The organism is Enterobacter sp. IF2SW-B1 (assembly GCF_001743375.1).
In the GTDB taxonomy this organism is placed as follows: Bacteria; Pseudomonadota; Gammaproteobacteria; order Enterobacterales; family Enterobacteriaceae; genus Enterobacter; species Enterobacter bugandensis.
Genome location: NZ_MJAA01000005.1, coordinates 112,623 through 169,118, shown reverse-complemented (window position 1 = coordinate 169,118; position 56,496 = coordinate 112,623). Strand labels below are relative to the sequence as shown.

55 protein-coding genes, 1 tRNA gene and 2 pseudogenes (2 of these 58 running past the window's edge) are annotated in these 56,496 nt (G+C 54.4%); 27 read left to right on the top strand and 31 right to left on the bottom strand.

Annotation, left to right across the window (positions count from 1 at the left end):
• The 5 genes from gbpA to A6013_RS25240 all read right to left on the bottom strand — a co-directional run.
• On the bottom strand, window positions 1–1,448 hold the 5' portion of the coding sequence (gbpA, locus tag A6013_RS12525; RefSeq protein WP_069733178.1) for an N-acetylglucosamine-binding protein GbpA. Its footprint begins 4 nt before the window's first position; only the first 1,448 of its 1,452 coding nucleotides appear in the window; its start codon is at window positions 1,446–1,448; its stop codon lies beyond the left edge, outside the window.
• 139 nt (window positions 1,449–1,587) lie between these two features.
• Window positions 1,588–1,974, bottom strand: a complete 387-nt coding sequence (gene ridA, locus A6013_RS12520; RefSeq protein ID WP_003863373.1) for a 2-iminobutanoate/2-iminopropanoate deaminase — start codon at window positions 1,972–1,974, stop codon at window positions 1,588–1,590.
• A gap of 73 nt (window positions 1,975–2,047) precedes the next feature.
• Window positions 2,048–2,509, bottom strand: coding sequence for an aspartate carbamoyltransferase regulatory subunit (gene pyrI / locus A6013_RS12515; RefSeq protein WP_069733177.1), 462 nt, complete (start codon window positions 2,507–2,509; stop codon window positions 2,048–2,050).
• Between the two features lie 12 nt (window positions 2,510–2,521).
• Window positions 2,522–3,454, bottom strand: coding sequence for an aspartate carbamoyltransferase (gene pyrB / locus A6013_RS12510; RefSeq protein WP_028015316.1), 933 nt, complete (start codon window positions 3,452–3,454; stop codon window positions 2,522–2,524).
• A gap of 34 nt (window positions 3,455–3,488) precedes the next feature.
• Entirely contained in the window at window positions 3,489–3,593 is a 105-nt protein-coding gene (locus A6013_RS25240) for a pyrBI operon leader peptide (protein ID WP_022646880.1), read from the bottom strand.
• Between A6013_RS25240 and A6013_RS26810 the strand changes: the two are divergent.
• A pseudogene (locus A6013_RS26810) lies at window positions 3,573–3,690 on the top strand (hypothetical protein). The gene A6013_RS25240 and the pseudogene A6013_RS26810 overlap by 21 nt on opposite strands.
• Window positions 3,691–3,693: 3 nt before the next feature.
• On the opposite strand, the gene A6013_RS12505 reads toward A6013_RS26810, so the two are convergent.
• The 5 genes from A6013_RS12505 to arcA all read right to left on the bottom strand — a co-directional run bounded on the left by A6013_RS12505 (window position 3,694) and on the right by arcA (window position 8,877).
• The gene (locus A6013_RS12505) at window positions 3,694–4,173 is read right to left on the bottom strand and encodes an arginine repressor (RefSeq protein ID WP_028015317.1); all 480 of its coding nucleotides are present in this window, start codon (window positions 4,171–4,173) and stop codon (window positions 3,694–3,696) included.
• Between the two features lie 80 nt (window positions 4,174–4,253).
• Window positions 4,254–5,657 carry a YfcC family protein gene (locus A6013_RS12500; RefSeq protein ID WP_045259604.1) on the bottom strand — a complete coding sequence of 468 codons (1,404 nt, stop codon included), beginning with the start codon at window positions 5,655–5,657 and terminating at the stop codon, window positions 4,254–4,256.
• A 47-nt stretch (window positions 5,658–5,704) separates the two neighbouring features.
• Entirely contained in the window at window positions 5,705–6,709 is a 1,005-nt protein-coding gene (gene argF, locus A6013_RS12495; protein ID WP_041911441.1) for an ornithine carbamoyltransferase, read from the bottom strand.
• A gap of 26 nt (window positions 6,710–6,735) precedes the next feature.
• Window positions 6,736–7,647 carry a carbamate kinase gene (gene arcC, locus A6013_RS12490; RefSeq protein WP_069733176.1) on the bottom strand — a complete coding sequence of 304 codons (912 nt, stop codon included), beginning with the start codon at window positions 7,645–7,647 and terminating at the stop codon, window positions 6,736–6,738.
• A 9-nt stretch (window positions 7,648–7,656) separates the two neighbouring features.
• Window positions 7,657–8,877 (bottom strand): arginine deiminase, encoded by a 1,221-nt coding sequence (gene arcA, locus A6013_RS12485; RefSeq protein WP_069733175.1) that lies wholly within the window; start codon window positions 8,875–8,877, stop codon window positions 7,657–7,659.
• 675 nt (window positions 8,878–9,552) lie between these two features.
• On the opposite strand from arcA, the gene A6013_RS12480 reads away from it, so the two are divergent.
• The 5 genes from A6013_RS12480 (at window position 9,553) to A6013_RS12460 (ending at window position 16,329) form a co-directional block, all read left to right on the top strand.
• Entirely contained in the window at window positions 9,553–10,005 is a 453-nt protein-coding gene (locus A6013_RS12480; RefSeq protein ID WP_045259600.1) for a YhcH/YjgK/YiaL family protein, read from the top strand.
• A gap of 202 nt (window positions 10,006–10,207) precedes the next feature.
• A complete protein-coding gene (yagE, locus tag A6013_RS12475; protein WP_069733174.1) occupies window positions 10,208–11,116 on the top strand; it encodes a 2-keto-3-deoxygluconate aldolase in 909 nt (302 codons plus the stop codon).
• A gap of 14 nt (window positions 11,117–11,130) precedes the next feature.
• Window positions 11,131–13,098, top strand: coding sequence for a xylonate dehydratase YagF (yagF, locus tag A6013_RS12470; protein ID WP_069733173.1), 1,968 nt, complete (start codon window positions 11,131–11,133; stop codon window positions 13,096–13,098).
• Between the two features lie 226 nt (window positions 13,099–13,324).
• Window positions 13,325–14,707, top strand: coding sequence for an MFS transporter (locus A6013_RS12465; RefSeq protein ID WP_069733172.1), 1,383 nt, complete (start codon window positions 13,325–13,327; stop codon window positions 14,705–14,707).
• 11 nt (window positions 14,708–14,718) lie between these two features.
• Entirely contained in the window at window positions 14,719–16,329 is a 1,611-nt protein-coding gene (locus tag A6013_RS12460; protein WP_069733171.1) for a glycoside hydrolase family 43 protein, read from the top strand.
• On the opposite strand, the gene xynR is transcribed toward A6013_RS12460, so the two are convergent.
• The 5 genes from xynR to A6013_RS27375 all read right to left on the bottom strand — a co-directional run bounded on the left by xynR (window position 16,314) and on the right by A6013_RS27375 (window position 19,431).
• Window positions 16,314–17,075 carry a DNA-binding transcriptional repressor XynR gene (gene xynR / locus A6013_RS12455; RefSeq protein ID WP_063154889.1) on the bottom strand — a complete coding sequence of 254 codons (762 nt, stop codon included), beginning with the start codon at window positions 17,073–17,075 and terminating at the stop codon, window positions 16,314–16,316. The two genes, A6013_RS12460 and xynR, sit on opposite strands and share 16 nt — an antisense overlap.
• Window positions 17,076–17,268: 193 nt before the next feature.
• A complete protein-coding gene (locus A6013_RS12450; protein WP_069733170.1) occupies window positions 17,269–17,721 on the bottom strand; it encodes a DUF3828 domain-containing protein in 453 nt (150 codons plus the stop codon).
• Window position 17,722: 1 nt separating this feature from the next.
• Window positions 17,723–18,085, bottom strand: a complete 363-nt coding sequence (locus A6013_RS12445) for a hypothetical protein (RefSeq protein WP_033144509.1) — start codon at window positions 18,083–18,085, stop codon at window positions 17,723–17,725.
• A gap of 276 nt (window positions 18,086–18,361) precedes the next feature.
• A complete protein-coding gene (argF, locus tag A6013_RS12440) occupies window positions 18,362–19,366 on the bottom strand; it encodes an ornithine carbamoyltransferase (RefSeq protein WP_069733169.1) in 1,005 nt (334 codons plus the stop codon).
• Complete coding sequence (locus A6013_RS27375; RefSeq protein ID WP_213014347.1) at window positions 19,336–19,431, bottom strand: hypothetical protein; 96 nt, start codon at window positions 19,429–19,431, stop codon at window positions 19,336–19,338. Before A6013_RS27375 ends, argF (A6013_RS12440) begins: the two co-directional genes overlap by 31 nt.
• Before the next feature lie 99 nt (window positions 19,432–19,530).
• Between A6013_RS27375 and rraB the strand changes: the two genes are divergently transcribed.
• From rraB to A6013_RS12375, 12 genes and pseudogenes are all read left to right on the top strand, one after another.
• Window positions 19,531–19,956, top strand: a complete 426-nt coding sequence (gene rraB / locus A6013_RS12435) for a ribonuclease E inhibitor RraB (protein ID WP_069733168.1) — start codon at window positions 19,531–19,533, stop codon at window positions 19,954–19,956.
• A 47-nt stretch (window positions 19,957–20,003) separates the two neighbouring features.
• Window positions 20,004–20,762, top strand: a complete 759-nt coding sequence (gene miaE, locus A6013_RS12430) for a tRNA isopentenyl-2-thiomethyl-A-37 hydroxylase MiaE (RefSeq protein WP_069733167.1) — start codon at window positions 20,004–20,006, stop codon at window positions 20,760–20,762.
• Between the two features lie 30 nt (window positions 20,763–20,792).
• Window positions 20,793–21,515: a topoisomerase II gene (locus A6013_RS12425; protein WP_069733166.1), complete on the top strand. Its 723-nt coding sequence runs from the start codon at window positions 20,793–20,795 to the stop codon at window positions 21,513–21,515.
• A gap of 105 nt (window positions 21,516–21,620) precedes the next feature.
• Window positions 21,621–21,705: transfer RNA gene (locus A6013_RS12420), tRNA-Leu, on the top strand.
• Between the two features lie 198 nt (window positions 21,706–21,903).
• Window positions 21,904–23,169: an integrase arm-type DNA-binding domain-containing protein gene (locus tag A6013_RS12415; RefSeq protein WP_069733165.1), complete on the top strand. Its 1,266-nt coding sequence runs from the start codon at window positions 21,904–21,906 to the stop codon at window positions 23,167–23,169.
• Between the two features lie 288 nt (window positions 23,170–23,457).
• A pseudogene (locus A6013_RS12410) lies at window positions 23,458–23,784 on the top strand (integrase core domain-containing protein); the annotation flags it as partial.
• Window positions 23,785–23,912: 128 nt separating this feature from the next.
• On the top strand, window positions 23,913–24,086 hold the full coding sequence (locus A6013_RS12405; protein ID WP_069733164.1) for a helix-turn-helix domain-containing protein: 174 nt from the start codon (window positions 23,913–23,915) through the stop codon (window positions 24,084–24,086).
• Window positions 24,079–26,979 carry an SNF2-related protein gene (locus A6013_RS12400; RefSeq protein ID WP_069733163.1) on the top strand — a complete coding sequence of 967 codons (2,901 nt, stop codon included), beginning with the start codon at window positions 24,079–24,081 and terminating at the stop codon, window positions 26,977–26,979. Before A6013_RS12405 ends, A6013_RS12400 begins: the two co-directional genes overlap by 8 nt.
• Window positions 26,980–26,991: 12 nt before the next feature.
• Entirely contained in the window at window positions 26,992–28,827 is a 1,836-nt protein-coding gene (locus A6013_RS12395) for an AIPR family protein (protein WP_069733162.1), read from the top strand.
• A 57-nt stretch (window positions 28,828–28,884) separates the two neighbouring features.
• Entirely contained in the window at window positions 28,885–30,495 is a 1,611-nt protein-coding gene (locus tag A6013_RS12390) for a site-specific DNA-methyltransferase (RefSeq protein ID WP_069733161.1), read from the top strand.
• Window positions 30,496–30,516: 21 nt separating this feature from the next.
• Window positions 30,517–33,252, top strand: a complete 2,736-nt coding sequence (locus A6013_RS12385) for a DEAD/DEAH box helicase (RefSeq protein WP_248035763.1) — start codon at window positions 30,517–30,519, stop codon at window positions 33,250–33,252.
• A 249-nt stretch (window positions 33,253–33,501) separates the two neighbouring features.
• A protein-coding gene (locus A6013_RS12375) for an IS3 family transposase (RefSeq protein WP_102863629.1) occupies window positions 33,502–34,670 on the top strand; the annotation gives its coding sequence in 2 pieces (ribosomal slippage) (window positions 33,502–33,751 and window positions 33,751–34,670; 1,170 coding nt in all).
• 123 nt (window positions 34,671–34,793) lie between these two features.
• Here A6013_RS12375 and A6013_RS12370 read toward each other — a convergent pair.
• Together A6013_RS12370 and A6013_RS12365 are read right to left on the bottom strand one after the other, a co-directional pair.
• Entirely contained in the window at window positions 34,794–35,378 is a 585-nt protein-coding gene (locus tag A6013_RS12370) for a bifunctional 2-polyprenyl-6-hydroxyphenol methylase/3-demethylubiquinol 3-O-methyltransferase UbiG (protein ID WP_069733158.1), read from the bottom strand.
• Window positions 35,378–36,391, bottom strand: a complete 1,014-nt coding sequence (locus A6013_RS12365) for an HNH endonuclease domain-containing protein (RefSeq protein ID WP_069733157.1) — start codon at window positions 36,389–36,391, stop codon at window positions 35,378–35,380. Before A6013_RS12365 ends, A6013_RS12370 begins: the two co-directional genes overlap by 1 nt.
• A 448-nt stretch (window positions 36,392–36,839) precedes the next feature.
• On the opposite strand from A6013_RS12365, the gene A6013_RS25230 reads away from it, so the two are divergent.
• Window positions 36,840–37,313 (top strand): SymE family type I addiction module toxin, encoded by a 474-nt coding sequence (locus tag A6013_RS25230; RefSeq protein WP_072204056.1) that lies wholly within the window; start codon window positions 36,840–36,842, stop codon window positions 37,311–37,313.
• A gap of 77 nt (window positions 37,314–37,390) precedes the next feature.
• Here the strand turns inward: A6013_RS25230 and A6013_RS12355 are convergent, their stop codons facing one another.
• The 7 genes from A6013_RS12355 to trpS all read right to left on the bottom strand — a co-directional run bounded on the left by A6013_RS12355 (window position 37,391) and on the right by trpS (window position 42,011).
• Entirely contained in the window at window positions 37,391–37,762 is a 372-nt protein-coding gene (locus tag A6013_RS12355) for a hypothetical protein (protein ID WP_069733156.1), read from the bottom strand.
• Between the two features lie 114 nt (window positions 37,763–37,876).
• Window positions 37,877–38,125 (bottom strand): bacteriocin immunity protein, encoded by a 249-nt coding sequence (locus A6013_RS25225; RefSeq protein WP_083264126.1) that lies wholly within the window; start codon window positions 38,123–38,125, stop codon window positions 37,877–37,879.
• Window positions 38,126–38,183: 58 nt separating this feature from the next.
• Window positions 38,184–38,441 (bottom strand): colicin E3-like toxin immunity protein, encoded by a 258-nt coding sequence (locus tag A6013_RS12345; RefSeq protein WP_069733154.1) that lies wholly within the window; start codon window positions 38,439–38,441, stop codon window positions 38,184–38,186.
• Window positions 38,442–38,480: 39 nt separating this feature from the next.
• Window positions 38,481–38,732 (bottom strand): hypothetical protein, encoded by a 252-nt coding sequence (locus A6013_RS12340; RefSeq protein WP_069733153.1) that lies wholly within the window; start codon window positions 38,730–38,732, stop codon window positions 38,481–38,483.
• Entirely contained in the window at window positions 38,732–40,273 is a 1,542-nt protein-coding gene (locus A6013_RS12335; RefSeq protein ID WP_069733152.1) for a colicin E3/pyocin S6 family cytotoxin, read from the bottom strand. Before A6013_RS12335 ends, A6013_RS12340 begins: the two co-directional genes overlap by 1 nt.
• Window positions 40,274–40,276: 3 nt before the next feature.
• Entirely contained in the window at window positions 40,277–40,759 is a 483-nt protein-coding gene (locus A6013_RS12330; protein ID WP_069733151.1) for a hypothetical protein, read from the bottom strand.
• Window positions 40,760–41,009: 250 nt separating this feature from the next.
• Entirely contained in the window at window positions 41,010–42,011 is a 1,002-nt protein-coding gene (trpS, locus tag A6013_RS12325; protein ID WP_069733150.1) for a tryptophan--tRNA ligase, read from the bottom strand.
• 199 nt (window positions 42,012–42,210) lie between these two features.
• Between trpS and fosA the strand changes: the two genes are divergently transcribed.
• On the top strand, window positions 42,211–42,636 hold the full coding sequence (gene fosA, locus A6013_RS12320) for a FosA/FosA2 family fosfomycin resistance glutathione transferase (protein WP_045330267.1): 426 nt from the start codon (window positions 42,211–42,213) through the stop codon (window positions 42,634–42,636).
• Here the strand turns inward: fosA and A6013_RS12315 are convergent.
• Window positions 42,622–43,629: a LacI family DNA-binding transcriptional regulator gene (locus A6013_RS12315; protein ID WP_069733149.1), complete on the bottom strand. Its 1,008-nt coding sequence runs from the start codon at window positions 43,627–43,629 to the stop codon at window positions 42,622–42,624. The genes fosA and A6013_RS12315 overlap by 15 nt on opposite strands.
• Before the next feature lie 185 nt (window positions 43,630–43,814).
• Here A6013_RS12315 and A6013_RS12310 point away from each other — a divergent pair, with 185 nt between their 5' ends.
• Both A6013_RS12310 and A6013_RS12305 read left to right on the top strand, forming a co-directional pair.
• A complete protein-coding gene (locus tag A6013_RS12310; protein WP_069733148.1) occupies window positions 43,815–44,903 on the top strand; it encodes a cellulase family glycosylhydrolase in 1,089 nt (362 codons plus the stop codon).
• Window positions 44,904–44,948: 45 nt separating this feature from the next.
• On the top strand, window positions 44,949–46,343 hold the full coding sequence (locus A6013_RS12305) for an MFS transporter (protein ID WP_069733147.1): 1,395 nt from the start codon (window positions 44,949–44,951) through the stop codon (window positions 46,341–46,343).
• A 40-nt stretch (window positions 46,344–46,383) separates the two neighbouring features.
• Here A6013_RS12305 and mcrC read toward each other — a convergent pair whose 3' ends face one another.
• From mcrC to A6013_RS12275, 6 genes are all read right to left on the bottom strand, one after another.
• A complete protein-coding gene (mcrC, locus tag A6013_RS12300; protein ID WP_069733146.1) occupies window positions 46,384–47,517 on the bottom strand; it encodes a 5-methylcytosine-specific restriction endonuclease system specificity protein McrC in 1,134 nt (377 codons plus the stop codon).
• Entirely contained in the window at window positions 47,514–49,466 is a 1,953-nt protein-coding gene (locus tag A6013_RS12295; RefSeq protein ID WP_069733145.1) for an AAA family ATPase, read from the bottom strand. Before A6013_RS12295 ends, mcrC begins: the two co-directional genes overlap by 4 nt.
• A 131-nt stretch (window positions 49,467–49,597) precedes the next feature.
• The gene (locus A6013_RS12290; RefSeq protein WP_044597222.1) at window positions 49,598–50,419 is read right to left on the bottom strand and encodes an alpha/beta fold hydrolase; all 822 of its coding nucleotides are present in this window, start codon (window positions 50,417–50,419) and stop codon (window positions 49,598–49,600) included.
• Window positions 50,420–50,449: 30 nt separating this feature from the next.
• Window positions 50,450–52,069, bottom strand: coding sequence for an MFS transporter (locus tag A6013_RS12285; protein ID WP_069733144.1), 1,620 nt, complete (start codon window positions 52,067–52,069; stop codon window positions 50,450–50,452).
• Window positions 52,066–52,473, bottom strand: coding sequence for a DoxX family protein (locus A6013_RS12280; protein WP_028015359.1), 408 nt, complete (start codon window positions 52,471–52,473; stop codon window positions 52,066–52,068). Before A6013_RS12280 ends, A6013_RS12285 begins: the two co-directional genes overlap by 4 nt.
• Window positions 52,473–54,344 (bottom strand): amidohydrolase, encoded by a 1,872-nt coding sequence (locus tag A6013_RS12275; RefSeq protein ID WP_069733143.1) that lies wholly within the window; start codon window positions 54,342–54,344, stop codon window positions 52,473–52,475. The genes A6013_RS12280 and A6013_RS12275 overlap by 1 nt, the downstream gene beginning before the upstream one ends.
• Before the next feature lie 219 nt (window positions 54,345–54,563).
• Between A6013_RS12275 and A6013_RS12270 the strand changes: the two genes are divergently transcribed.
• From A6013_RS12270 to A6013_RS12250, 5 genes are all read left to right on the top strand, one after another.
• Complete coding sequence (locus A6013_RS12270) at window positions 54,564–55,250, top strand: hydrolase (protein WP_023331928.1); 687 nt, start codon at window positions 54,564–54,566, stop codon at window positions 55,248–55,250.
• Window positions 55,251–55,311: 61 nt separating this feature from the next.
• Window positions 55,312–55,533: a DUF1427 family protein gene (locus tag A6013_RS12265; protein WP_069733142.1), complete on the top strand. Its 222-nt coding sequence runs from the start codon at window positions 55,312–55,314 to the stop codon at window positions 55,531–55,533.
• Window positions 55,530–55,790 (top strand): XapX domain-containing protein, encoded by a 261-nt coding sequence (locus A6013_RS12260; RefSeq protein ID WP_028015363.1) that lies wholly within the window; start codon window positions 55,530–55,532, stop codon window positions 55,788–55,790. Before A6013_RS12265 ends, A6013_RS12260 begins: the two co-directional genes overlap by 4 nt.
• Window positions 55,791–55,813: 23 nt before the next feature.
• Window positions 55,814–56,194 carry a response regulator transcription factor gene (locus A6013_RS12255; protein WP_048960182.1) on the top strand — a complete coding sequence of 127 codons (381 nt, stop codon included), beginning with the start codon at window positions 55,814–55,816 and terminating at the stop codon, window positions 56,192–56,194.
• A 9-nt stretch (window positions 56,195–56,203) separates the two neighbouring features.
• A protein-coding gene (locus A6013_RS12250) for an ATP-binding sensor histidine kinase (RefSeq protein ID WP_069733141.1) crosses the window boundary here: on the top strand, window positions 56,204–56,496 show its start. The gene runs 5,290 nt beyond the window's last position; only the first 293 of its 5,583 coding nucleotides appear in the window; the start codon lies at window positions 56,204–56,206; the stop codon falls past the right edge of the window.

The following is a 56,496-nucleotide window of genomic DNA, read 5'->3' as shown; positions in this document are numbered from 1 at the left end:
TTCTTCAGAACCCACGCCTCTTTCCAGTGTGCGCCAACGCCTGGCTCATACTGGTTTGCGGTTGGGCTGTACTGCACGCAGAAGCCGCTGTACGGGAATGGCTTACATTCGTAGGTCTTACCGTCTTTAGGCTGAAGCACCACGGTACCTGCCTTGTACGACGCGATATTGTCCGGGAAGGTAAAGTCGTGGTGGCCGGTGCTATCCGCAGCGGCATCGCCTTCCAGCATCAGGTTCAGGACGTCCTGCGCGAACAGGGTGCCGTCTTTATTGGTCGCGTAGTATTTCAGCATGTGGTGACCGGCGGTCACGTCGGTCAGGGTCATGGTGACGTCCTGATTGCTGTTGTTCATGTCCTGCTTCAGGTAGCCTTTTTCCGCACCGTGGTGGTTCATCACGTGTGCTTCAAAATTCACGTCACCCTGCGTATTCACGTGGAAGGTCACGGTCGCGTTGCCATGTTCGATTTTGCTGTATTGCAGATCGGTAACGGCGATGGTTTCGCTCACCTGCGCTTTCTGCTCTTCATAAGAGATAGCAACGGACTGTAAGGTGCTGCCGTCTTTCACGAAGACGCTGTTGGCGCCGTGAACCGGGCTGACGTCACCGGCTTCATCCTTCACGCCGACGCGCACGTCGTGCTGCGCGGTGTTGATCTTCTGCGCCAGATCGTAGGACCACTGGTTAGCGTCGCCTTGTTCAGCAGAGCCGATGGTCATCTCGGTGCGCATGGCGGTCACTTCGCCGTGGGCGTCGAAGAAGCGTGCGATAACTTTATCGCCCACGTTCAGGTTATTACCGGCAATCTGGCCGCTCAGGGTTTTGCTCCACTCGGACACAACCGCAGGTGTTTCGTCCGGGGTAACGTTGCCGCCATTCCCGAAATCAACGTCGATAGCCTGATAGAAGCTGTTTGTGGTATCTGCAATTTCCCATACGCCGTAAATTACCTGATAACCTGTGCGTTCAGGAACATTACAGGTCATGGATTTAGTTACGGCTGGCGCCTGGCTATTTCCGTTAATTGTACAGAACGGGGTTAATTCAAACTGATCGCGAGTTAGCGGTTTATTTGGATCCCAGTTTTGTTTGGTAATGTAATAACGCCAGTTGGTAGTTTTGTGCGGCGCAGTATGGTGCCAGACAAATTCATGCGGGCCCGCGGTCATCGGGTTTTTAGTCCACGCATTCAGGCTCTGCTTATCCAGCTGAGAATATTGAGAGATACCCGCGCTGGCGAGGTGTCCGTCTGCTGGCTCTGCCCCGGTCGGGAAGCCGGAGGTTTTCTCTACGCTCTGCGGTTCATACTGTACGGAGCCGCAATCAATATTTTGACCCAGCTTACACATATAGGCGCGGCTGGCAGGAGATTCAATATATCCGTGAGCAAATGCCGAAGATGCAACGGTCACTGTTGCGAGGGCAAGTGCAATTTTTGAAAGTTTCATTACTCATCCATTATTAGAGAATATTACTAGGCGAGGGAGAGTCTAATAATGGATCTGGCTCTGTGTCATTTTACCCGGAGAGTAAAAATAACCGAAATAAAAAAGGCAGCCCGAGCTGCCTTCTGTTTATTGAAATGTATTAACGACGTACGGCGATCGCTTCAATTTCAATTTTCACGTCTTTTGGCAGACGCGCCACTTCCACGCAGGAGCGCGCCGGGAAGGTGGCGTTGTGCTCGGTGAAGAACGCTTCGTAAGTGGCGTTAACGGTGGCGAAGTCGTTCAGATCTTTCACGAACACCGTCGTTTTGACGATATCACCCACTTTCAGGCCCGCAGATTCAACGATCGCCTGCACGTTTTCCAGCGACTGACGCGCCTGCGCCGCCACGTCGGCCGGTACTTCACCGGTTTTCGGGTTTACCGGGATCTGGCCAGAGGTGATGATCATGCTGCCCAGATCAACGCCCTGAACGTATGGGCCGATAGCCGCTGGTGCATTTTCCGTCGCGAGTACTTTGCTCATTTTTTCTCCAGAATTACAGCGTTAAGAATGTTCCCGGCCATTATAACAGCCGGGATTTCATTACCAACCTCAATTAGTTGGCCAGCACCACATAATGGGAAAACTCTTTTTCGCAGTATTTGCATTTGAGTGCGATGTCATTGGCGCGCTTTTTCACTGCAAAGCTGGAGGAAACCGGCTCGGCATGGCTGATGCAGTTGCTGTTCGGGCAGACCAGCACGCTTTCGATACGCTCCGGCAGGCTCGGGCGGGATTTGCCCACCACGTCGTAATCGTCGATGCGGTTAATCGTGGCGTCCGGCGCGTACAGCGACAGCTGGTTGACCTGCTCGTCGGTCAGGAAGGTGTTCTCGATCTTGATCAGATCTTTACGGCCCATTTCGCCGGACGGCAGGTTCAGGCCGATGGTGATGCGCTGGTCGGTTTCGGTCAGTTTGAACAGCGTCAGCAGCTTAAAGCCCACCTGCGCAGGGATGTGGTCAATCACGGTGCCACGCTTGATGGCTTCAACCTGGAGTTTGTTATCGTGTGTCATGGTCGTCTCCCCTTACAGAGCTAATTCGCGATTCAGTACCAGTGCCAGTAACGCCTGGCGAGCGAAGATGCCGTTTCCGGCCTGCTGGAAGTACCAGGCGTGCGGCGTTTTATCCACGTCGGTGGCAATCTCATCGATGCGCGGCAGCGGGTGCAGCACCTTCATGTTGTCGCGTGCGCCGTCGAGATCGCTGGCGCGCAGCACGAACTGCGCCTTCACGTTGGCGTATTCGGACGGATCCAGACGCTCTTTCTGCACGCGGGTCATATAGAGAATATCCACGTTGCCCACCACCTCTTCGATGCTGGCGTGCAGGCTCCACGTAATGCCTTTCTCGTCCAGCATGTCGAGGATGTACTGCGGCATCGCCAGCGCGTCCGGGGCGATGAAGAAGAAGCGGTTGCCGCTAAATTTCGCCAGCGCCTGGGTCAGGGAGTGGACGGTGCGGCCGTACTTCAGGTCGCCGACCATGGCGATGTTCAGGTTTTCAAGCGTGCCCTGCGTCTCCTGAATGGTGAACAGGTCCAGCAGGGTCTGCGTCGGATGCTGGTTGGCACCGTCACCGGCGTTCAACACCGGAATGCCGCCGGAAAACTCGGTGGCCAGACGCGCCGCGCCCTCCTGCGGGTGGCGCATCACAATCGCGTCCACGTAGGTGCTGATCACTGAAATGGTATCCGCCAGGGTTTCGCCTTTTTTGCCCAGCGACGTGTTGCTGCTGTCCGAGAAGCCCACCACGCTCGCGCCCAGGCGGTGCATGGAGGTTTCAAAGGAGAGGCGGGTGCGCGTCGAGGCTTCAAAGAAACAGCTCGCGATCACCTTGTGCTTCAGCAGCTCTGGCTGCGGATTGGCCTTCAGTTTTGCCGCGGTTTCCAGAACCAGTTCCAGCTCTTCGCGGCTGAGGTCGTTTATGGAAATGATGTGTTTTTGATAAAGCGGATTCATGTTTATCTCCTGACGCCGGGCAAAAAAAAGCCCCTCAAATGAGGGGCTCTGGGAATAGGTTTAGCAACGGGAAGAAAAACGGCAGGCCAGCGTCTGATTTCAGACGCGGTAAGACGTTATGTCGTACACGCTTGACCATGCTTCCTCCCGGCAAATTGTCGGGCATTATACGCAGCTCGTTTTTGGGATCAAGCGATTTAATGCACGCTTTACTCAATGCAAACGGTTCTTTATGAATATTAATGCATTCTGAGTAAATAATTAATTTGCTTGTGCACCAGCGCGGTACGCTTCACCACCCGGGGCGCGACCCAGACGATACTGCTTCCCGCCACCACGCCTAAAATTTCCGGTAACTGGTGATAATCCAGAATACGCGCCACCGCGCGGCCATATCCGGCAACGGTATGAATAAGGATAAATTCGCTATTGTGCTCCACGCTTACCACCATTTCGGAGACGGTACGCGCGGCGTCGGGGGCAGGGCGCAGCTGGGGATTCAGCGAATAAATCTTTAGCCCTTTGGCATTGCGAATTTTTATGACGCCAAGCAGCTTGAGCAGACGTGAAACGGTGGACTGGCTGATGGTCTCAAAACCCCGCTCCTGCAAGTCGCGGCGGATCTCTTCCTGAGAGAGATAGCTCTTTTCCGCGATCAGACGCTGGCAGACCGTTAGCTGTAGTTGCTCTTTGGGAGAGTACTCTTCGTAATCCATCATAGTTCCCATATCAGTTCCCGAAATAACCGGTGGCACCGCACCGATCCGTAGGCCGGATAAGCGCAGCGCCATCCGGCAAATCACAACAACGCGCCCAGGCTTAACGCCACCATAATCACCACCGTCAAAATCCCCAGCAGCGGCGCGACCCATTTCAGATAACGCACGTAGGGCACGCGGGCGATAGCCAGCCCGCCCATCACGACGGCAGAGGTGGGGGTGATAAGGTTAACGATGCCGGACGCCGACTGGTAAGCCGTAACCACCAGGTCGCGGTTGACGTTAGCGAAATCGGCAAGGGGCGCCATGATCGGCATCGTCAGAACGGCCAGGCCGGACGAAGAAGGCACAAGAAACGACAGCACCACCTCCAGCCAGTACATCACGTTAATGAACGCCACCGTCGACAATCCGGTGACCATCCCCTCGGCGCTGTGCAAAATGGTGTGGGTAATCATGCCCTTATCCATAATCACTACGATACCGCGCGCGATGCCGATAATCAGCGCGACGCCCAGCAAATCTCGCGCGCCGTTGATAAACGTCGACGTCAGCTCCTCTTCGCTCATGCGGGCGATAAGCCCAACGATAATGGCGCTGGCGAGGAACACCGCCGAGATCTCCGCCATCCACCAACCCAGCACCGCCACGCCGTAGATCATCACCGCGAAGGCGAGGGCGAAAATCACCAGGATGAGTTTGCGCACCGGGGTAAATTCCAGCGACTGCTCGCCCTTGTTGCCGAGGAAGTGGGCGAGGTTCTCTTCCTGTTTATCCGCCACGATCGACAGCGACGGATCTTTGCGCACCTTACGGGCATAGCGCATCACCCACGCCACGCAGATGATCCAGCCGATGACCAGCAGCGCGATGCGCAGCATGATCCCATTGGTGAAGGGGATCCCGGCGGCGTTGGCGGCGATCACCGTCGCGAACGGGTTAATGGTGGATCCGAGCGTGCCGATCCCCGCCCCGAGCAGTACGGTGGACGCGGCAACCACCGGATCGAACCGCGCCGCCAGCATCACCGGCACCAGTAAGGTATAGAAGGGCAGCGACTCTTCGGCCATGCCGTAAATCGTGCCGCCTGCGGCAAACAGCGCCATCAGGATCGGGATCATCCACTCTTCGCGCCCGCGCAGCTTAGTGGTGACGCGCTCGATCCCGGCGTCAATTGCCCCGGTTTTGGTGACGATCCCGAGAAATCCCCCGATGATCAGGATAAACAGCGCGACGTCGATCGCCCCGGCCTGGCCGGACTCCGGATCGTACAGTCCGGCAATCGGGGCCATCAGCACCGACACCAGCCCCTGCGGGTGCGATGCCACGTGCGCATAGGTGCCGGCAACCGGCACCTCTTTGCCGAGCGCCTCGTTCATCGCCATATGGTACTGCCCGGCCGGAACAATCCACGTCAGCACGGCAACCACGGCAATCAGAAAAAAGAGAATGGTGTAAGCGGAGGGAAACTTGAACTTGCCCATGATGTTCTCCTGAAACCCGGCGCACCCCGCGGCGCGCCGGGCGGTGATTAGTCGCCGAGTGTCGCCACCATGACCGCCTTAATGGTGTGCATGCGGTTTTCTGCTTCGTCAAAGACGATGGAGTTCGGTGATTCAAAGACCTCTTCCGTCACCTCCAGCCCCTTCAGGCCGTACGCCATCTCGATCTCGCGGCCCACTTTAGTGTGCTCGTTGTGGAACGCGGGCAGGCAGTGCATGAACTTGACGTTCGGGTTGCCGGTGGCCTTCATGACGTCCGCGTTGATTTGATATGGCTTCATCAGGCTGACGCGCTCGGCCCAGGCCTCCTTCGGCTCGCCCATGGAGACCCACACGTCGGTGTAGAGGAAATCGGTGCCGTGCACGCCTTCTTCCACGTCGTCGGTTAGGGTGATGCGTGCGCCCGTTTCTTTGGCGATGGCGCGGCACTGCTCAACCAGCCCGGCTTCCGGCCAGAAGGATTTCGGTGCCACGAGGCGGATATCCATCCCCATCTTGGCCGCGCCGACCATCAGGGAGTTGCCCATGTTATTCCGCGCGTCGCCGAGATAGGCAAAGCTCAGCTCCGGCAGGGTTTTGCCCGGGGAGTGCTCCAGCATGGTCATCAGGTCGGCGAGGATTTGGGTTGGGTGGAACTCGTCGGTCAGGCCGTTCCACACCGGCACACCCGCGTACTCGCCCAGCTCCTCGACGATGGCCTGGCCGTAGCCACGGTACTCGATGCCGTCATACATGCGGCCCAGCACGCGGGCGGTGTCTTTCATCGACTCTTTATGGCCGATCTGCGACCCGCTTGGGCCGAGGTAGGTGACCTGCGCGCCCTGGTCAAACGCGCCCACTTCGAAGGCGCAGCGGGTGCGGGTGGAGGTTTTTTCAAAGATCAGGGCGATGTTTTTCCCGACCAGCGTCTGCTTTTCGCGCCCGGCTTTTTTGGCCGCCTTCAGCTCGATGGCGAGGTCGATCAGGTACTGAATTTCCGCCGGGGTGTAGTCCAGCAGTTTGAGGAAGTTGCGGTTTTTCAGGTTGATGGTCATGGCTAAATCCTTTTTAAAATGAGTGATCAGTTACGAATCAGCGTGCCTTTCTCGCCCGCCAGGATCTCCGCGCCGTCGGCCAGCGCGCCGATCCCGGCAATGCCGTTGCAGGCCTCAACAAACTCGCGGCAGGCGGCGACCTTCGGCCCCATCGATCCGGCGTCGAACGGCATGTCTTTAAGCAGTTCCGGCGTCACCTGCGCCAGCGGGCGCTGGGTCGGCTTGCCCCAGTCGAGGTACACTGCGTCGGCATCGGTGAGGATCAGCAGGGCGTCGGCCTCGATCTGGCGCGCCAGCAGGGCGGCGGAGAGGTCTTTGTCGATCACCGCCTCAACGCCGCGATAGCCGTTGGCGTTCTCCACTACCGGCACGCCGCCGCCGCCGTTGCAGATGACCAGGTGGTCGCGCTGGATCAGCGCCGTGATGGCGTCGCTCTCCACGATGCGCTTCGGCTGCGGAGAGGGCACCACGCGGCGGAAATAGGTGCCGTCGGCCCTGAACGTCCAGCCTTTTTCTGCGGCCAGCGCTTTCGCCTGGGCCTCGCTGTACACCGGGCCGATGTACTTGGTCGGGTTGCTAAAGGCCGGATCGGCGGCGTCCACTTCCACCTGGGTGAGCAGGACGCTCACCTCACGCTGGGGCAGATTGTTTTTCAGCGCCTGCTGGAGCATGTAGCCGATCATCCCCTGGCTTTCCGCGCCGAGAACGTCCAGCGGGTAGGGCGTCACTTTGTCGTAGGCGCTGTTCTGCAATGCCAACAGCCCGACCTGCGGCCCGTTGCCGTGCACCAGCACCACGCGCCACTGTTCTGTTAATCCGGCGATGGTGCGGGCGGCCTGCTCAATGTTCTGACGCTGGATATCCGCTTCCAGCGGCTCGCCGCGCTTGAGCAGCGCGTTGCCGCCCAGGGCCACAACCAGAGTGGGTTTTCGTTCCATGATGGCTCCTTAAATTCCGTCGCGTTCCAGTGGGCAGCTCATGCAGCGCGCGCCGCCGCGACCGCGTCCCAGCTCGTCGCCGGGGATCGGCAGCACGGTAATGCCCGCTTTGTCGTACTTCTCGTTGGTCCAGACGTTACGCTCGTAGCCGATCACCACGCCCGGGCGGATGGTCAGAACGTTGTTGGCGTCGTTCCACTGCTCGCGTTCGGCTTCAAAGGCGTCGCCACCGGTGGTGATGAGGCGGATCTGGTTAATGCCGAGGGCTTTCTCGATGGCGTGCAGCAGGTCGGTTTCCTGGGTGCGCAGCAGGCCGCCGCGTCCGTCCGGGGTGAGCGTCCAGCACTGGGCGTCTTTGCGCACCACTTCCGGATAGACGGAGAAGGTGTCCACATCGATGTGGGTCATCACCGTGTCGAGGTGCATGCAGGAGCGGTGTTTTGGCAGCTCAACGGCAATCACGCGTTCGGCCTGACGGTGTTTAAACAGGCTGTTGGCGAGGAACTCCACGCCCTGCGGCGTCGTGCGCTCGGACATGCCGATCAATACCGCCCCGCGGCCAATCACCAGTACGTCGCCGCCTTCTAAGGTGGCGTGGTCATAATTAATATTCTCGTCGCCGAAATACTTAATAAAATCGCCGTCGGCAAATGCCGGGTGCCAGCGATATATCGCGCGCAGATTGTTGGTTTCACGCTGGCGGGCGGGTTTCGCCATCGGGTTAATGGACACGCCGTTATAAATCCAGCAGGAGGTATCGCGGGTAAATAAGTGGTTCGGCAGCGGCTTCATAATAAAATCATTCGCCGTGTGGGTATCCACTACCATATTTTTAATGGCTGCCGGAATTTCGCCGTAAGTTAATCCCCCGCTTAATCGCCGCGCCAGTTCACGGTGCGGCATATCCGCCAGCCAGCCGCGCACGTCGCCGGCAAAGGTTGGCCCGAGGCGATAATCGGAGATTTGCGTTTCAAGAAGCCAGGCTTTCGCTTCTGCAATATCAAGCGTTTGCGTGAGAAGGTCGGTCAACAGCAGGACTTCCACACCCTGCTCGCGCAGCGTGTTGGCGAAGATGTCATGCTCTTCACCCGCCCGTTCAACCGACAGTACATCATCAAATAACAGTTCCTGACAGTTTGAGGGGGTTAACCGCTTCAGGCTTAAATTAGGGCGGTGCAGCATAACGCTACGCAATTGACCAATTTCAGAACCGACGTAATGCTTTTCCATAATTATTCCTTTAACTGTTTTTCAGAATAAAAAGGGCATGCGCCATGTGATGTGTTTAATTACATGGCGGCTAAGCTCAATTGATTTCGTGATTTATAGTAGGCAGTTAAATAATCCGTAATGTGATATTGCTCACGCGAAAATGGATATTAACGAGTTTGTTTTCATTTGCATGATTCGCATCAGATAATGATTAATTTCATATTATTGGGAGTTGAATAGCTAAGCAGGATCCGGTGGCATTATTTGAGGTTGTTATTATTTTGTAGAATTATACATTTTGTAATTATTGGTTATCCATTTGATTTTTAACGATTAAATGAAATGGAAAGAATGTCTATGCAATAATGATAATTAACTATTTTTGACTTAAGGAAAATCCATAAATAATTATGGGCTTATAACGGAAATTATCAAAGTCGTAAAATGTGATACGGCAGCGGGTTTTGTTATTAAGCTCTTTATTTCAGTGGGTTATGTGAGAACTTTAGCGCGCTCGAAATGAGGTTATGCATAACCGCTGCATAATTGCCTGGGCAGGATTAACAGCGGGTTAACACCTTTCCCAATAAACATGCGCTCGCGCAAACCTCGTCCAAAAAGGGCTGGTATGGCAGCCTAGATTCTCGTATAAAAGGTAAAAATGAAACATTGTTTTATATTGAGGGTTGAAACATGATTATTGGAAACATTCACCATCTGCAGTCCTGGCTGCCTGACGCGCTGCGCCAGGCCATTGAGCACGTTAAAGCCCACGTCACCGACGCCACACCGCTCGGCAAGCACGACATCAACGGTAACAGCCTGTTTTATCTGGTGTCAGAAGACATGGCCCAGCCGTTCGCCGAGCGCCGCGCCGAGTACCACGCGCGTTATCTGGATATCCAGATTGTGCTGAAGGGGCAGGAAGGGATGACGTTCAGCACCCTGCCGCACGGCACGCCGGACACCGACTGGCTGGCGGATAAAGACATCGCGTTCCTGCCGGAAGGCGAGCAGGAGAAAACCGTGGTGCTGAGCGAAGGGGATTTTGTGGTGTTCTGGCCGGGTGAAGTGCATAAGCCGCTGTGCGCGGTGGGGGAGCCTGCTAAGGTCAGAAAAGTGGTTGTTAAAATGCTGGTGGAGTAATTTCCCCTCACCCTAACCCTCTCCCTGTGGGAGATGGTTAGGGCACCAGACCGCACCCACGCATAATGTGATCCAGCTTAAACTTCCCGCACTCCCTCCTCATCTCCCATTTACCTCCCCTTTTTCTGCGTCATAGTATGATCGTTAAATTAATGAACGCTGTTCTATAATGTAGAACAAAATGATTCAACAAGGAGATCTTATGCCGCAGTCCGCGTTGTTCACGGGAATCATTCCCCCTGTCTCCACCATTTTTACCGCCGACGGCCAGCTTGATGAGCAGGGCACCGCCGCGCTGATCGACGATCTCATCAAAGCAGGCGTTGACGGCCTGTTCTTCCTGGGCAGCGGCGGCGAGTTCTCCCAGCTCAGCGCCGAAGAGCGTAAAACCATTGCCCGCTTTGCTATCGATCATGTCGATGGTCGTGTGCCGGTGCTGATCGGCACCGGCGGCACCAACGCCCGGGAAACCATTGAACTCAGCCAGCACGCGCAGCAGGCGGGCGCGGACGGCATCGTGGTGATCAACCCCTACTACTGGAAGGTGTCGGAAGCGAACCTGATCCGCTATTTCGAGCAGGTGGCCGACAGCGTCACGCTGCCGGTGATGCTCTATAACTTCCCGGCGCTGACCGGGCAGGATCTGACTCCGGCGCTGGTGAAAACCCTGGCCGATTCGCGCAGCAATATTATCGGCATCAAAGACACCATCGACTCCGTCGCCCACCTGCGCAGCATGATCCTCACCGTTAAAGCCGCTCATCCGCACTTCACCGTGCTGTGCGGCTACGACGATCATCTGTTTAATACCCTGCTGCTCGGCGGCGACGGGGCGATTTCGGCCAGCGGCAACTTTGCCCCGCAGGTGTCGGTGAATCTTCTGAAAGCCTGGCGGGATAAAGACGTGGCGAAAGCGGCTGAGTATCATCAGACCCTGCTGCAAATCCCGCTGATGTATCAGCTGGATACGCCGTTTGTGAACGTCATTAAAGAGGCGATCGTGCTTTGTGGTCGTCCTGTCTCCACGCACGTGCTGCCGCCCGCCACGCCGCTGGACGAGCCGCGTAAGGCGCAGCTGAAAACCCTGCTGCAACAGCTCAAGCTCTGCTGAGCCGGACGATAACGATGACCATTGAGAAAATTTTCACCCCACAGGACGATGCGTTTTATGCGGTGATCACCCACGCGGCGGGGCCGCAGGGCGCGCTGCCGCTGACCCCGCAGATGCTGATGGAATCCCCCAGCGGCAACCTGTTCGGCATGACGCAGAACGCCGGGATGGGCTGGGACGCCAACAAGCTGACCGGCAAAGAGGTGCTGATTATCGGTACCCAGGGCGGTATTCGCGCCGGAGATGGACGCCCGGTTGCGCTGGGCTACCACACCGGACACTGGGAAATCGGCATGCAGATGCAGGCGGCGGCGAAGGAGATCACCCGCAACGGCGGGATCCCGTTTGCGGCCTTCGTCAGCGATCCGTGCGACGGGCGCTCGCAGGGCACGCACGGCATGTTCGACTCCCTGCCGTATCGTAACGACGCGGCGATCGTGTTTCGCCGTCTGATCCGCTCCCTGCCCACGCGCCGGGCGGTGATCGGCGTGGCCACCTGCGATAAAGGGCTACCCGCCACCATGATCGCGCTGGCCTCCATGCACGACCTGCCGACCATTCTGGTGCCGGGCGGGGCGACGCTGCCGCCGACCGTGGGGGAAGATGCGGGCAAGGTGCAGACCATCGGCGCGCGCTTTGCCAACCACGAGCTCTCATTACAGGAGGCTGCCGAGCTCGGCTGTCGCGCCTGCGCGTCGCCGGGCGGCGGGTGTCAGTTCCTCGGCACGGCGGGCACCTCGCAGGTGGTGGCGGAAGCGCTGGGGCTGGCGTTGCCGCACTCCGCGCTGGCGCCGTCCGGGCAGGCGGTGTGGCTGGAGATCGCCCGCCAGTCGGCGCGGGCGGTGAGCGAGCTGGATAACCGCGGCATCACCACGCGCGATATCCTCACCGATAAAGCCATCGAAAACGCCATGGTGATCCACGCGGCGTTCGGCGGTTCCACGAACTTACTGCTGCACATTCCGGCCATCGCCCACGCGGCGGGCTGCACTATTCCGGACGTAGAGCACTGGACGCGCATCAACCGTAAGGTGCCGCGCCTGGTGAGCGTGCTGCCCAACGGCCCGGACTACCACCCGACCGTGCGGGCGTTTCTCGCAGGCGGCGTGCCGGAAGTGATGCTCCACCTGCGCGATCTCGGCCTGCTGCATCTGGACGCCATCACCGTCACCGGCCAGACGGTGGGCGAGAACCTCGACTGGTGGCAGACGTCCGAGCGCCGTAAGCGCTTCCGCCAGTGCCTGCGCGAGCAGGACGGCGTGGAGCCGGATGACGTGATCCTGCCGCCGGAGAAAGCCAAAGCGAAAGGGCTGACCTCGACGGTCTGCTTCCCGACGGGCAACATCGCGCCGGAAGGTTCGGTGATCAAGGCCACGGCGATCGACCCGTCGGTGGTGGATGACGATGGCGTTTACCGCCACACCGGCCGGGTGCGGGTGTTTGTCTCGGAAGCGCAGGCGATCAAGGCCATCAAGCGGGAAGAGATTGCGCAGGGGGATATCATGGTGGTGATCGGCGGCGGCCCGTCCGGCACCGGTATGGAAGAGACCTACCAGCTTACCTCCGCGCTGAAGCATATCTCGTGGGGCAAAACGGTGTCGTTAATCACCGATGCGCGCTTCTCGGGCGTGTCGACGGGCGCCTGCTTCGGGCACGTGTCGCCGGAGGCGCTGGCGGGCGGACCGATTGGCAAGCTGCGCGACAACGACATCATCGAGATTGCCGTGGACCGACTGACCCTTACGGGCAGCGTGAACTTTATCGGCACCGCGGATAACCCGCTGACGCCGGAGGAGGGTGCGCGCGAGCTGGCGCTGCGGCAGACGCACCCGGACCTGCACGCCCACGACTTTTTGCCGGACGATACCCGGCTGTGGGCGGCATTGCAGTCGGTGAGCGGCGGCACCTGGAAAGGCTGTATTTATGACACCGATAAAATTATCGAGGTAATTAACGCCGGTAAAAAATCGCTCGGCATTTAATTATTTTTCACGCGATTGTCGTCTATGGAATATATTCCGTGGGCGGCTTTTTCGTATCTGTAATTTGTTAATTTAAACAATATGTTGCGATATATCGTTGGCGTCACAAAAGCAAAATAACGTAATTCAGAAATAAGATATGACCATTGCTGGTTAATTGAACAGCTCATTACACTCCATTAACACGATGTTGTAATTCAGCACACTAAATAAGGGTGTAATTCTGATGACGCAATTAACCATGAAAGACAAAATTGGCTACGGGCTGGGTGACACCGCCTGCGGCTTTGTCTGGCAGGCTACCATGTTCCTGCTGGCCTATTTCTACACCGACGTGTTTGGTCTCTCCGCGGGCATTATGGGCACGCTGTTTTTAGTCTCCCGCGTGCTCGACGCCGTGACCGACCCGCTGATGGGGCTGCTGGTAGACCGCACCCGCACGCGGCACGGTCAGTTCCGCCCGTTCCTGCTGTGGGGCGCCATCCCGTTTGGCATCGTCTGCATGCTGACCTTCTACACGCCGGACTTCTCCGCGCAGGGCAAAATCATCTACGCCTGCGCGACCTACATTCTCCTGACCCTGGTCTACACCTTCGTTAACGTGCCCTACTGCGCCATGCCCGGCGTCATCACCGCCGACCCGAAAGAGCGCCACGCCCTTCAGTCCTGGCGTTTCTTCCTCGCCGCGGCGGGCTCGCTCGCCATCAGCGGCATCGCGCTGCCGCTGGTCAGCATCATCGGCAAGGGGGATGAGCAGGTGGGCTATTTCGGCGCCATGTGCGTGCTGGGGCTGACCGGCGTGGTGCTGCTCTACGTCTGCTTCTTCACCACCAAAGAGCGCTACACCTTTGAGGTGCAGCCGGGTTCGTCGGTGGCGAAAGATCTCAGGCTGCTGCTCGGCAACGGCCAGTGGCGCATCATGTGCGCGTTCAAGATGATGGCGACCTGCTCCAACGTGGTGCGCGGCGGGGCGACGCTCTACTTCGTGAAATACGTGATGGATCACCCGGAGATGGCGACCCAGTTTTTACTTTACGGCAGCCTCGCCACCATGTTCGGCTCGCTCTGCTCGTCCCGCCTGCTGGGCCGCTTCGACCGCGTCACCGCCTTCAAGTGGATCATCGTCGCTTACTCGCTCATCAGCCTGCTGATTTTCTTTACGCCAGCAGAGCATATTGCCCTGATTTTCGCCCTCAACATCCTGTTCCTGTTCGTCTTTAACACCACCACGCCGCTACAGTGGCTGATGGCCTCCGACGTGGTGGATTACGAGGAGAGCCGCAGCGGACGTCGCCTCGACGGGCTGGTGTTCTCCACTTACCTGTTCAGCCTGAAGATTGGTCTGGCGATTGGCGGGGCGGTGATGGGCTGGATCCTGGCCTGGGTGAACTACTCCGCCAGCAGCAGCGTGCAGCCGGTTGAGGTGCTCACCACCATCAAAATTCTGTTCTGCGTGGTGCCGGTGGTGCTCTACGCGGGCATGTTCATCATGCTGTCGTTCTACAAGCTCACCGACGACCGCGTGGAGGCCATCAGCCAGCAGCTGATCAAACACCGCGCGGCGCAGGGCGAGGCCGTTCCCGACGCCGCGACAGCCGCATCCCATTAACCGGAGGCAACATGGAAATCACTAACCCGATCCTGACCGGCTTCAACCCGGACCCGTCCCTCTGCCGTCAGGGCGAGGACTACTACATCGCCACCTCGACCTTCGAGTGGTTCCCGGGCGTGCGCATCTACCACTCCCGCGACCTGAAAAACTGGTCGCTGGTCAGCACGCCGCTGGACCGCGTGTCGATGCTGGACATGAAGGGCAATCCGGACTCCGGCGGCATCTGGGCGCCTTGCCTGAGCTACGCCGACGGCAAATTCTGGCTGCTCTATACCGACGTGAAGATTGTCGACTCGCCGTGGAAAAATGGCCGCAACTTCCTCGTCACCGCGCCGTCCATTGAGGGGCCGTGGAGCGAGCCGATCCCGATGGGCAACGGCGGGTTTGACCCATCCCTGTTCCACGACGACGATGGGCGTAAATACTACCTCTACCGTCCGTGGGGGCCGCGACACCATAGCAACCCGCACAACACCATTGTGATGCAGGAGTTTGACCCGCAGACCGGCACGCTCTCGCCCGAGCGCAAAACGCTGTTTACCGGCACGCCGCTCTGCTACACCGAAGGGGCGCATCTTTATCGCCACGCGGGCTGGTACTACCTGATGGTTGCCGAAGGCGGCACCAGCTACGAGCACGCGGTCGTGGTACTGCGTTCCAAAAATATCGACGGGCCGTACGAGCTGCACCCGGACGTAACGATGATGACCAGCTGGCACCTGCCGGAGAACCCGCTGCAAAAGAGCGGCCACGGCTCGCTGCTGCAGACCCACACCGGAGAATGGTATATGGCCTACCTCACCAGCCGCCCGCTGCGCCTGCCCGGCGTGCCGCTGCTGGCCTCCGGCGGGCGCGGCTACTGCCCGCTGGGGCGCGAGACCGGCATCGCCCGCATTGCTTGGCGCGACGGCTGGCCGTACGTGGAAGGCGGCAAGCACGCGCAGCTGACGGTGAAAGGCCCGCAGGTGGTGGAACAGCCCGCAGCCGCTCAGGGTAACTGGCGGGAGGATTTCGACGGCAGCACGCTTGACCCGGAACTGCAGACCCTGCGCATTCCGTTCGACGACACCCTCGGCTCGCTCACCGCGCGCCCGGGCTTCTTACGGCTCTACGGCAACGACTCGCTCAACTCGACCTTCACCCAGTCGACCGTGGCGCGCCGCTGGCAGCACTTCACCTTCCGGGCCGAGACGCGGATGCAGTTCTCGCCGATCCACTTCCAGCAGAGCGCCGGGCTGACCTGCTACTACAACAGCAAAAACTGGAGCTACTGCTTTGTGGATTACGAGGAGGGGCAGGGGAGAACCATCAAGGTGATCCAGCTCGACCACAACGTACCGTCGTGGCCGCTGCACGAGCAGCCCATTCCGGTGCCGGAACATGCGGAGAGTGTCTGGCTGCGGGTGGACGTGGATACGCTGGTCTACCGCTACAGCTACTCGTTCGACGGCGAGACGTGGCACGCCGTGCCGGTGACCTATGAAGCGTGGAAGCTGTCGGATGACTACATCGGCGGGCGCGGCTTCTTTACCGGCGCGTTTGTAGGGCTGCACTGCGAGGACATCAGCGGCGACGGCTGTCACGCGGACTTCGACTACTTCACCTACGAGCCGGTATAGCCCAGCGCGCGTGACAGCTCGAGCCCGGCCTGCTGAAGCTCCTCGCGGAAGCGGGCCAGCTCGGCATCATCCACGCGGGAGGTCAGCGTCGACAGGCTCAGGGCGGCAATCACGCGGGATTCGTGGTTCCACACCGGCACTGCCACGCAGCGCACGCCCTGCTCGTTCTCTTCGCTGTCCAGGGCGTAGCCCTGCTCGCGGGTCTGCGCCAGGGCGGCCATTAACGCTTCGCGGGAGGCGAGGGTAGCGGGTGTAAAGGTGGTGTACTGATAGCCCTCCAGCAGGGCGTTCAGCTCGGCCTCGCCCAGCCAGGCAATCAACACCTTGCCGATGGCGGTGGCGTGCACCGGCAGGCGGCGGCCAATGCGCGAATAGGCGATGGCGGCCAGCTTGCCTTCAATCTTCTCGATATAGACCCCTTCACGCCCGTCCAGGATCCCCAGATGGGTGGTCTGCCCGGTCCGCTGCGACAGCTCCGTCAGCCAGCCTTTCGCCTTCTGGCGGATATCGATTGAGCCCACGACAAAATGACCGCGCTCGACCAGCTTCATGCCGAGGCGATATTTGCCGTTTTCCGGATTCTGATCGATATAGCCGTGAAGCTGGAGGGTTTTCAGCAGCGAGTGGAGGGTGCTCTTGCTCAGCCCCATCAGTTTGCTGATGTCGGTGATCTTAAGCTCGGTGGCCTGCTCGTTGAACAGGTCGAGGATCTGCAACGCACGTTCAACAGACTGAATAATCGGCATAATGCTGGCATGTCCACGCTGGAATGAAGGCGAAAACGTACCTTTTTCGGGGTGAAAAATCAATGAAGTGGAGCCGGTTTGCCCGGCGGCGCTTCGCTTGCACGGGCCTACGGGTTTTGTAGGCCGGATAAGCGCTGTGTCACCCGGCAGGAAGATCGCACCGATCCAATATCATGTCAGTACGTTGTTTGGCTCAGTTCGGTATAGTCAGGTTTCTTGAAAATTCAACAGCAGAAACCGACTGCACCTTCCATAAGTTGTTTTCTTTAACCATGCAGTCTATGACTACGTGGTCCTGCTTTTTACCGAATGCAATGTATACGTTGACACAGACTGGATCGGTATCCCCGGCTATGGCTGTTACATTCTGCGGCCAATCATCGCCGACGTATTGCGCTTTTAAAAATATATCAGCCTCGTAAAAGTCTTCGTCTGCATAGCGAGGATCCTGCGCGTGACGGAGTTTTTTCATTGTTGATGCTGTGACATATTTATCTATTTCGTTTCCATCAGTGATGGGAAATACGTCTTTGTTGATTTGTTTTACGTACCAGCTGTTAAATTTTACAGCACGCTCAATCGGATCAGAATGGCCAGCCATTGCAGAAAAAGAGAATATGAAGAGAAGCAGTAAGATATTTTTCATATCAATAGTGCCTGTAAAGGGTGATTTTGGGCTGTATCTTCCGATATGTCTGGCCGGGATAAAGGCTATTCTGTTTAAAGTCTGAATACCAGGTACCCGATCCGTCGTAGATACAAGCATGCCCGTTCTGATGCGCTCCAGGTAATGCGTCAATGACTGCAACATCACCCTCAATAGGGGTGCCATACACTTTACTGAATCCTGCCTTCTCAAGAGAACGCCAGAAGTTTTTTGCATCAGCGCCATCAATCTTCAGTCCTCCGGCGCGGATAGCTGCAGCAACGGCGCGGGCGCAGTAACCCGTACTGTTATGATGTGCGTGGCTGCGGGCATACGACACAGCTTCATGCTTATTCCATGACATAAATAATCCTTATTAACGAAATGCAGCAATAAGGAAATATTACGCCGATAATATACGGTATTTTGTAATTGATAATGGCCTGATATTAACCATTATCTACTCAGTAAATAATGGTTAATAAAAATATAAATATCTATTATGGTTAATGCCTGGCTGAGAAAGCGGCAGTAAAAATATTTTTCTGCCAGGCCATAACGCTATTGTCGTTTTTAGGGTTTTCTCCCTCTCCCTGTGGGAGAGGGCCGGGGTGAGGGCACCAGCGCGCAGAGGACCCAATCACTCCCCAAGCGTCGCCACCATCACCGCCTTAATCGTATGCATCCGGTTTTCAGCCTGATCGAACACGATGCTCGCCGCCGACTCAAACACCGCGTCCGTCACCTCCATCCCGCCGTGCAGGTCGAACTCCTTCGCCATCTGCTTGCCGAGCGTGGTCTGGTCGTCATGGAACGCGGGCAGACAGTGCAGGAACTTCACGTTCGGATTGCCGGTCAGCGCCATCATCTGCGCGTTCACCTGATACCCCCGCAGCAGCGCAATCCGCTCCGCCCACTTCTCTTTGGCTTCGCCCATCGACACCCAGACGTCGGTATAGATAAAGTCCGCGCCCTTCACGCCCGCCGCCACGTCTTCCGTCAGGGTGATTTTGCCGCCGTGCTTCTCCGCCAGCGCGCTGCACTCCGCCACCAGGCTCTCTTCCGGCCAGCAGGCCTTCGGGGCCACCAGGCGCAGATCCAGCCCGGTCAGCGCCGCCGCTTCCAGCATCGAGTTGCCCATGTTGTTGCGCGCGTCGCCCGCGTAGACCAGCGTCATCTCGTTAAAGGCCTTGCCCGGCAGGTGCTCCTGCATGGTCAGCAGGTCCGCCAGCAGCTGGGTTGGGTGGAACTCGTTGGTCAGCCCGTTCCACACCGGCACGCCCGCATACTGCGCCAGCGTTTCGACGACTTCCTGGCCGTGGCCGCGATACTGAATGCCGTCGTACATCCGCCCGAGCACGCGCGCGGTGTCCTTAATTGACTCTTTATGCCCAATCTGGCTGCCGCTCGGCCCTAAATAGGTGACGCGTGCGCCCTGGTCAAATGCGGCAACTTCGAAAGAGCAACGGGTACGGGTCGAGTCTTTTTCGAAGATGAGCGCGATATTTTTACCGGTAAGTTTCTGTACTTCCTTGCCCTTTTTTTTATCGGCCTTGAGCTGTGCGGCAAGGGTCAGCAGAGAAGTGAACTGTGCAGGGGTAAAGTCGAGCAATTTCAGAAAGTGTTTCTTGTACAGATCAGACATTTTATCCTCACATGGCGAACGCCACTTATTGAATTAAAATTCACTTTATATGTGTAATTATTCATTTGCAACCCCGTTTCACAAATCTTTCCAACAAAGGTGGAGGCAAACCCGTCCGTGTGTGAAAATAGAAGTATCTGCCGCACTTTAAAGAGGATTGAGCCATGGCAAACCCGGAATTACTGGAAGAGCAACGCGAAGAGACGCGTCTGATTATTGAAGAACTGCTGGAAGACGGTAGCGATCCGGACGCGCTGTACACCATCGAGCACCATTTCTCTGCGGATGATTTCGACGCGCTGGAAAAAATGGCCGTAGAAGCCTTCAAGCTGGGTTACGAAGTGACCGAGCCGGAAGAGCTGGAAGTGGTAGAGGGCGACACCGTCATTTGCTGCGACATCCTGAGCGAAGGCGCGCTGAAGGCGGAGCTGATCGACGCGCAGGTAGAACAACTGATGAACCTGGCCGAGAAGTTTGAAGTGGAGTACGACGGCTGGGGAACCTACTTCGAAGATCCGAACGGTGAAGACGGCGAAGAAGGCGACGACGAAGATTACGTCGACGAAGACGACGACGGCGTGCGTCACTAAGTGATTCAGGCGGTGGCGCGCGCCACCGCTTTTTTCAAGGCAGAACCATGGATTACCCGCAGATACTCGCCCCCGTACTCAACTTCCTCCAGTGCCCGACCCCGCAAGCATGGATTGATAAAGCCCGCGACCCGTCGAACCTGTCGCTGCTGCTCACCGACCACATGGTGTGCGAGCTCAAGGCCGCCCAGACCGCGCTGCTGCTGGTGCGTAAATACGTCGCCGACGAAAGCGGTGCCGACGCGCTGCTCGAGTGGCTCAAACCCTACGAACAGTTCACCTTTCGCGACGGCCCGGAGCCGGACTTCATCGCCCTGCACAGGCAGATTGGCAAAAGCGTAATGCCCAAAACCGACGACCCGTGGGGCCAGGCGCTCATCGACAGCATGGTGCTGCTGATTAAAGAGGAGCTGCACCACTTCTGGCAAGTGCGCGAGGCGATGCTGGCCCGCGACATTCCGTACGTCAAAATCACCGCCAGCCGCTACGCCAAAGGGATGCTGAAGGAAGTGCGCACCCACGAACCGCTGACGCTGATCGACAAGCTCATCTGCGGCGCCTACATCGAAGCCCGCTCCTGCGAACGCTTCGCCGCGCTGGCCCCGTTCCTCGACGACGATTTGCAGAAGTTCTATCTCTCGCTGCTGCGCTCGGAAGCGCGCCACTATCAGGACTATCTGACGCTGGCCCAGCAGGTAAGCGACGACGATATCTCACCGCGCATACAGCTTTTTGGCGAAATTGAAGCCACACTTATCTCGACACCGGACCACGAGTTTCGCTTCCACAGCGGCGTGCCGGTGTAAACCGGCATAACGCAAGGATAAGGATGCGAGATGAAAAAAACGTGGATCAGTACGGTCATTGTTATTGTCGCGGCTGCCGCCGTGGCGTTCTGGGTCTTCTTCGACAGGCAGCGCGCTCCGGAAGCGCAAATTGATACCGCCCTTAACGCGATGCCCGCCTGGCAGGTGATCAAGGAGCAGGAGCCTGTGCTGCATCAGCGCATCCTCGACCAGATGGCCGTCCTGCAAAAGGCCGGCGAGCCGGAGCAGCACATTATCGACACCATCCAGCCGCAGATCCTGCATTTGCAGATGACGCGCCTGCAAAACGCCCCGGACGCCAACGTGGTGAACTACATGACCATCAACATGGAGCAGACCGCCGCCATCCAGAAGGTGAGCGACGACGCCTGCTTCCGCTTCCTCTACCCGATGGTGAAGGGCGGCATCAACCCGATGCGCATGCTGGATAAAGACCTGATGGCGCGGCGCATGCAGGCCGACGCCGACATGATGCGCGCGGCCTACGGCAAAAACCGCCACACCGTGACGCAGGCCGAGCGCGAGGCGGCTGTCGAGGATGTGCGGCCGATTATGAAGGAACTTGCCGATAAGTACGGCGAGGACATCCAGCTGTTGCAGATGCCGGAGAAGGCGGCGGGCAAAGAGAAGCTCTCCTGCGATATGGTGCAGGAGATGTGGGCGAAGGTGCTGGCGCTGCCGGAGCAGAAGGCGGCGAGGGTGATTCGGCTGGCGGTGTCTGAGCTGGACTGACGGTAGCGCTGGTTTTTTGGGCACTTAGCGCGGGTTTCGCGCGTCGTCGCTTGCATGGCGGCGCGCGACGGGTATAATCCACAACGTTTCCGCATCCCCTTCAGTGCCGAAGTGGCGAAATCGGTAGACGCAGTTGATTCAAAATCAACCGTAGAAATACGTGCCGGTTCGAGTCCGGCCTTCGGCACCATCGGAACATCAATAGACGTCAACAGACGTCTTTTTTTGTGCCTGAAATCCAGTATCAGCAAGGCTTTCCTCGCTTTTTCATTCAACCTAAGTCAACCTGATTCAATCTACATCAACTTACTGATGCGGGTACAACTGCGGGTATATTCCGGTTCGATAATGTTTGTACCCACACAGAACCCTTGAAAGGATACTCATCATGGCTCTGAGTGATGTGAAGGTTCGTTCGGCTAAGCCTGAAGCAAAAGCCTATAAACTCACTGACGGCGACGGTATGGTTTTGCTGGTTCACCCGAATGGCTCAAAATACTGGCGGCTGCGTTATCGTTTTGGCGGTAAAGAAAAGATGCTGGCTTTAGGGAAATACCCCGAGGTTTCGCTGGCGGATGCCAGGGCTCGTCGCGATGAAGCCCGTAAGCTGTTAGCTAACGGCGTCGATCCTAGTGAGAACAAGAAAGCCGTCAAAGTCGAGCAGGAACAAGAGGCGATAACGTTTGAAGTGGTTGCCAGAGACTGGCATGCCAGCAACCAGAAATGGTCGGCATCGCATAGCGCTCGTGTATTGAAAAGCCTGGAAGATAATCTCTTCGCTGCTATCGGTAAGCGGAACATTGCTGAGTTGAAGACACGGGATTTGCTTGTGCCCATTAAAGCGGTGGAATCATCCGGGCGACTCGAAGTTGCGGCTCGTTTGCAACAGCGAACTACCGCGATTATGCGCTTTGCTGTGCAGAGCGGTTTAATCGACTACAACCCTGCACAAGAAATTGCCGGTGCGGTTGCCACGGCGAAAAGACAGCATCGTGCTGCATTAGAACTTAACCGCATTCCTGAATTACTTCATCGCATTGATCACTATTCTGGTAGACCGTTAACCCGACTGGCGGTTGAACTCACTTTGTTGGTTTTCATCCGTTCAAGCGAGCTGCGTTTTGCCCGCTGGTCAGAAGTCGATTTTGAAACGGCCATGTGGACGATCCCGGGTGAGCGTGAACCGCTGGAAGGTGTTAAGCATTCTCAGCGTGGTTCAAAGATGCGGACGCCCCATCTTGTTCCCTTATCGCGTCAGGTCTTAGCTATTCTGGAAAAGATCAAAAGCATGAACGGGAACCGAGAGCTGATTTTTGTGGGCGATCATGATCCCCGTAAACCGATGAGTGAAAACACGGTAAACAAGGCTCTGCGAGTGATGGGCTATGACACGAAAACGGAAGTATGTGGGCATGGTTTCAGGGCTATGGCGTGTAGCTCGTTAATCGAGTCGGGATTGTGGTCGAGGGATGCGGTCGAGCGGCAGATGAGTCACCAAGAACGTAACTCTGTGCGGGCGGCATATATCCATAAGGCCGAGCACTTAGGGGAGCGCAGGCTGATGCTGCAGTGGTGGGCTGATTTTCTGGATGCAAATAGAGGAAAAACTATCTCACCTTTTGATTATGCCAAAGTGAATAATCCCTTTAAGTAATCATCGCTAGATATTTACCGTAATAAGTCTTATTACATAAATTTATACTACTGAAAGCCTCTACCCTTACGGATAGGGGCTTTTTTGATTTTTTAATCAACCTCAACGGAAAGTATGATGAAAATTTACATTGTTGCCCGGTCTGCGATTCAACTCGTATTCGTGAACGGCATATTGGTAAGAACAGTGAAGCTGTCGCTGGTGGTATTTTCGGCGCATTAACCAAAGCCGCATCGGTTCAGCTATTCTTGTAGTCGGTACTATTGCAGGTGCTACGGTAGGGGCGTTAACGGACTGGAGCTGATATCACTGGCTCTGGCACAATGGGCTGAGGACCATGGCGTGATGCTGGAATTTATCAAGCCAGGTAAACTGATGCAAAATGCGTTTATCGAACGTTTTAACCGGACGTACCGGACGGAAATACTGGATTTTTATCTGTTCAGAACGCTGAATGAAGCACGAGAAATCATAGAGCGCTGGCTGACGGAATACAACAGCGAGTGGCCTCAAGAATCCCTGAACAACCTGACGCCGGAAGAGTACCGGCTGATGGCTGAAAAACCTGAACTCTCAAAAGCACGTGGAACTAAAGCCAGGATACTTACACCTTGATAGATGCCTCTTTTTGGCATTTTTAGCTGAACTACATACTTCAAAACAGATCATTGTTCATTCCTCAATTTTCCCATATTCTCTTATAATTCAATTCATCTAATGAAGCTTGGAGAAAACACTCAGCGATGGATCACCAAATTTTAACGCTTAAGGAAGTCGCTGCTTACTTGAAGCTTGCAGAGAAAACGGCGTATCGACTGGCGAGTGAAAGAAAGCTACCTGGCTTCAAAGTCGGTGGATCTTGGCGTTTCAAGAAAGATGATCTAGAAAAGTGGATAGAGAACCAGAAGCATGCTTAAGAATATCACGCCGTATCACGCTAAATATTTTGCGCATGAATTAACTATCAGACACGCAGAAAACGGTGTTGATAAGCTGTCGCAATCGCTCTTTGATGCTAGTGTTGACCTCAATCCGCACCAAATTCATGCTGCACTTTTTGCACTGAACAACCCTTTAAGTAAAGGTGTAGTATTAGCCGATGAAGTCGGTTTAGGTAAAACAATTGAAGCTGGCCTCGTGTTATCTCAGTACTGGGCAGAGCGTAAACGCCGTATTCTGATTATCTGCCCCGCTTCGCTACGACGTCAGTGGGTACAGGAATTAGCTGATAAGTTTAACTTACCTGCTCAGATTCTAGACGCAAAAACTTGGCGTATAATTGTTAATAGCGGGCAAGCCAATCCACTTGCCAATCAATGCATTTCTATTATGTCCTACCACTATGCTGTGCGAATGGAAGCGCAACTGATGTTAGAGCCATGGGACATGGTAGTTATCGACGAAGCTCATAAGTTGCGTAATGCTTACCGAGTTAGTAATAAAATGGGTCAAACGTTACGTCGAGCATTGGAAGGCAGTAAGAAGCTATTACTTACTGCCACTCCACTACAAAACTCACTGATGGAGCTGTACGGTTTATCAACCATCATTGACGAGCATATTTTCGGTGATGAGCATAGCTTTAAACAACAATTCGTTAATAACGAGAATGCGTTAGTTCACCTTAAACATCGGCTAAATGGGTTCATACAGCGTACACTGCGTAAAGATGTCCTTGAATATGTCCGCTACACCCAGCGACAAACGTTGACAGTACCGTTTACTCCTTCTGTTGCTGAAATCGAGCTTTATGAAGGCATTAGTGCCTTATTAGAAAAAGAAGAAAGCTATGCGCTACCTAAAAGTCAGCGTCATTTAACTGGCTTAATTCTTAGAAAACTGCTCGCGTCCAGCTCGCACGCGGTGCTTTATACTCTCGAAACGATAAAGCGTCGACTAGTCGACTTAAAAATACACGCTAAATCCGAACTCGATCTTATCCGTGAACTTGTTGAGACTGATGATTTGGGAGAAGAGTACAGTGAGTTTGTTTATGAAGCACAGAGTGTCGCTACTGGGCAAGACATTGATTTAGATTTGCTTGATGCCGAGATTACAGAGCTTGAGCACTATATAGAACAGGCTAAATCAATCACCACAGACAGCAAGACTCAAGCCTTGCTTACCGCCTTGAATCTGGGCTTTGCCAAGATGGAAGAAATGGAGGCACCTTGTAAGGTCATCATTTTTACCGAGTCTAAGCGTACGCAAGAATACCTAGCTCGGTTCCTTGAGACGAATGGATTTGCTGATAAACTAGTAACTTTTAGTGGTAGCAATAGTCATCCAGAAGCAACCAAAGTTTATCAGCAGTGGCTTGTTGAAAACCAAGGTAGCGATAAGGTTAGTGGCTCGCCTCAAATAGACCGGCGTACCGCGCTAATTGATTACTTTCGCCGTCATGCCGAAGTGATGATCGCAACTGAAGCGGCAGCAGAGGGGGTGAACTTACAGTTTTGTTCATTACTCATTAACTATGATTTGCCTTGGAACCCGCAGCGAGTAGAGCAGCGCATCGGTCGTTGCCATCGTTATGGCCAGGAGTTTGATGTTGTTGTTATCAACTTTCTAAATGAAGTAAATCAAGCGGATCAGCGTGTATTAGAGCTACTTACGGAAAAATTCCACCTATTTGATGGTGTGTTTGGAGCATCTGACGATGTGTTAGGTAGCATCGAATCCGGCATTGACTTCGAAAAACGCATCCAACACATTTACGAAACTTGTCGCCACCCTGCTGAGATTGAAGCGGCTTTTGATCAACTTCAAAAAGATCTTGAAACCGAAATCAATCAAAAGATGCGTGAAACCCAGCAACTTTTGCTTGAGAACTTTGATGAAGATATTCATGACTTACTCAAAATCCAGCTTGATGCTGCTCAGCAGCGGCTAGACAAAATAGGTCGATGGTTTTGGCAACTAAGCTGTCATGAACTAGCAGATTTGGCAGAGATTAACTCAAGTAACCATAGCCTAAACCTTAAGCAATCAATCAACAATGCACCAGCGGGTATCTACCAACTAGTTCGCCGTGGTCAACAAAGTAGTTCTGAAGAGTCGGATAAACTTGCACATGCGCATATTCTTCGCATTACTCATCCAATAGGCGAATGGGTCATCGATAGGGCGTTGGAACGGGAACTGCCTGCTACAAAGATAGTCTTTGATTATAGTAATTATCCAAATAAAATCAGTATGTTAGAGCCGTATGTTGGATCTGCTGGCGTACTAAGTCTACAAAGGTTTAGTATTGAGTCATTGGAGCAGAGTGAGGATCACTTGCTCTTTGCTGCTCAGAACCAAAATGGCGAAGTATTACCAAGTGAGGTTGCGCAAAAACTCATGCAGCTTAACGGTTGTGTCCAAAGTGATGCTAAAGAACAGGATTTAGTACACCAGTTCCTTGGTTATCAAGTGGCCCTGTCCGACTTGTTTGCGCTGGCGCGTCATGCGATAGAAAAACAAGTAAACGAACGTAATCTTGGTTTTTTTGAGCAGGAAGTTAGCAAACTAGATACATGGGCCGATGATTTAAAAGAAGGGATTGAGCAATCAATTAAAGAACTCGATAAGCAGATCAAACAAGTTCGCCGAGAAGCCAAAATAGTGGCATCTCTGGAAGAGAAGCTGAGTTTACAGAAACAGCAACGACAACTCGAAAGCCTACGTAACAAAAGTAGGCGAGAGCTTTTTGATCGACAAGATGAGGTAGACGAACGTCGTGAGTCTTTGATTGAAACCTTAGAACGGAAGCTTAATAAGAAAACTGACGTGGAAACGCTATTTACGATCAGTTGGCAATTAATATAAGGAAACTTAACGTTGGCAGCATTACAACCACAATTTATTGCCCCATTAAAAGACATACTTCAGCAGCGTTTTGTGCCGCATTTACCGCCATTGCTTGGGCAAGGTGGGCGAGAAGACTTACCCGAAAAACAAATTGCTCGTGCGTTCAGCGCCTATGTACTGCAAACACGTTTTGGCATTGATGCAAAATTGGCTGCGCAGTCAGTGTTAGACGACTACAACGATCAAGGCATAGACGCGATTTACTTTGAAGAAGGCTCGCGAACCTTGTTTATCGTGCAATCAAAGTTTAAATCGCGCGAGCAATTTCTCCTGCCTGAAGCGCAGTCTCTGATGACAGGGGTTGAGTTATTATTAGATAAGAACTTTCAAGCCTTCAACCAAAACTTCAATAATAGCCAAGACTACATTGAAAACGCGCTAGACGAGTGCGATAGCATACAAGTGCTGATTGCATACACCGGGAGTGGTATAGCGGGTACAGCAAACAATGAAATGCAACGCAAGCTTGCTGCATTAGTTGAGCGCGGTGAAGCTCAATTACGAATGCAGGTTGATGAATTTACCGCACAGGACGTTGAAGAAGCTTTGCGGGCAGAGCAAGCTATCTCAGCAGTAAATGAAAAAGTAGCTGTTTATAAATGCACAACGACCGTTGAGCCTCGAAGTGTTGTGTTTGGTGTGGCTAAAGTTAATGATCTAGTCAGTTTGCACAATAAGTATGGCAAAGCACTTTACGAGAAAAATATTCGCTATTTCATTGGTACTGGGCGTCGTGGGGTCAATAGCGCAATCAAGCAAACATTACTTACTAACCCGCAAGATTTTTTCTTTTTAAATAATGGTATCACCATGGTAGGGAATCATGTAGAACCAAAGCGTCTGCAAAACAAAGGTGGGCCACGAAACATTCAGGTACTAGGCCTATCCGTCGTCAACGGTGCTCAAACTATTGCCAGTGCTGCGCAGTTTATGGATGAAAACCCAACGGCGGATATTAGCCAAGCAAAAGTCATGGTAACTATTATCAATACGGGTAACGACGCTTTTCACAAGCAAGTAACCAAAGCTCGAAACCTGCAAAATCCAGTTGATTTAGCCAACTTTGCCGCGCTGGATGACACCCAAGAACGCTTGCGCCAAGAAATGAAAATGTTTGGTGTGGAATATCTCTACCGCCCGCAACACACCACAGCGGCTGGCATTCGTAGCATTAGCATAGAGACCTTGGCAAAGGCTCTTGCCTGTTTGCAAGCCGATGTACGAGTGCCTTATCAGCTAAAGGTAGAGCCAAGCAAGTTTACCAACCAAGAAAGTTCTGAATACCAAGCTATTTTTAGTACAGATTTAAATGGTGTCGTAGCCATTAACGCGGTGAACTTCTACTTGGCGATACAAGTCTTATGCACTGCCGCTGAACGCAGTAATCCAAGCCCCGAAAAATTGGTATACCGCCATTTTACTTACTGTATAACCGCGCTGTTAATGGCGCAGTTTAAAGATGCTATTACTACCCCCGAGATTACTGAGAAAGACGCATTTGAAGGATTAATTAGTCGCGCCTTTGATGAACTTCGTCAGCAATTTTTTGATAATTTCACGGTATTAGCATTAGGTAGTGCGCCACACGCGTATTTTAAACGCCTGAGTGATACCGCACGGTTAATGCAGCAGGTGTGGATCAGTCATTTAAACTTGGCAGAAACCCCCGCAGTTGTTGCAAAACAAGAACGCCTTCAAGCGAACGATCCACATAACCAGAATTTATTCAGTTACTTAGCTGATCAAGCACAGCGCCAGCAAAAGCAAATCGACCAAGCTGCTAATCGGCAAGTACAGCTTGCGTAGTCATTGAGATGGCAAGAAGATGTTAAGTAGCGAACACAAGATAAGAGCATAGAACACATGAGCAAAACCAAATTAGAACTAACCTGGATAGGTAAAAACGAGCGCAAAAAACTTGAGCCGCGCATTTTATTGGAAGATCCTAGTAAGTCTTACCTTGCTAGCCAAAAAGTCACCGAAAAAGATATTTTTGATAATAAGCTTATTTTTGGCGACAACCTGTTGGCGCTGAAGGCATTAGAGCAGGAATATGCAGGCAAAGTGAAGTGTGTTTTTATTGACCCACCTTATAACACGGGTAGTGCTTTTGAACACTATGACGATGGCGTTGAACATTCAATTTGGTTAACGTTAATGCGCGACCGCTTAGAAATCATCCGTAATTTGCTCAGTGATGATGGTTCGCTATGGATAACCATAGATGACAATGAAGCGCATTATTTGAAAGTAATGTGTGATGAAATTTTTGGAAGAATGAATTTTGTATCGAATGCGATTTGGCACAAAAAATATACTGTTGCGAATGATGCAAAATGGCTTTCTGAAAACCATGACCATATTCTTGTTTACGCAAAAAATAAAGAAATCTGGAGGCCTAATCGTCTTCCACGTTCGTCGGATATGGATAAGCGTTATTCTAATCCCGATAATCATCCTAAAGGACCTTGGAAAGCGACACCACTTTATGCAAAGAGGAAGGGGTCTGAGAAAGAGCAAGCTTTTACTTATACATTTAAAAATGGGTTTGTTTGGAGCCCTCCTAAAGGTTCATCACCACGCTTCCCTGAATATAAGTTGAGAGAGATGGATCTAAATGATGAGATTTGGTTTGGAGTAAATGGGGATGCGAACCCTTCACGCAAAACATTTTTATCCGAGTTAAAGATTCAAGGTACTCCAGCTCCTACGATTTGGTCACACACTGATGTTGGTCACAACCATCAAGCAACAGAAGAAGTAAAGGCATTAACTCCTAACGAGGCCTTTTCGACCCCTAAACCTGAAAAACTGTTGGAGCGAATTATTTTTCTTGCAACAAATGAAGGCGATATTGTATTGGATTCCTTTGCTGGCTCTGGCACGACAGGCGCTGTTGCTCACAAAATGAGCCGTCGTTGGATTATGGTCGAGTTAGGTGAGCATTGTCATACCAATATTATTCCACGTTTGCAAAAAGTAATAGATGGCGAAGATCAGGGGGGTATTTCTAAGGCAGTTAACTGGCAAGGTGGCGGTGGTTTCCGATATTACAAACTTGCGCCGTCTTTAATTGTTAAGGATAAGTTTGGCTTGGAAGTGATCAACAAAGAGTACAACCCAGAAATGCTCGCCGAGGCGGTTTGTAAATTGGAAGGCTTTACCTATGCGCCATCGGAAGTGGATTGGTGGGATCACGGTTACTCAACCGAGACTGACCACATTTATGTGACTACACAAAGCCTGTCTGTTGAAAAATTAGCAGCACTTTCTGAGGAAGTAGGCAGTGACCGAACGTTACTCGTTATGTGCGGTGCATTTCGTAGTGAGCCAGATCGTTTTGTCAATTTAACTCTGAAAAAGCTGCCAAAAGCTATTCTAAACAAGTGCCAATTTGGTCACGACGATTATTCCTTAAACGTGACTAATTTAACGGATGATGCTTCTGATGACAGCGACAAAGCGCAAGATTAACGGTTGATAAGGGTAATTATAATGACCATGGATTTACCAAGTTTAAAACCCGACCAATTACGTGCCATTAACAACGTTACCGGCCGTTTAAGTTTACGCAAGCCGCAGCAAGACTCGCTGCGCGCTTTGGCAGTGGCGATTAGCGCCTCAGAGCACAAGCTTCTAAACCCTAAGCGCGATGTACCGGAATTATTAGAAACTTTAAAAGCGCAGTTTCCTAAGCTCAGTGATTTTGAACGTGACTTCCCTTCATTGTGTTTTGCCTTGGCAACGGGTGTAGGTAAAACCCGTTTGATGGGGGCGTTTATTACCTATTTGTATCAGGTACATGATATTCGCAACTACTTTGTGTTAGCACCTAACCTGACCATTTATGAAAAGCTGATCAGTGATTTTTCGCCAGCTTCACCTAAGTACGTGTTTAAAGGTATTACCGATTTTGTGCTAGCACCGCCAGAAGTAATCACAGGTGACAACTATGAAAGCCGTGGCGCACAAATGATGGGTGATTTATTTGGCTCAGTACGGATTAACGTGTTCAACATCGCCAAAATCAACACTGAGGTGAGAGGTGGTAAAGCCCCGCGTATTAAACGCTTAGCCGAAACCTTGGGAGAAAGTTACTTCGAGTACTTATCGAACTTGCCTGATTTAGTGTTGCTAATGGATGAATCGCACCGTTATCGTGCCGATGCCGGTATGCGTGCACTCAATGAGCTTAATCCCTTGTTCGCTTTGGAGCTTACGGCAACACCATTTACAGAGTCTAGCCGTGGCCCCGTGCACTTTAAAAATGTGGTGATTGACTACCCATTGGCCTGTGCCATGGATGATGGTTTTGTCAAAGAGCCTGCAGTAGTAACTCAGCGTAACTTTGATGCCAGTCAGTATGACAAAGACGAATTGGAGACCATTAAGTTAATGGATGGTATTCGTTTGCATGAGCAAACCAAGGTGGACTTAACCACTTACGCGCATGAAAACGATGCCAAGTTAGTTAAGCCCTTTATGTTGGTGATTGCGCGGGATACCATCCATGCCGCCGAGCTTTTAACCAAGCTGGAAAGCGTATTTGAAGAACGCTACCGGGGCAAAGTGATCCAAGTAGACAGCAGTAAAAAAGAAGAAGAAACTATTCAGGCACTGCTGAATGTTGAGCATGTCGATGAGCCAACCGAGATTGTAATTCACGTTAACATGCTAAAAGAAGGTTGGGATGTTACTAACCTGTACACTATCGTACCGCTTCGGGCCGCTAATGCCAGAACCCTCATTGAACAGTCGATTGGCCGTGGATTGCGTTTACCTTATGGCAAACGCACTGGTGTTGAAGCCGTCGACACTCTAAGTATTGTCGCGCACGATAAATTCCAAGAAATTGTCGATGAAGCCAATGACCCGAACAATCCACTGCGCCTGAAAATGCGAGTATTAGATCGTCCAGAAGACGATGTAACCAAGCTAAGTGTGCAGGTGAAATCTAACTTAGAGCAGCAGTTAACAGGCTCAGGCGTAACTACAACTGGTGCGGATGGTAACCGTGAGGTACAAGATCCTAAGGCCACTTATACCACGCCGAACCAACAAACGGTTGCCCGCGCTGCATTGGATGTGATTAAGCAATATCAAACACGCCCCTCAGATGTGCCAACCAGCAAAGCATTGTTAACGGTTGAGGTAAAAGCACAGATCACCGAGCAGGTAAAAGCTCAGTTAACTCAAGAGCAGCGTGAACTATTTACTGAAGAATCGGTTGATATTGACCAGATTGTTGAGCAAGTGGCGCAGCTGACGGTGGATAACACTATAGATATTCCGCGTATTATTGTTTCCCCATCAGGAGAAGTGCGTACTGGATATCATCCGTTTGATTTGGATATTGCCGCGATTAAAGGTTTAAAGCCAATCGACCGAGCGCTGATTCAACAGAGTTTGCAAGACAATCACCAAACTATTCGTGGGGAAGGGGACTCGGGTAACTACGAACCTGTGAAGCAGAACTATATTTTAAAGAAGCTGTTCGACTACGACGATATTCCTTATGACGAACAAGCAGAGCTATTGTATGACTTGGCAACTCAGGCAGTTAAGACACTGATGGCTGAAAACGAAGGTGATGTGGTTGAAAATATTCTGCAAAACCAAAGTGATAAAATTGCGAAATTAATTCATGCTCAATTGAACAACCATTTCTTTGAAGAAGCGACTGAGTACGTTGTAGATGTGCGCAGTGGCTTTAGCACCCTGCGTGATTGTGCTTATACCATAGCGCAAGACCAACCGTTGCAAAATTACCGTGACACAGTGCGCGATGTCAGTCGCATTAAACAAATGCTTTTTGATGGTTTTAGCCGTTGTTTATACCCATTGCAAAAGTTTGATTCAGACACTGAACGCCGTTTTGCGGTGATCTTGGAACGTGACTGTGAGAAGTGGTTCAAACCTGCCAAAGGCCAATTCAAGATGTACTACAAGCGTGGCAGTGAACATCCTGAATACGTGCCCGACTTTGTTGCCGAAAGCACCGACTATGTTTTGATGATTGAAACTAAAAGTACCCAACATCAAAACCAAGATGGCAGCTGGAATGAGGAGGTGACAGAAAAAGCCCGCAGTGGTATGAAATGGTGTAGCCATGCAAGTGAATACCTTGCCCTACACGGTGGTAAACCTTGGAAGTACTTACTGATACCTCACGATGCAGTAAAAGAATCTAGCTCTCTAGAACACTTCAGTAATCATTTCTGTTGGGTTTAAAGCTAGGGACTTTAAAACGCATGGAAAGTTTAAAAAACGGAAGCATGATGCTTCCGTTTTTTTTTATTGTCATCTCTAAACCACCTCCTAGGGAGGTGGTGATTGATTGATCCTGTAAGGCTATAGCCTGAAGAATGCCCATGTCGGAATATCTCTGCTTACTCACCACAAGTAAAATGTAGTGGTTTACTGAATTTGGCCACCTGAACAGAGGTGATATGCTCATCTCAGAACATTACAGGTGCCTCAATGAAAAAAAGAAATTTCAGCGCAGAGTTTAAACGCGAATCCGCTCAACTGGTCCTTGATCAGAACTACACCGTTACAGCTGCGGCCAGTGCTATGGATGTGGGTCTTTCTACCATGACTCGATGGGTAAAGCAGTTGCGGGATGAACGACAGGGTAAAATACCTAAAGCCTTCCCTATAACCCCGGAACAGATTGAAATACGTGAGCTGAAGAAAAAGCTACAACGTATTGAAATGGAAAATGAAATATTAAAAAAGGCTACCGCGCTCTTGATGTCAGACTCCCTGAACAGTTCTCGTTAATCGAGAAACTCAGAGCGAAGTATCCTGTGGTCACACTTTGCCACGTGTTCGGGGTTCATCGCAGCAGTTACAAATACTGGAAAAATAGCCCTGAAAAGCCAGACCGCAAGCGGGCTGTATTACGTAGTCAGGTTCTGGAGCTGCATAACATTAGCCATGGCTCTGCTGGCGCGAGAAGTATCGCCATTATGGCAACCCTGAGAGGCTTCAGAATGGGACGCTGGCTTGCCGGAAGGATCATGAAAGAACTGGGTCTGGTGAGTTGTCAGCAGCCGACCCACCGATATAAACGTAGTGGTCATGAACACATCTCTATCCCGAATCGCCTTGAGCGACAGTTCGCAGTGACAGAGCCTAATCAGGTGTGGTGCGGCGATGTGACGTATATCTGGACAGGCAGGCGATGGGCTTACCTCGCCGTTGTTCTCGATCTGTTCGCCAGGAAACCGGTAGGCTGGGCAATGTCATTCTCACCGGACAGCAAGCTAACCATCAAAGCGCTGGAAATGGCGTGGGAAACCCGAGGTAAACCAGCAGGAGTGATGTTCCACAGTGATCAGGGTAGCCACTACACAAGCAGGCAGTTCCGGCAGTTATTGTGGCGTTACCGGATCAGGCAAAGTATGAGCCGACGCGGAAACTGCTGGGATAACAGCCCGATGGAACGCTTCTTCAGAAGTCTGAAAAACGAGTGGGTGCCAGTGACAGGCTATATAAACTTTAGCGAAGCTGCTCATGCGATCACAGACTATATCGTCGGGTATTACAGCTCGCTCAGGCCGCATGACTATAACGGTGGGTTACCGCCAAACGAATCGGAAAACCGATACTGGAAAAAATCTAAAGCCGTGGCCAGTTTTAGTTGACCACTACAGTTCTCCCACTGGGAAATCAGGCGTGGCCAGCGCACTGGAGACATCAACAGAATCATGCTGGCGATGATGAAAACCGCATCGAGATACTCCGTGTCGATTAGCACCGACTAATGATCAAGCGGCGGTTTTTCGTATTACCCCATTCAGCCATGCCTCATCCCTGTCAGGGCGGTTATCCTGTGTCGTCCAAAGCGAAGCTATCTCCATCCCCGGAACCGCCTTCAGCAGCTCCCGCAACCCATCTTCATCCAGATCCGTAAACTGTCTTTCACCCTGCACCCGCTCACCGTTGCCATACTTAAAGGACACGTACCAGACGCCGCCAGGCTTAAGCGCATCCGCAAGCTTCTGCATTACCGCAGGCAACTCAGAAGAGGGGACATGCAGCAAAGATGCACAGCACCAGATCCCATCGTACTTTGTTTTACAGTCGATCTCTGAAAACGTCATTAACTGCACAGGTAACCCGGTATGTTGCTTTGCCAGTTCCACCATCGCGGAAGAGGCATCAAAAGCATCCACCTGATAACCCATCTCATGAAAGGCTTTTGCGTCGCGGCCTGAACCGCAGCCCGCATCAAGAACCCGGGCACCGTGAGGCAAATGTTGGGTAAAGGCCTCGTAGAGCGAGGTCATATCGACATTGACCGTGCCATCGAAGAAATCCTGCGCGTGGTTCTGGTAGTAGTGAAGTGTCATTAAAACGTTGCCTCGCCTTCCGCGTTGGGTTTCCAGGTATGGATAAGTTTGTCCAGCGCGGCCTGCCAGTTACGCTGAAGAAAGCTTCTCCGTGCTTCAGGACGTTGCCCTGTCTGTAGAACAATCGTCTCATGTAACGGCAGTTTGCTCTGAATAAAATACTCATTGCGGGTGTGTAACCGCTGCAGGAGCCTGAGCTCGGGAATGCGTGCAGATTTGCCTTCGACGCCACGGTTACAGCATCGACAGGCCAGCACTAAGTTCCATACGCCGTTAATATTGCTCACTTCATGGCGGGCAGCCCAGGGAATAAAGTGGTCGACGTCCGCCAGTTCCGCGTCTCCCGGTACCAGACTGATGGGTTTGAAGCAGTAAAAACATCGTCCTTTCTGGTAACCATTCAGGCTGTCGCGACAGCTGGTGATGTCTACGCGTCGCCCGTTCACCCTCGTGTACAACAGCTGATTATCTTCATCGAACTCCACGCCCACAAGGTTACGTGAAATCCCCATCGACCAGGCCTGTTCTACCAGGTTCCAGCGGGCATTGGTTTCAAAGGCGAGGTTTTTATACTGCAGGCGTTCGCCCAGTAAAAAGAAGTTATCCGTCAGGCGGATCCCGTTGTTGGTTTTGCGCTCATCGAGGAAAAAACGTTTATCGATCTCGCCCTGGTTTACGTAGTGAAAGGCATCGATCACGTTGTTAAAGCCAAGGCGCACCGTCGCTTCAATGAGTTGGGCATGGGTGATTTCCCCTCGGTTGAACTTCAGGCAGGTTTCCAGAAATTGGCTGCTGCGGGAGGTGATCTGTTTTGGCGCGTGCTTCAGGTGCTCGCAAAGATAGCGGCTGAACGGCACAGCAAGCTGGTCTAGCGTTATCAAATCGCTGCCCGTCTTATCCACTTCATACAACGCTGACGCCAGCGCAAATTTGTAAGATGCGACGTTCCTTCCAAAGAGGATCACACCACGCCAGTAGTTCTCAAGCGTCGGATCGGCCTGATAAAATTCCATCGATGAAGTCCTGTTACGGTTGGCTGGGCAGGGCGTTACTAAAGCCTGTAACAGGATCACATAACAAAATCAGAGTGATGTAAATCGTTAATCTTTAGGTTTGATGAATTTTTGAGAGATATGTGAGAAAGGTGTGGAGGCAACCGATGCGGAATTAGCGCCAGGTTTGCGAACGAACAGATATCTGGAGGAGGTGAGTTGAAGTGATTTCTAGCCGAAGCGTTGTCATCTCTCGAATTAAAACCCTATTTCCTGAATCCCCCTCGCAAATTCCAAATTAACCCGACACCAAACCGCTGTGTTTATATTCAGCCCTGTATAATGAGCACCAGAAAGTACGCCGAACGGCAAATGAAGTATCAAAGAATATTTAACGAGGAATTCGCGATATGAAGGTGCTGCAACACCCCCATACCGCTAACCACAACCAACTACTGAGGAGTTGAAAATGGCTGCGACGAATTTTAAGCCAGAGTTTACCGTTTGCAAAACAGAATCAGACGCTTTCACCGGCATGATTGAAAACCGCGAGCTAGTACGCAAAAATAGCGCCCGCCGCCTTCACGGCAACCCGCCCAACGCGGCACCCGTCCATCCCCGCGCGGAAACGCCGCAGGACAGCGCAGCCTGCTGCGAACTGTATGCGCGCATAGACATGAAATATCTTCTGCTGGGCGGCGACTGGTTAACCCGTGCAGGCTTTATCAACGGTATGCCGGTGAAAATCCGCGCCATGAAAGACTGCATCGTGATTACGCCACAGCATACAAGAGAATTATGGGGATGCCTGGAAGGTATGAGCGTGGTGAATATAAATAAACAGAAAGTCGCGCAGTGGTTGAAGACGTTTCCGGGCGCGTTGAATGATACGGGGGATATACCCGTTGTGAAGCGGGGAATCGGGCAAGCGATGCCTGAGTAGTTCTGGCTTCCTGCTTTATATTCCTGGAGCAATAAAACGATACGGGCATGTTATCCCATGCCCGTATTCATCAGAAATCACTCGTGCTTTACCTGCTCTTTCACAGCCTTAACCAGCACAGCGTGAAGTTCGCCAACGGTTAAATCGCGTATCACAGGTTCTGGTATGCCACGCACCCAGCGGATAAATCGACAGATGCCAAAAAAGTCTATACCTTCACCCGTAAACAGATACTCGTTATCAGCAAGAGCGAACGTTTTCCTATAGCCATCCTCTTCCATGGCAAGCTGAACGCCAAACGCTTTTTCGCAGTCTTCCAGTAGGTCTTCGCCATCCATACCGCAAATATGCAAATCGGCTTCAATCCAGGTGTTGTTATCAATAGGTTTACGATGTATCCCAGAGGACTCACGAACGACCTCAATAACTTGTGCGAGAGTAGGTTCCATTTACAAAAAATTCCGTATTCGTTAGATTCAATTGGCTATCCGGAACTTAACAGTCACCCGCTATTAGATAAGGTGTGAAGTAGAGTACTGCTCCAGAAAGCATGATTATCTTTGCTATGGTTTGAAACCGGATTTACCATTTTCCCTACGCCACTCCTTTACTTCCTGGACTACGCCTTCGGGGCTGTCTACTCTATCTTCTCGTGGATAGTAAATAAGATCGGAACCATCAGGGTGCTGCGTCAATCGTTTGAATTCGAGGATTTTTTTTATATCTTCAGCTTCAGTGGTACCAGATACATCAAAAAATTTTCTTACAAATTCCAAAAATTGTTCTTCTGTGTAATCTTCAATTTTATCCATTTTTTCATCTTAGATGAGATCTTTTAGTATGCCCGATACGATTATCGGGCAATGCCTCTCACCAATTATCCCTATAGTCGAAAGAAACCTGATAGTCATAAATAGTAGGGGTTATTTTATGTAAGAAATGGGGTTGGAGAACGGGTATCCATTCGGCTTCAACATCAAAAAAACCATTATTCACATTGTTTTTAGTCGGTATATGAAGACCTTTGGTCATGATCTCCGCATTATCGCCGAAGTCGTTCGAAAATTCTGTCCCTTCACTTAGCTCAGTCCTCATATCATACCATTGCAATCTAATCTTCAAACCCATGGTAGCCCTCTTTTTTGAATTAATGATTCTAAAGTTAGGTTAAATTTCCCCTCCAGAAAGCTGAAAGGTTAAATCAGCAGAATAAAATGTTCTTCCAAGAAGGCTTTCTAAAAGATGTGCCTGATGCTCATTGATATTATAGACGCCAATACCATGCGAAAAATCGCTTCTATCTTCAGTATTCATCCCCATAATCATACATAGATCATTGAGGTTTTGATGCGGTATTTCGATTTCGAAAAGCAAATCTTCATCTGTTTTGCTGTATGCATCAATTGTGTAAATGATCATTATTTTTCTACCTTTCTGGTTGGGTCTGCTGGTTTAGTTTGCTTACCCGTAGTGGGATCAAACTCACCGAGGTGATTGCGTCCTGAACGATCATATACCTCAACTGTACCGTGTTGAGAGTCCCATTCGTAAATTTTACCTTTTGAATCTTTCCAACGGGTACGCAGTTTTCCTCCCCCTTTAACTGGTGTTTTCGCTTGAGCTTTCTTAGCATCAGGAAATGCTGATAAAGGAGGATTTCCTTTAGGAGGTGAATGGTATTTGTGATCTGAATTTATAGAGACATAAATGGGCGGCACCCCGCCTACTGGCAGAATCAGAATATAATCCGCAAACGTCTTCTCTTCCGGTGTCGGGCTGGTCGTCACACCAATCCCCGTATCCTCCGGCAGCGGGTCAACCACAACCGGGTTCGGTATCCGTACCGGGTTGTGATTGCCCGTATCCCACGGCTTACTGTCTCCGGTGCGGTCCGGTGTCCAGATGAGGGTGATACCGGGGTCTTCTTCGGTGGTAAAGGTGTACGCCTGGCGTTGGCTATCCCACTCCATCCTGCGAACGCGCACGCTGTCTTTGCCCGGCGGCGTATGCCAGCCGCGCGGTGTCGGGTTACCGCTGGCGTCGTTCTCCCAGGTGAAGCGAACGCGGGTAGGGGCTTCCCGCATCTGTTCGGCGCGCATCCTGTCGATAAAATCCTGTTCGCCGTCGTTCAGCTTGCCGGGGTACATTCCTATCAGCAGCCCTGCGACAGGGGCACCAAGGCCTCCCGTGGCTATCTCGCCAAGTGCAGCGCCGCGCACGGCCCAGGTGCCAGGAGTGATTGTGCTCCCGCCAACCAGAACAAGTTCGCTGGCATCGGCGATCGCGGTCCGTGCAATCCAGGCCCTTTCTTCGTCCGCAACGGCAGCCTGATAGTCCATCTCCTCGTGATGCCCATTCCACCAAAGATAAAGCGCGCTGCGTTGCTTCGGCTTTGGGATCGCCTTACGCTTTGCCGCCTGAGCGTGTTGCGGGGCGTCTTTAGGCATGGCCTGGTAAAATGCCATCTCGGCGAAGTTGGTGTGCGGCTCGCTTCCGGTGCCTGCATCGTTACAGCCTTCACCACGCAGGCAGGATTTCGCAAAGACCCGGTTGCGATCGCGTTCTTCTGTTCGCCGCAGCGCTTCGGCCTCTTCCTCTTTTCGGCGTACTGCGAGCATGGCCTGATGCTTTTCCTGTGCGATCTGTTCAGGAGAGGGACCGGAGCCGAGCCACTCTCCCGATGGGGCGATCACGCGGTTGGTTCCATGTGGGCAGCCACAAATGACGACAGAACCATCGACGGCTGAGGCTTGCCCCATCCAGTTAACGCGAGGTTCGCCGTCTGCAACAACGCCCTGCTTGCCGCATTTAGGGCATGCCGTGGTTTTATCGCCAACGCGGATAACGCCGCGACCGTGCTCGGTGCAGTTGGGCAGGGTGCTACAACATATCGCGCCGGTGGTCGTTCTGTCGCCGTGCAGCGCCTGACCGCGGCCGTAGTTCGTTGAACGGTAGCCCATGGCCTATTCTCCGGGCCAGGTTAAGAAATCCTCTTGAGGTGGAATACCTTCGCGGGTGACCAGATAAATACTGCCGAGCGGTGTGCTGATAATCTCGTCATCGTTATCAAGCAGGCTACCAACCAGGGCAACGCCGTGTCCTTTCCACGTAAACGCGGTTCCTGATGAGGTCATAATCGTGGCGAGCGTTCCATCCGGATAGGCCACACAGTCTCCTTCGACAATCGGGCTGGTGTAACTACCATCGTCCATGAGCATTGTGGCTTCACGATCGACGGGAAGTACCATGCCGCCCATTCGGGTCTGGCTGCCAGCCGTGGCAATCCGCCAGATGGCGGTGACGGGATGTAGTCGATGAAAGGCTTCCTGTTCAGCAATAATGGCGCGCGTGTCCTCAGGCATGGCGGCCAGTTGTTCATCGGAAAAAGGCGAACGATCTATTTCCGCTTTCAACTCAGCGGTAAATTCATTGGTATAAAGCTGCATGACAATTCCTTGTAGGGGTAGAAGAGTAAATGCAGCAATGCTAGGTTTTAGACTGTATAGCGAATATACATAAAGTGGTTAATAAGCCGGGCTAAATTCCGAAATGAATACCCAGATTGATATTGGTCATCTTTTAAAGAAGGGATGGTAATGGTTCCTGTTAATAATAAATGTAATATTCGCTGAATTGCCGATAATAATATTATGTAGCGCATGTATTATTTGAATACATACGCTGTATGACGTTATTTTAAAACACCGGCACCCCCAGCCCAACCTTCACCTCCCTCAACGTCTCCTGCGTCACCCCCTGCGCCCGTTCGGTCCCGTGCTTCAGCATCGCCATTAGCTCCCCCTTATCCCGCATATACATCGCCCGCCGCTCCCGCATCGGTGCAATCAGCTCCTGCAAACACGCCTCCAGCTCGTTCTTACATACCCGGTCACCCAGCCCGCCGGCCTGATAGTGCGCCTTCATCGCCGCCACTTTCTCCTTGTCCGGATGAAACGCGTCGAGGTACGTAAACACCACGTTCCCCTCAATCTGCCCCGGGTCGCTCACCTTCAGGTGGTTCGGGTCGGTGTACATCGCGCTGACCGCACGGTGAATGGTCTCTTCGCTGGCCGAAAGGTGCAGCGTGTTGCCCAGCGATTTCGACATCTTGGCGCTGCCGTCGATGCCGGGCAGGCGGCTGGTGTCGCTCAGCATCGCCTTGCAGTGGCGCAGCACCGGAGCGGGCAGCAGGCTATTCATCTTGTGGACGATCTCGTTGGTCTGCTCAATCATCGGCAGCTGGTCGTCGCCGACGGGCACGCACTCGGCCTTGAACGCGGTGATGTCCGCTGCCTGGCTGATGGGGTAGGCCATAAACCCGACCGGCAGCGAGCGGGCGAAGCCCTTCTGCACAATCTCGTTTTTCACCGTCGGGTTACGCTCCACGCGGGCGACGGTGACGATGTTCATATACAGCATCGTCAGCTCGGCGAGGGCGGGCAGGGCGGACTGGAGGCAGATCGTGGTCATGTTCGGGTCGATGCCGGCGGCGAGGTAGTCGGCCAGCACTTCGGGGATGTTGTCGCGAATTTTTTGCGGGTTGCTGCCGTTGTCGGTCAGCCCCTGCAGGTCGGCAATCAGCACAAACTGGTTGTGCGTGTGCTGGAGCGCCACGCGCTGGCGCAGCGATCCGACGAAGTGGCCGAGGTGCAGCGGGCCGGTTGGGCGATCGCCGGTGAGGATGGTGGGTGCGTTCATAAAGACTCCTTAACGTTGTAATGCCGAAAGGGGTCTTAGAAAAGTGAAAGCCACCTTTCGGCGGCTATCTGAAAATGGGGAAAACTACTCCGTGCCGCCTTTAAGAAGGCAGCCACCAGCGGTTTACGGTGAGGACGGCGTGGTTTATGTTCATCTCTTTACCGTACCACGTCCGGCGCGAAAAACAAAAGGGCACGTCATGCTGCAATCACTCAACCACCTGACCCTCGCGGTCAGCGACCTGCAAAAAAGCGTCACCTTCTGGCACGAACTGCTTGGTCTGACGCTGCACGCCCGCTGGAATACCGGGGCCTATCTCACCTGCGGCGATCTGTGGGTCTGCCTGTCGTACGACGAGGCGCGCCGGTACGTGCCGCCGCAGGAGAGCGACTATACCCACTACGCCTTTACCGTGGCGGAAGCGGATTTTGAACCGTTCTCGCAAAGACTTGAGCAGGCGGGCGTCACCGTCTGGAAGCAGAACAAAAGCGAGGGGGCGTCGTTCTATTTTCTCGACCCGGACGGGCACAAGCTGGAGCTGCACGTGGGCAGCCTCGCCGCGCGGCTGGCGGCGTGTCGCGAGAAGCCCTACGCTGGCATGGTGTTTACCTCAGACGAGGCTTGAGGCACGCACCTTCAGCCTGCCCGCCAGCGTCACGTGCGTGGCGGCATCTTCCTCATTGCACAGGTACTCCACCGCCAGCCGTCCCAGTTCGCTGTAGGGCAGCTGAATACTGGTCAGCGGCGGGGTGAGCTGCTCGGAGATCTTCTGGTCGTCGTAACCCGCCAGCAGCATGTCCTGCGGGATGCGCACGCCGTTCACCGCCAGCGCCTGATAGCAGCCAATCGCCAGCCAGTCGCTGGCGCAGAAGATGGCGTCCGGGCGCTCGGCCAGTTCCAGCAGGGCTGTGGTGGCGGTAAAGGACTCGCTGAACTGCCAGTTGGTCTGACGCACCAGGCCGTCGTCGCACGCTAATCCGGCCTGCTGTAGCGCCGCCCGGTAGCCCGCCAGTCGCTGGCGCGAGGCCTCCATCCAGCTCTCGCCGGTGATGTGGGCGATGCGCGTGGCCCCGCAGGCGATGAGGTGTTTAGTGACCTGGAAGGCGTTGGCGTAGTCGTCCGGGATAAACGACGGCAGCAGCGGCGAGCCGGGGTCTCGCTGGTTGAGTAGCACCAGCGGGATGCGGGTACAGTCGTGAAACGCCGTCATGTCCACCAGCGTGGTGACCGGAGAGGCGAGAATAATCCCGATGCAGTTGCGCTTCTCCAGCTGGCGGATAATGTTCAGCGCCAGCTCCACGTCGTCGCCGTAGTCGTAGACGGTGAGCAGGGTCTCGTTGCGCCACGCGGCTTCCCGCGCCTGGCTGATGGCGTCGATAAACGGGTCAAAGCTCTGCAGCGAGCTGACCAACAGGGCGATCTCTTCCTGGTTGCGCGGGGCGTGAACGGCGGGGAGGCGGTCGTAGCCGAGCTCGGTGGCGACGCTAATCACCCTGTGGCGGGTGTCGTCGCTGAGCTTGATGTTGCGGGACTGGTTGAGCACCAGCGATACCGTTGCCTGCGACACCCCTGCCGCCCGCGCAATATCGTTCATCGTCACTTTTGTTTTTCGATTCATCCGTCCTCTCCCTTTCGCGACTTCGCATCATACCCTAACCGCACGCTTTAGCGCCGTCGATCACGTTTCTCATTCATCGAAGCGTGAACTTTGTGAGGGGCATCGCTTTTCTAAACGCCGTAATTTGCGCATTTATCCTGCAACTAATATTTATTAGCTAAACATTATCAGTAAGAGGATGCGTAATGAAAGAGCAGTGGAGCAGGGAGCAGGCACAGGCGTGGTATGAGCAGAAAGGCTGGCTGTGCGGGTTTAACTATTTGCCGTCGACGGCGGTGAACTGGACCGATATCTGGCAAGCAGAGACCTTCGATGCCGCAACCATTGACCGCGAGCTGGGCTGGGCGGCGGAGGCGGGCTATAACACCCTGCGCATCAACCTGCCGTTTATCGTCTGGGAGCATGACCGCGACGGGCTGATGGCGCGTATCGACCGCTTTTTGACGATTGCCGACGACCACGGGTTCAGCACCATGCTGACCCTGATGGACGACTGCGGCTTCTCCGGTGACGAGCCGTACCTTGGCCCGCAAAAGCCGCCCGTGCCGGGCAAGCACAACAGCCAGGCGGCGGCGAGCCCCGGTCGCGATAAGGTGTGCGATCCCGACTGCTGGCCGCAGATTGAACGCTATATCCGCGACGTTGTTCGCCAGTTCCGCGACGACAGGCGCGTGTTGCTGTGGGATCTCTATAACGAGCCGGGCAACCGCGGCATTTTCGCGACGGGCACGCAGGAGGTGCAGTACGACGCGAAGCTGGAGACCTGCGCCCACGCGCTGATGAAGCTGGCGTTCCAGTGGGTGCGTGAAGAAGACCCGACCCAGCCGCTCACCGTCTGCGCGTGGCGCGTCCCGCCGGAAGAGGAGGGCGAGACGTTCTTCCAGCACCCGCTGGACCAGACCGCGCTGGCGCTCTCGGACGTGGTGAGCTTCCACGCCTACACCCACACGGGGCGCATGACGGCGATGATTCAGCAGCTGCAAAAGCTCGGTCGCCCGCTGTTCTGCACCGAATGGCTGGCACGCCACGTGGGCAGCACGATTGAAGAACAGCTTCCGCTGATGTACATGGCGAAGGTTGCGCCGTATCAGTGGGGGCTTGTGCGCGGCAAAACCCAGACGTGGCTGCCGTGGCCGGTGGTGATGAAGGAGTCCACGGACTACTGTCGCCTCTGGTTCCACGACGTGTTTGAGGAGAACGGCATTCCGTTCTCACGCGCTGAAATTGCGCTGATGCAGAAGCTGCGCAAAATCGCCCCGAATCCGCAGGGCTAATAATAACGACCCGGCGCGCTGTCGCCGGGCAACCAGGTACGCACTATGGCAACGACAATGAAAATACCGTCTCGCGAGTTGTGGTCTTATTTTGGCTATGGTTTAGGTCAGTGTTTTAGCTTTGGTTTAGTGGGTTCGTTTATTAACTATTTTTACACCGACGTGCTGGGGATCTCGGCGCTGGCGGCGAGCACCATCTTCCTGATTGCCCGCGCGTGGGACGCGGTTCACGATCCGCTGTTTGCCAGCATAATGGACACCATTAACAGCCGGTTCGGCAAGTTTCGCCACTTTTTGCTGATCGCGCCGCTGCTGATTACCGGCGTCACGCTGCTGTCGTTTTATAAAATCGAAGCGGACATGACCACCAAAATCCTCTACGCCGGGGTGACGTATATCCTGTGGGGGACGCTGTACGCCATCTCCGATATCCCGTTCTGGTCGATGTCGTCGGTGATGACCAACGACTCCGGTCAGCGCACCCGCGCGGTGACGGCGGCGATGCTCGGGGTGAACGCCGGGATTGCCTGCGCCAACATCTTCTTCCCGAAGCTGGCGGCGTTCTTCGCCCAGTACAGCAACGATAAAGGCTACTTTATGGCGGCGCTGGTGATGATGCTGGTGGGCCTGCCGCTGATGCTCAACGGCTTTATGCAGATCAAAGAGCGTGTGCCGCCGAGCCCGGAAAAGGTGACCATCCGCGACACCTTCCACAACCTGCGCCAGAACAAGCCGCTGTTTATCGTCCTGCTGTCGTTCTTCTTTTGCGTGTTCCACAACGTGGCGGGCGGGCTGTATATCTACTTCTTTATCAACAACCTGGGCGACGGCAGCCTGCAGATGGCGATTGGCGTGATGGGCATTGTGGCGGCGGTGCTGTGTCTGGTCGCCCCGATGCTGACGCGCCGGATGCAGAAGCGGAAGCTGTTTATGATCCTCTGCGGGCTGGACGTGGCGGTGCGCGTGGTGATGTGGTTTGTCGGCTATCAGCAGGTGACGATGCTGTTTATTCTGCTCGGCCTGAGCACGCTATTCGTGATGATGACCAACATCCTCACCTCGTCGATGATTGCCGACACCATTGAGTACGCGGAGTACCACACTAACAAGCGCTGCGCGGCGATCACCTTCTCCGGGCAGACCTTTACCGGCAAGATGTCGGTGGCGGTGGGGGGGGGGTTAATTGGCGTGTTCCTGACGATGATCGGCTACGTGCCGCAGGCGCAGATCCAGAGCGAAGGCGTACTGTCGGGGCTGTTCTTTGGGATTTGCCTGCTGCCGGCGATTGGGTCGCTGATCCGCATGGGCTTTATGTCGCGCTTTACCTTTACCGAGGAGAAGCATGCGGAGGTATGTCGGTTGCTGGCGGAGCGTCGGCATCATGTAGAAAATAGCCGTGCGGAGAATGAGCGGCTGGAGCGTCCGGCCCCGGCGAACTAAGAGAAATGGGCGCCTGTCATGCAGGCGTCCACTTCAGAACTTAATTCACGTCAGTTATCCCACAGCAATCACGCGCTAATTTCAATAATTGCTGAGTCATTGTGGCGGCATCTGCTGCTAAATCTAAGGTGGCAAAGTGGATTTTATGCCCCTGTACCTCAACGAATTCGTAGAGCATTACATCGACGGCTGGATGAAGTAATAATCCAGCTGAACGGAGAGATAATGGGTCTGTTCGGTTCTCCTGCGTTCGCAGATAGGTATAAATCTGGTAGATATAACCGCTGCGCAAGCTCTTATCGCGATACCAGCCTTTAGTCAGAATGTTATTGAATTTGGTGTCGATGATGACGCGCTGTGGAGGTTGCTTGTGCTCAAGAATAATGTCCGAGTTCATGGTTGGGAAAATACTTTCGCTCCCTGCACTATGAGACGTTAATCCCCATTTCAACTCTTTTCCGGCAGCGACTGTCCAGTCTTTTTTGGGAAGATGGAAGTGATAGAAACCCGCCATACTTTTCTCGAAGAGCTTGCGCATCCAATAAGGGTCATCAGAAGGCGTTGGCAACAGTTTTTGCCCCGCAGTTTGGGTTGGTAGCCATAATTCAAATGCCAGCTTCGCGGCATCGACCATGGCTTTATCCGCCGCATCATGGCGGCCAAAACGTGTGATTGACGGCAGTTCACCTTTGCCGGGCATACCCCCCTCAATACCACGACGACGCAAATTGATTGCCATTGTGCGACATTGTGCAGCCAGCGTGCCGTTGCTGAGCAGCGGAACAAGGTGCTCTAACGCAGAGCGAACATAGCGATTTCGTGGTGTGTCCAGCGTCATTTCCTGAAACTGGCAGGCTACCTGTGCCCGCTCAAGCAATTGTCGACTAGTTGTGCGCAGAACATCAATGCGTCCCCTTACCCTGTTAAGCGTGGCGCGGCGAGTATGGTATCCCATACTTAAATGCCTTAACAGCCGCTGCTCCACTTCGTGAAGCAGGATCCTGGCCACCAGCGCCGGGATCTCCTCCGGGTTGTTTTCAGCGGCAACCATGCTGCGCCCGTGGTGGCGAAACAGACTGGAGGCGTACAGCATCAATAGCCAGATATTCCGCAAAGGAATACGCGATACAGCTGCCCGAGCCTGCGTATCGTCACGTTCAGCAAGATCGGTCATACGCTGAGAAGCTCCTTTCTGTAATCCTGGACTTTCTCCGGCGCATCAAACCAGTATTCGGCAAGTAAAGGGCAGATTTCGGTTTCGACAATCTGCTCGTACCAGGTCATCCCGTCGTCAATTTTCAACCCCGCAGGTGGGGTAACATAGCTATGCCCGATACAAAATTGAGGTCCCAGGGCCGCATCCCTGGACAATTTTTCATTTAAAGCGGTTAATTTGGATTCGATAAGGGCTAATGTTTCCAGGCTCACATTAAACCGTTGGTTAACCCATTTTTTCCACGCGTCGTTAAACTCGGGCTTTAGATCAATAAACGCAAAGCGGCGCCGTAATGCCAGGTCTAGCAGGGCAAGCGAGCGGTCAGCGATATTCATCGTCCCGATGATATACAGGTTTTCAGGAATGTAGGTTTTTTCATCCATATCAGATCGATATGAGAGCTCAAGCGCCTCATTCGGCGTACGTTTATCCGCCTCCATCAGCGTCAGCGTTTCGCCAAAAATTTGCGCAGGATTGCCCCGGTTAATCTCCTCAATAATGACCACGTACTTAGTTGTCGGATCGTTTACTGCTTTGTCGATTGCATGGAGAAAAGGCCCGTCTACCAGTGCTAAACGTCCTTCATTGTTAGGACGCCAGCCGCGAATAAAGTCTTCGTAGGAGAGGGTAGGGTGGAACTGCACCGCGCTGATGCGCTTAGAGGTTTCCTCGCCCATCAGACAATACGCCAGACGGCGCGCAAGCCAGGTTTTACCGGTTCCCGGCGGGCCCTGAAGGATCAGGTTTTTTTTGGCCTGTAACCGCTGAAGGATGAATTGGATTTTTTCCTCTTCTAAAAAGCAGCCCTCATCGATCAAATTGCTTATCGCGTAAGGCTTGTGGGGGATTTCTGCGGGCACGTTCTCTTCAACCGTTTCCTCGGTGATGCTCTGCAATTCACCTTTATCGAAGTTGAGGTATTCATAATTGCCGGGGGTCTGAAACTCCAGTTCATCATCATCACGTAGTTTTTGCAGATAATATGAAATGGATGATTCAATAGTATTGTTATTGGGATAATCCGCCTTAATCTCATCCAGATAGGCCTCTTTTAACTCCCTCAAAGAGAAAAATGGGCTGTCTTTTCGTAGGCACAGCACCTTGATCTTATTGAGCAAATACGCTTTCCATGTCAGCCGCTCGACTTCATCATTTGACTGTTGCAAATCGATATTCCATGCCGCCAGAGAGAGTTCAGGGAAGGAGTGAACCGGATAGTTTGGCTGGGTAAAAGCCTTTTTGAGCGCCAGGGCTACGGTCTGATAGTTGTGTCCGCTACAGCGCCCTTTGGCACCTTTTTTAATGATTTTAATGTTCAGGACTTTCTGGATGTAGTACTGAGACTGGCTATCCAGCGTAGGGTAGAACCAGGGGCGTAGCCAGTACAATCCCATTGTCAGGTTCCAGCCCACATTGCGCACGTTAGATACGGCGTCATAAGAAAAGAGGAAGTCAGCGGGATCGGCGTTTGGGGTGTCGGCGAAGGAGATTGCCTGAGAAAACATTTCCCACAGCGTATCGATGTCTTCAGGCTTACGTGATTTCTCATAGCCAAAGAACCATGATTTCTGATTGTTAAGTAGCGGAATACCGTCGAACGATTCAGGAACCTTTTCGCGTACGCCTATCAGTTTTGCCAGGCTGGCTGCGATATTTCTTCGGTTGGTAACGGTAAGCGAGCGATTAAACAACCCCATAGTGGTGAAAGGACAAATGTCTTTCAAAGGATGGGGGACGCCATTAGCGGGCTTGTCCTGTAGGTGTGACATACTACCAATCTCAGCAGCAATGCGGTGAATACCCGCCACCAACTCCTCTCTTCGATTTCGCCAGGTCAGTAGCTGAGAGGCAAAAGCCTGATAAAAGTCTGCCCATTCGAATCTGACGTCTTGCTCAACTGCGTCCATATGCTCTCCAGTAAAATTACAGGCTTCAGTAACCTGGCGAATGAATTTTACGGGATTGCAAGCCTGAGTGAATAACTACCTAAAACAGTGATCTATAAGGGCATGCCGGATCAACATGCCCCTGGACGACGTTACAGCGACTTCACAAACGCCAGCAGATCTTCGTTGAGCTGATCCTGGTGGGTCAGCGCGAAGCCGTGCGGCGCGTTGTCGTACACCTTCAGCGTGGCGTTTTTGATCATCTCTGCCGCCAGCTTGCCGGTGCTTTCAAACGGCACGATCTGGTCGTTGCTGCCGTGGATCACCAGCGTCGGCACGTCGATTTTCGCCATATCCGGGCGGAAGTCGGTTTCGCCGAAGGCGGTCACGCAGTCGATGGTGCCCTTCAGGGATGCCAGCAGGGCGATGTTCAGCGTCTGCGTCAGGGCACCGGCAGAAACGGTCTGCCCGGCGTTGGTGCCGTAGAACGGCGTGGCGAAGTCGCTGATGAACTGGGCGCGATCTTTACGTAGTCCGTCGCGAATGCCGTCGAACACGCTCTGATCCACGCCCTGCGGGAAGGAGTCGGATTTACCAAAGATCGGCGTGACCGCGCCCAGCAGCGCCAGACCGGCCACGCGCGCGCTGCCGTAGTTGTTGATGTAGCGGGTCACGTCGCCGCCGCCCATGGAGAAGCCCACCAGCGTCACGTCCTGGAGGTCCAGGGTGGTGATCAGGTCGTTAATGTCGGACGCAAAGGTATCGTAGTCGTAGCCGTTCCACGGCTGATCCGAGCGGCCAAAGCCGCGACGGTCAAAGGCGATGGCGCGGAAGCCGCGCTCCGCCAGGTAGTTCAGCTGGCTGTCCCACATGTCGCCGTCCAGCGGCCAGCCGTGGCTGAAGAGAACCGGTTTGCCCGCGCCGCAGTCTTTGTAGTAAATCTGCGTGCCGTCTTTTGCCTTAAACGTTGCCATAGTGTGTTCCTGTACAGGTGATGGTGATGGTTATACCGGCGCGACCAGATAGCGAATTGCCGGTGATGTTGTGCCCTGATGAAAAGCCAGAACGCGGCTCTGCAGCAGGAGGTCATTCATGGTGTGGCGCTCCTGCTGGCGCAGATGCTCAATCCACGAGCCCATCAGGAAGGTCTCGATAAACAGACCGGGGCGCTCAATATCCTCGTACACCGCCCAGCTCATCGCGCCGGCGCGGCGGCGCACCCGGCGCAGCTCGTGTACCGCCTCCAGGAAGGCTTTCGCGTTCTGCGGGTCGATGATGTACTCGTGCGACACCAGCACCGGGCCGCGCTCGTTCGGCAGCTCAATCTCCACGCCGTCCAGCGGCTGGCCGCTCAGGTCGAGGTTTAAATCAGGATCTTTCTCCAGCTTCCAGCGGAACACCGTTGCGCTTGCCAGCACCATGCCCAGCGTGGCGACAACCAGCGAGGTTGGGGTGCCAAACTGAGAGGCGATCTGCCCCCAGATGGCGCTGCCCGTGGTCATCGAGCCGAAGAACACCGTCAGGTAGACCGCCAGCGCCCGGGCCTTCACCCAGCGGGCGGCGCTGCGCTGCGCGCCGAGGTTGAGGGTGGAGAGCACCGCAATCCACGCGAAGCCGGTGAAGAACTCAAACAGGTTCAGCAGCCAGACGTGGCGCACGAACGCCAGCGCCAGCATGGTGAGGGCAAAAACCAGGCTCGCGGCCACCATCAGCCGATCGGCGTTCAGCCGCTGGCGCAGGCGCGGCAGCAGGATCGCCCCGGCAATCGCCCCCAGGCCAATGCACGCCAGCATCATGCCGTAGCCCGCCGGGCCTAAGCCCAGCTCGCGGCGCGCAACCAGCGGCAGCAGCGCCCAGCCCGCGCTGCCGAAAACGAAGAACGCCACGGTGCGCACCAGCACGTTGCGCAGCACCGGCGCGGCGTGCACGTAGCGAATGCCGGAGCGCACCGCGGAGAAGAAGTGTTCCGGCGGCAGGCGCTGCACGGACGGCGCCGGACGCCAGCGCCACAGCACCCACGCCACGCCCACCACGGACAGCGCGTTCAGGGCAAACACCATCCACGGCCCGGCGAGCGAAAGCAGAAAACCGCCCAGCGCGGGGCCAATCGCCCGGCTGATGTTCACCCCGAGTGAGTTCAGCGCCACGGCGGCACCCAGCTCAGGCTTGCTCACCAGATCGGGCACCACGGCCTGGAACGGCGGCGAGCTCATCGCCGCGCCCACGCTCAGCAGGAACGTCGCCACCAGCAGAACGGTAGGGGTGACGTGTCCGGTGAAGGAGAGCACCGTCAGCCCGGCGGCGGCGATGAACACCCACAGCTGGGAGAAGAGCAGGTATTTACGCCGGTCAACGATGTCCGCCATCACCCCGGACGGCAGGGCGAAGAGAAACATCGGCAGGCTGCTCGCCGCCTGCACCAGCGCGATATCCAGCGGGTCGGCGCTGAGCGTCAGCATGCTCCAGTTGATGCCGACGTCGCTCATCCATGAGCCGACGTTAGATACCACCGTGGCGATCCACAGCATGCGGAACACCGGCTGGCTCAGCGGCTGCCAGGGCGAAACCGCCCGTGCGGGCGTCGTCTCAACGTGTGCGTCGCGAACGTCGTTAACCTGGGTCATGCGAACCTCTCCGTTGCCTTGCGCTGCAGCCGCCACTGGCCCGGCCCGGTGAGGGCGAGAGTGGTGAAGATAATCAGCAGCAGCCAGCCAAACTGCCCTTCGGCAATCGACCAGTCCGGGTGTACCGCCAGCATCGCCACCAGCAGCACGGCGATAATCGGCAGGCACGCCAGGCGGGTGTAGACGCCCGCAATGATCAACAGCGGGCAGATGACCTCGGCGACGATCGCCGGGATCAGGCTCGCGTAAGGCCCGAAGCCGAACGGATCTTCAATGCGCGTCAGCTCTTCGCTGAAGTGCAGCACCTTCGGCAGGCCGTGCACGTAGAGCAGCAGCAGGCTGCCGGTGAGGCGCAGGAAGAACAGCCCCAGGTCGACCCGGGGCGGCATAGTAGTGTTTTTCATCAGAATGCAAAGCAGCTGCAGCCCAGCGCCCCCCAGAAAGCGTTATCGTCGGATACCGGCATCTCTGACGTGCGGGCGAAATCATGCTGGTGGCTGTGAACCCCGCACGGGCCGCTGCAGTGGTGAGCCACACTCAAGCCGACGCGCGTAGCCTGCGGCGGCGCGCTGCGGTAGTGGCCCGGCACCTTCACCACCGGGGACCACTCGGGCAGGATCGGAATGGCCGGCGGCGCGAGCGGGCCGAAGGTGCCTGCGGCGTAGACGATGTCGCCGTTCACCACCGTCAGGACGGACTCGATGCCCTTGATCTCCTCTTCCGGCACGCGGAAGTAGTCTTTGCTCAGCACCGCCAGGTCGGCGAGCTGGCCAACTTTAATCTGTCCCTTCTGGTTCTGCTCGCTGGAGAACCACGCGCTGCCCTGGGTCCAGAGCATCAGGGCTGTGTCGCGGTCCAGACGGGCGCTATGATCGTACATCTGCATCCCGCCTACGGTGCGGCCGGAGACCAGCCAGTAGAGCGCGGTCCACGGGTTATAGCTCGCAACGCGGGTGGCGTCCGTCCCTAAGCCCACCGGCACGCCGGTCTCGAGCATTTTGGCCACCGGCGGCGTGTGGCGGGTAGCTTCGATGCCATAGCGCTCGGCAAAGTACTCCCCCTGGAAGGCCATGCGGTGCTGCACGGCAATGCCGCCGCCCAGCGCTTTGATGCGGTCGATGTTGGCCTGGGTAACGGTTTCCGCATGGTCGAAGAACCAGTGCAGGCCGTTGAACGGAATGTCGCGGTTAACTTTTTCGAACACGTCCAGCATGCGGCTGATGGATTCGTTATAGGTGGCGTGCAGGCGGAACGGCCAGCGGTGCTCCACCAGATGGCGCACCACGCGCTCCAGCTCGTCCTCCATGCCCGGCGCGAGGTCCGGGCGCGGCTCGAGGAAGTCTTCAAAATCGGCTGCGGAGAAGACCAGCATCTCGCCCGCGCCGTTGTGGCGGAAGAAGTCGCTGCCCTGGCCCGGCGTGAGCATGTCGGTCCATTTTTCAAAGTCTTCCAGCTCGTGGCCCGGACGCTGGGTAAACAGGTTATAGGCGATGCGGATGGTCATCTGCTTTTTCTCGTGCAGCTCGGCAATCACCTCGTAATCTTCCGGGTAGTTCTGGAAGCCGCCGCCCGCGTCGATGGCGCTGGTCAGCCCCAGACGGTTCAGCTCGCGCATAAACTGGCGCGTGGAGTTAACCTGCTGCTCCAGCGGCAGCTTCGGCCCTTTCGCCAGCGTGGCGTAGAGGATCATGGCGTTCGGACGGGCAATCAGCATCCCGGTCGGGTTGCCGTTGGCGTCGCGCTGGATCTCGCCGCCCGGCGGGTTCGGCGTCTCTTTGGTGTAGCCGACCACCTTCAGCGCGGCGCGGTTGAGCAGGGCGCGGTCGTACAGGTGCAGGATGAAGACCGGGGTGTCCGGCGCGGCGTCGTTAATCTCATCCAGCGTCGGCATGCGGCGCTCGGCAAATTGGAACTCGCTCCAGCCGCCCACCACGCGCACCCACTGGGGAGACGGCGTGCGCAGGGCCTGCTCTTTCAGCATCCGCAGGGCGTCGGCCAGGGACGGCACGCCTTCCCAGCGCAGCTCGAGGTTGTAGTTCAGCCCGCCGCGGATCAGGTGCAGGTGCGAGTCGTTCAGGCCGGGGATCGCGGTGTGGCCTTTCAAATCCACCACCTTAGTGCCGTCGCAGTGGTGCTGCATCACCTCGGCGACGGTACCCACTTCCAGAAATTTTCCATCGCGCACGGCAACGGCTTCCGCGACAGGGTTCTCGCGATCGACGGTGTGAAACTGGCCGTTAACCAGAATAAGATCGGCTTTACCGAGGGTAACCATAACTGCTCCTGACTGAGAGGGGGAATGGTCAGGATTATGGGAACCGGTTTCGGCAAAGATCCAGTTATACAATAGGATAGGTATACCAAAGTATAACTATACCTAAGGTTAACTATACGAAGAGATAATTACGCGCGGTGACGGAAAACCGCAGGATGAGGGTGACTTTATCGTCGCGGCGCTCGCGGCGATTTCTACCCTTAACCACTGGAAAATGCTATGACCTCTTCAAAGCTCGAAGTGTTAACCCCTGCGAACTGTCAGATCATCTTTATCGATCACCAGCCACAGATGGCGTTTGGCGTGCAGTCTATTGACCGCCAGGTGCTGAAAAACAACACCGTGGCGCTGGCGAAAGCGGCTAAGGTGTTCAACATCCCGACCATCATCACCACCGTTGAGACAGAAAGCTTCTCCGGTAACACCTATCCGGAGCTGCTGGACGTGTTCCCGGGCCAGGACATTCTGGAGCGTACCTCCATGAACTCCTGGGACGACCAGAAGGTGCGCGACGCGCTGAAGGCTAACGGCAAGAAGAAGGTGGTGGTTGCCGGCCTGTGGACCGAAGTGTGCAACAACAGCTTTGCCCTGTGCGCGATGCTGGAAGGCGACTACGAAATTTATATGGTGGCGGACGCGTCCGGCGGCACCTCCAAGGAAGCCCACGACTTCGCGATGCAGCGCATGATCCAGGCAGGCGTGATCCCGGTGACCTGGCAGCAGGTGATGCTGGAGTGGCAGCGCGACTGGGCGCGTAAAGAGACCTACACCGCGGTGATGGATATCGTGCGCGAACACTCCGGCGCGTACGGCATGGGCGTGGATTACGCCTACACCATGGTGCACAAAGCGCCGTCTCGTCAGAAGAGCGAGCACCGCACCTTAGCGCCGGTCCCGGCTCGCTAAGTTCCGCTGGCGGGCTGGTCCCTCATCCGGCTCGCCGCTGCCTCTTTCTCTGGAGTTCACAATGAGTACTGGGCTGATATCCCTTGCCGCAGGCGTGTTGATTGGCCTGATGTATGCCGTGCTGAAGGTGCGCTCCCCCGCGCCGCCCGCGCTGGCGCTGATTGGCCTGCTGGGCATGCTGGCGGGTGAACAGGCGACGCGCCATCTGTTATCCCGCGACGGCGCGCCGCCTCCTCAGGTAACGGTTCCACAGGTGAAATCGCCGACGGGAGCAACGTCATGAGAGCATGGATAATTTCGCTGGTGTGCGGCGTGGTTGCTGGGGTAATTTACGCCCTGCTCGACGTTCATTCCCCGGCACCGCCGGTTGTCGCCCTGCTTGGCCTGTTTGGCATGCTGGTGGGTGAACAGCTCATCCCGGTGGGACGGCGTTTACTGAGTCGCGAACCGTTTACCCTCGCCTGGTTTCGTCACGAATGCGTGCCGAAAATCAGCGGCACGGCGCCCCCCGCGCCCGCGAAGGACGATCGCGACGTTTAATGATTTTTTTGAGGAAAGACAGCATGACGCTGCCGTGGCGCATTGCCATCATTGATGACGAACGTTCCGTCCGCAGCGGGCTGAGTAATCTCCTGGAGTCGGAAGGGTATGCCGCCGATACGTTTGATTCGGCAGAGGTATTTCTGAGCCATCCGCTCGCCCTGTCCGGCGCGGCGCTGGTGATCGCCGATATCAAGCTGCGGGGCATGAGCGGCCTGGAGCTGTTTGAAAAGCTGCGGCTGCTGGCCGTTCCCCCGCCGCCCGTGATCTTTATCTCCGGTCATGCTGATGAAAATATGCAGCGGTACGCTCTTAGCCTGGGCGCCGCTGCATTTTTGCGTAAACCCATTAACATCGATATTCTGCTGGATCATATACAGCGGGAGCTGGCCCGCCGACGATAAGGATCGCGGATGAACGAACACGAGCAGCCTGCATTCTGGCCCGCCCAGGGGAATCTTCACCAGGGGCGGGTTTTTGTCCTTAAAGAGGATGTGATTTTTACCGTGCTGGCGCAGGAGGGCGGTATCGCCTGGATGCACGCGCGCCATCCCCATTCAGGCGGCTCGTTCATCATTGCCACCGCGGTGAGCGACGAAGAGGAAGAGCGGGCCACGCGGCTGCTAAAAAACGAATTTGCGCTGCGTGACGTGCTGCAGGACAGCTGGGCCATCCGCGCCGTTGCCTCGACCCAGTACCGGGGACG

Excerpts from the sequence above, each read along its gene's own strand:
- ridA (WP_003863373.1), bottom strand. The coding sequence starts at position 1,974 with ATGAGCAAAGTACTCGCGACGGAAAATGCACCAGCGGCTATCGGCCCA.
- pyrI (WP_069733177.1), bottom strand. The coding sequence starts at position 2,509 with ATGACACACGATAACAAACTCCAGGTTGAAGCCATCAAGCGTGGCACC.
- pyrB (WP_028015316.1), bottom strand. The coding sequence starts at position 3,454 with ATGAATCCGCTTTATCAAAAACACATCATTTCCATAAACGACCTCAGC.
- A6013_RS25240 (WP_022646880.1), bottom strand. The coding sequence starts at position 3,593 with ATGGTCAAGCGTGTACGACATAACGTCTTACCGCGTCTGAAATCAGAC.
- A6013_RS12505 (WP_028015317.1), bottom strand. The coding sequence starts at position 4,173 with ATGATGGATTACGAAGAGTACTCTCCCAAAGAGCAACTACAGCTAACG.
- A6013_RS12500 (WP_045259604.1), bottom strand. The coding sequence starts at position 5,657 with ATGGGCAAGTTCAAGTTTCCCTCCGCTTACACCATTCTCTTTTTTCTG.
- argF (WP_041911441.1), bottom strand. The coding sequence starts at position 6,709 with ATGACCATCAACCTGAAAAACCGCAACTTCCTCAAACTGCTGGACTAC.
- arcC (WP_069733176.1), bottom strand. The coding sequence starts at position 7,647 with ATGGAACGAAAACCCACTCTGGTTGTGGCCCTGGGCGGCAACGCGCTG.
- arcA (WP_069733175.1), bottom strand. The coding sequence starts at position 8,877 with ATGGAAAAGCATTACGTCGGTTCTGAAATTGGTCAATTGCGTAGCGTT.
- A6013_RS12480 (WP_045259600.1), top strand. The coding sequence starts at position 9,553 with ATGATTATTGGAAACATTCACCATCTGCAGTCCTGGCTGCCTGACGCG.
- yagE (WP_069733174.1), top strand. The coding sequence starts at position 10,208 with ATGCCGCAGTCCGCGTTGTTCACGGGAATCATTCCCCCTGTCTCCACC.
- yagF (WP_069733173.1), top strand. The coding sequence starts at position 11,131 with ATGACCATTGAGAAAATTTTCACCCCACAGGACGATGCGTTTTATGCG.
- A6013_RS12465 (WP_069733172.1), top strand. The coding sequence starts at position 13,325 with ATGACGCAATTAACCATGAAAGACAAAATTGGCTACGGGCTGGGTGAC.
- A6013_RS12460 (WP_069733171.1), top strand. The coding sequence starts at position 14,719 with ATGGAAATCACTAACCCGATCCTGACCGGCTTCAACCCGGACCCGTCC.
- xynR (WP_063154889.1), bottom strand. The coding sequence starts at position 17,075 with ATGCCGATTATTCAGTCTGTTGAACGTGCGTTGCAGATCCTCGACCTG.
- A6013_RS12450 (WP_069733170.1), bottom strand. The coding sequence starts at position 17,721 with ATGAAAAATATCTTACTGCTTCTCTTCATATTCTCTTTTTCTGCAATG.
- A6013_RS12445 (WP_033144509.1), bottom strand. The coding sequence starts at position 18,085 with ATGTCATGGAATAAGCATGAAGCTGTGTCGTATGCCCGCAGCCACGCA.
- argF (WP_069733169.1), bottom strand. The coding sequence starts at position 19,366 with ATGTCTGATCTGTACAAGAAACACTTTCTGAAATTGCTCGACTTTACC.
- A6013_RS27375 (WP_213014347.1), bottom strand. The coding sequence starts at position 19,431 with ATGAATAATTACACATATAAAGTGAATTTTAATTCAATAAGTGGCGTT.
- rraB (WP_069733168.1), top strand. The coding sequence starts at position 19,531 with ATGGCAAACCCGGAATTACTGGAAGAGCAACGCGAAGAGACGCGTCTG.
- miaE (WP_069733167.1), top strand. The coding sequence starts at position 20,004 with ATGGATTACCCGCAGATACTCGCCCCCGTACTCAACTTCCTCCAGTGC.
- A6013_RS12425 (WP_069733166.1), top strand. The coding sequence starts at position 20,793 with ATGAAAAAAACGTGGATCAGTACGGTCATTGTTATTGTCGCGGCTGCC.
- A6013_RS12415 (WP_069733165.1), top strand. The coding sequence starts at position 21,904 with ATGGCTCTGAGTGATGTGAAGGTTCGTTCGGCTAAGCCTGAAGCAAAA.
- A6013_RS12405 (WP_069733164.1), top strand. The coding sequence starts at position 23,913 with ATGGATCACCAAATTTTAACGCTTAAGGAAGTCGCTGCTTACTTGAAG.
- A6013_RS12400 (WP_069733163.1), top strand. The coding sequence starts at position 24,079 with ATGCTTAAGAATATCACGCCGTATCACGCTAAATATTTTGCGCATGAA.
- A6013_RS12390 (WP_069733161.1), top strand. The coding sequence starts at position 28,885 with ATGAGCAAAACCAAATTAGAACTAACCTGGATAGGTAAAAACGAGCGC.
- A6013_RS12385 (WP_248035763.1), top strand. The coding sequence starts at position 30,517 with ATGACCATGGATTTACCAAGTTTAAAACCCGACCAATTACGTGCCATT.
- A6013_RS12370 (WP_069733158.1), bottom strand. The coding sequence starts at position 35,378 with ATGACACTTCACTACTACCAGAACCACGCGCAGGATTTCTTCGATGGC.
- A6013_RS12365 (WP_069733157.1), bottom strand. The coding sequence starts at position 36,391 with ATGGAATTTTATCAGGCCGATCCGACGCTTGAGAACTACTGGCGTGGT.
- A6013_RS25230 (WP_072204056.1), top strand. The coding sequence starts at position 36,840 with ATGGCTGCGACGAATTTTAAGCCAGAGTTTACCGTTTGCAAAACAGAA.
- A6013_RS12355 (WP_069733156.1), bottom strand. The coding sequence starts at position 37,762 with ATGGAACCTACTCTCGCACAAGTTATTGAGGTCGTTCGTGAGTCCTCT.
- A6013_RS25225 (WP_083264126.1), bottom strand. The coding sequence starts at position 38,125 with ATGGATAAAATTGAAGATTACACAGAAGAACAATTTTTGGAATTTGTA.
- A6013_RS12345 (WP_069733154.1), bottom strand. The coding sequence starts at position 38,441 with ATGGGTTTGAAGATTAGATTGCAATGGTATGATATGAGGACTGAGCTA.
- A6013_RS12340 (WP_069733153.1), bottom strand. The coding sequence starts at position 38,732 with ATGATCATTTACACAATTGATGCATACAGCAAAACAGATGAAGATTTG.
- A6013_RS12335 (WP_069733152.1), bottom strand. The coding sequence starts at position 40,273 with ATGGGCTACCGTTCAACGAACTACGGCCGCGGTCAGGCGCTGCACGGC.
- A6013_RS12330 (WP_069733151.1), bottom strand. The coding sequence starts at position 40,759 with ATGCAGCTTTATACCAATGAATTTACCGCTGAGTTGAAAGCGGAAATA.
- trpS (WP_069733150.1), bottom strand. The coding sequence starts at position 42,011 with ATGAACGCACCCACCATCCTCACCGGCGATCGCCCAACCGGCCCGCTG.
- fosA (WP_045330267.1), top strand. The coding sequence starts at position 42,211 with ATGCTGCAATCACTCAACCACCTGACCCTCGCGGTCAGCGACCTGCAA.
- A6013_RS12315 (WP_069733149.1), bottom strand. The coding sequence starts at position 43,629 with ATGAATCGAAAAACAAAAGTGACGATGAACGATATTGCGCGGGCGGCA.
- A6013_RS12310 (WP_069733148.1), top strand. The coding sequence starts at position 43,815 with ATGAAAGAGCAGTGGAGCAGGGAGCAGGCACAGGCGTGGTATGAGCAG.
- A6013_RS12305 (WP_069733147.1), top strand. The coding sequence starts at position 44,949 with ATGGCAACGACAATGAAAATACCGTCTCGCGAGTTGTGGTCTTATTTT.
- mcrC (WP_069733146.1), bottom strand. The coding sequence starts at position 47,517 with ATGACCGATCTTGCTGAACGTGACGATACGCAGGCTCGGGCAGCTGTA.
- A6013_RS12295 (WP_069733145.1), bottom strand. The coding sequence starts at position 49,466 with ATGGACGCAGTTGAGCAAGACGTCAGATTCGAATGGGCAGACTTTTAT.
- A6013_RS12290 (WP_044597222.1), bottom strand. The coding sequence starts at position 50,419 with ATGGCAACGTTTAAGGCAAAAGACGGCACGCAGATTTACTACAAAGAC.
- A6013_RS12285 (WP_069733144.1), bottom strand. The coding sequence starts at position 52,069 with ATGACCCAGGTTAACGACGTTCGCGACGCACACGTTGAGACGACGCCC.
- A6013_RS12280 (WP_028015359.1), bottom strand. The coding sequence starts at position 52,473 with ATGAAAAACACTACTATGCCGCCCCGGGTCGACCTGGGGCTGTTCTTC.
- A6013_RS12275 (WP_069733143.1), bottom strand. The coding sequence starts at position 54,344 with ATGGTTACCCTCGGTAAAGCCGATCTTATTCTGGTTAACGGCCAGTTT.
- A6013_RS12270 (WP_023331928.1), top strand. The coding sequence starts at position 54,564 with ATGACCTCTTCAAAGCTCGAAGTGTTAACCCCTGCGAACTGTCAGATC.
- A6013_RS12265 (WP_069733142.1), top strand. The coding sequence starts at position 55,312 with ATGAGTACTGGGCTGATATCCCTTGCCGCAGGCGTGTTGATTGGCCTG.
- A6013_RS12260 (WP_028015363.1), top strand. The coding sequence starts at position 55,530 with ATGAGAGCATGGATAATTTCGCTGGTGTGCGGCGTGGTTGCTGGGGTA.
- A6013_RS12255 (WP_048960182.1), top strand. The coding sequence starts at position 55,814 with ATGACGCTGCCGTGGCGCATTGCCATCATTGATGACGAACGTTCCGTC.